Source organism: Parashewanella curva (assembly GCF_003675895.1).
Classification (GTDB): domain Bacteria; phylum Pseudomonadota; class Gammaproteobacteria; order Enterobacterales; family Shewanellaceae; genus Parashewanella; species Parashewanella curva.
Genome location: NZ_ML014784.1, coordinates 1 through 45,519 on the forward strand (window position 1 = coordinate 1; position 45,519 = coordinate 45,519).

At 40.0% G+C, this 45,519-nt stretch carries 19 protein-coding genes and 2 pseudogenes; 8 read left to right on the forward strand and 13 right to left on the reverse strand.

The features are described from left to right. Together D5018_RS21705 and istB are read left to right on the forward strand one after the other, a co-directional pair. Nucleotides 1-280: pseudogene (locus D5018_RS21705) on the forward strand (IS21 family transposase); the annotation flags it as partial. Between the two features lie 14 nt (nucleotides 281-294). After that, entirely contained in the window at nucleotides 295-1,050 is a 756-nt protein-coding gene (gene istB / locus D5018_RS12240) for an IS21-like element helper ATPase IstB (protein WP_121839307.1), read from the forward strand. A 310-nt stretch (nucleotides 1,051-1,360) separates the two neighbouring features. Here the strand turns inward: istB and D5018_RS12245 are convergent. After that, a pseudogene (locus tag D5018_RS12245) lies at nucleotides 1,361-1,977 on the reverse strand (fumarylacetoacetate hydrolase family protein). 356 nt (nucleotides 1,978-2,333) lie between these two features. Here D5018_RS12245 and D5018_RS12250 point away from each other — a divergent pair. After that, nucleotides 2,334-3,359 carry a hypothetical protein gene (locus D5018_RS12250; RefSeq protein WP_121839290.1) on the forward strand — a complete coding sequence of 342 codons (1,026 nt, stop codon included), beginning with the start codon at nucleotides 2,334-2,336 and terminating at the stop codon, nucleotides 3,357-3,359. Here the strand turns inward: D5018_RS12250 and D5018_RS12255 are convergent. Then, nucleotides 3,253-5,079, reverse strand: a complete 1,827-nt coding sequence (locus tag D5018_RS12255; protein ID WP_121839291.1) for a DUF885 domain-containing protein — start codon at nucleotides 5,077-5,079, stop codon at nucleotides 3,253-3,255. The genes D5018_RS12250 and D5018_RS12255 overlap by 107 nt on opposite strands. A 192-nt stretch (nucleotides 5,080-5,271) precedes the next feature. Between D5018_RS12255 and D5018_RS12260 the strand changes: the two genes are divergently transcribed. From D5018_RS12260 to D5018_RS12270, 3 genes are all read left to right on the forward strand, one after another. Continuing rightward, entirely contained in the window at nucleotides 5,272-6,558 is a 1,287-nt protein-coding gene (locus D5018_RS12260) for a hypothetical protein (RefSeq protein ID WP_121839292.1), read from the forward strand. Continuing rightward, on the forward strand, nucleotides 6,555-6,776 hold the full coding sequence (locus D5018_RS12265; protein ID WP_121839293.1) for a hypothetical protein: 222 nt from the start codon (nucleotides 6,555-6,557) through the stop codon (nucleotides 6,774-6,776). Before D5018_RS12260 ends, D5018_RS12265 begins: the two co-directional genes overlap by 4 nt. 273 nt (nucleotides 6,777-7,049) lie before the next feature. Continuing rightward, on the forward strand, nucleotides 7,050-7,733 hold the full coding sequence (locus D5018_RS12270; RefSeq protein ID WP_121839294.1) for a hypothetical protein: 684 nt from the start codon (nucleotides 7,050-7,052) through the stop codon (nucleotides 7,731-7,733). Between the two features lie 114 nt (nucleotides 7,734-7,847). Here D5018_RS12270 and D5018_RS12275 read toward each other — a convergent pair whose 3' ends face one another. The 5 genes from D5018_RS12275 to D5018_RS12295 all read right to left on the reverse strand — a co-directional run bounded on the left by D5018_RS12275 (nucleotide 7,848) and on the right by D5018_RS12295 (nucleotide 24,818). Then, nucleotides 7,848-9,476: a PfaD family polyunsaturated fatty acid/polyketide biosynthesis protein gene (locus D5018_RS12275; RefSeq protein ID WP_121839295.1), complete on the reverse strand. Its 1,629-nt coding sequence runs from the start codon at nucleotides 9,474-9,476 to the stop codon at nucleotides 7,848-7,850. A 369-nt stretch (nucleotides 9,477-9,845) separates the two neighbouring features. Next, complete coding sequence (locus D5018_RS12280) at nucleotides 9,846-15,416, reverse strand: hotdog fold thioesterase (RefSeq protein ID WP_121839296.1); 5,571 nt, start codon at nucleotides 15,414-15,416, stop codon at nucleotides 9,846-9,848. Then, a complete protein-coding gene (locus tag D5018_RS12285) occupies nucleotides 15,416-16,819 on the reverse strand; it encodes a PfaB family protein (RefSeq protein ID WP_121839297.1) in 1,404 nt (467 codons plus the stop codon). The genes D5018_RS12280 and D5018_RS12285 overlap by 1 nt, the downstream gene beginning before the upstream one ends. Beyond that, on the reverse strand, nucleotides 16,816-24,015 hold the full coding sequence (locus D5018_RS12290; protein WP_121839298.1) for a type I polyketide synthase: 7,200 nt from the start codon (nucleotides 24,013-24,015) through the stop codon (nucleotides 16,816-16,818). Before D5018_RS12290 ends, D5018_RS12285 begins: the two co-directional genes overlap by 4 nt. Beyond that, the gene (locus D5018_RS12295; RefSeq protein ID WP_121839299.1) at nucleotides 24,012-24,818 is read right to left on the reverse strand and encodes a helix-turn-helix domain-containing protein; all 807 of its coding nucleotides are present in this window, start codon (nucleotides 24,816-24,818) and stop codon (nucleotides 24,012-24,014) included. The genes D5018_RS12290 and D5018_RS12295 overlap by 4 nt, the downstream gene beginning before the upstream one ends. Nucleotides 24,819-24,945: 127 nt before the next feature. On the opposite strand from D5018_RS12295, the gene D5018_RS12300 reads away from it, so the two are divergent. Continuing rightward, nucleotides 24,946-25,737 (forward strand): 4'-phosphopantetheinyl transferase family protein, encoded by a 792-nt coding sequence (locus D5018_RS12300; RefSeq protein WP_165905059.1) that lies wholly within the window; start codon nucleotides 24,946-24,948, stop codon nucleotides 25,735-25,737. Here the strand turns inward: D5018_RS12300 and D5018_RS12305 are convergent. From D5018_RS12305 to D5018_RS12330, 6 genes are all read right to left on the reverse strand, one after another. Then, a complete protein-coding gene (locus tag D5018_RS12305; RefSeq protein ID WP_121839301.1) occupies nucleotides 25,703-33,160 on the reverse strand; it encodes an AAA family ATPase in 7,458 nt (2,485 codons plus the stop codon). The two genes, D5018_RS12300 and D5018_RS12305, sit on opposite strands and share 35 nt — an antisense overlap. Nucleotides 33,161-33,497: 337 nt before the next feature. Continuing rightward, nucleotides 33,498-34,651 (reverse strand): IS3 family transposase gene (locus tag D5018_RS12310; RefSeq protein WP_121839302.1). Its coding sequence is split into 2 segments (ribosomal slippage): nucleotides 33,498-34,402 and nucleotides 34,402-34,651, totalling 1,155 coding nucleotides; the frame shifts between segments, so codons are not numbered across the junction. Between the two features lie 258 nt (nucleotides 34,652-34,909). Further along, nucleotides 34,910-35,221, reverse strand: coding sequence for a hypothetical protein (locus D5018_RS12315; protein WP_121839303.1), 312 nt, complete (start codon nucleotides 35,219-35,221; stop codon nucleotides 34,910-34,912). A gap of 68 nt (nucleotides 35,222-35,289) precedes the next feature. Beyond that, complete coding sequence (locus D5018_RS12320; protein WP_133309285.1) at nucleotides 35,290-38,487, reverse strand: hypothetical protein; 3,198 nt, start codon at nucleotides 38,485-38,487, stop codon at nucleotides 35,290-35,292. 67 nt (nucleotides 38,488-38,554) lie between these two features. Beyond that, complete coding sequence (locus tag D5018_RS12325) at nucleotides 38,555-41,740, reverse strand: hypothetical protein (RefSeq protein ID WP_121839305.1); 3,186 nt, start codon at nucleotides 41,738-41,740, stop codon at nucleotides 38,555-38,557. Between the two features lie 72 nt (nucleotides 41,741-41,812). After that, entirely contained in the window at nucleotides 41,813-44,983 is a 3,171-nt protein-coding gene (locus D5018_RS12330) for a hypothetical protein (protein ID WP_121839306.1), read from the reverse strand. 416 nt (nucleotides 44,984-45,399) lie between these two features. Here D5018_RS12330 and D5018_RS12335 point away from each other — a divergent pair. After that, the coding region (locus D5018_RS12335; RefSeq protein WP_207819292.1) for a transposase at nucleotides 45,400-45,519 on the forward strand (120 nt) is incomplete at its 3' end.

The window sequence follows — 45,519 nt, forward strand, 5'->3', positions numbered from 1 at the left end:
CAGTGAAGTCACCAAATGGGTGAAGTATCAACTGGATAGCCGAGCCCACCCAGAGCAAGCCTATAACCTGTGTTTAGGCGTATTAAACCTTTCTAAAACCTACTCAAACGAACGCCTGAACAACGCTTGTGCTATCGCCAATCAACACAAGCTTTATCGTTACCGACAAATCAGTGACATCCTCAAAAGTAACCAAGACAAGCTGGTGAATAGCAAGCAACAAAGCTTTGATTTACCCCAACACCACGAAAATGTTCGTGGCTCAGATGCCTTCCACTAAGGAGAATAATTATGATGATCGAGCCTTTAATCGCACAGCTGCGGCAGCTGAAATTATCCGGCATGGCACAGGCCTTACTTAGTCAACAAGAGCAATTAGGTCATTACGGTGACTTATCATTTGAAGAGCGACTGCAATACATCGTTGAAAGTGAATCACTTTATAGAGACAACCGTAAACAACAACGACTGCTACGCAATGCAAAACTCAAGTTAAGTGCAACGGCCTCAGAAATCGACTATCAACATCCAAGAGGGCTGAAACGCAGCCAGATGACGGGCCTTATCCAATGTGAATGGGTAAGCAAAGGACAAAACGCCTTACTAACTGGACCATGTGGCTGTGGGAAAACCTACTTAGCTTGTACGCTGGGGCACAGTGCTTGTCTCAAAGGCTATAGCGTCCGTTATTTCAGGCTATCACGATTACTGCTAATGCTCTCACAAGCTAAAGCTGACGGAACATACCAAAGGCTGCTAAAAACTTTAGCGTCAACACACTTACTTATCATCGATGACTGGGGGCTAGAGCCGCTTACAGCGGCTAACCGTAGTGACTTAATGGAAATCATGGACGACCGACATGGAACGAACTCAACCATTATGATAAGCCAACTACCGACTGAGCAATGGCATCAAGCTATCGGAGATAACACACTGGCTGATGCCATTTTAGATCGGTTAATGCATAACGCTCATCGGCTGAAATTAAAGGGGGAATCTATGCGAAAAAAAGAGGAAATCTTGACTGATGGTGATCAAATAGACTAAAAATGCATAAAGGTTGGTGCTCTGATGTGACGCTTGATCACGATGGGCAGGAATCAGCGATCATATCCGCAGGAATACGCATTTATTTAATTTAGGAGAACATACACGCTCCCTAGCTTTGTATGTGATTAATATTTTTCATAATTCGAGTTGCCATGAACATTTAGGTATTACTCAAGTCAAAACAAAATTCGGTAAAAATTGGCATAACTGTTTTCTTGGTTTCCTTTTAAAAAAATAAAGGTTGTACGTTATGGCAACTTCAGCTTCAGTAGCAACATCAGTTCTACCCCCAATGGTTCAACACGCCCTATACTACAAAAGTTTTTAGCCTCATAAAATCTTGTATTTCAATTTGTAATTTGTCACTAGGGTTCAACACTCCCACTCCAGCAGGAGTTCCTGTCAGCACGATATCATTAGGTTCGAGAGTAAATGCTGGCTGATGTAACTGAGTAAATTAGGGATATCAACCAGCATATCTTTGGATTGTCCATGCTGCTTAAGTTGCCCATTGATAAATAATTTATATTCTAAAGAGCTAAGATCGTGATTTGCGAAAGGAATGAAACCAGTGATAGGGCAGCTGTTATCAAAGGCTTTGGCTATTTCCCATGGGTGCCCTTTCGATTTAAGCTCTGCTTGTAAGTCTCGATACGTTAAATCTAACCCCGCACCAATTCCAGATATCGCTTGTTCAGCTTGTTTCGGAGTCGCTTTCGTTAACGTTTGTCCAATCAAAATAGCCAGCTCTGCTTCATAATGAACAGGGTAAGGTGCTTGGCTAACATTAATCGCTTGGTTGAAATCACATAATGCTGTTGATGGTTTTATAAAGAGTAAAGGTTCTGTAGGAATAGGGTTGTTTAATTCTTTAGCGTGTTCAGCATAGTTGCGGCCAACACAAACAATTTTTGATGTCATCATATTTTCTGTTTATTAATTTATTTTTAATCAAAGAGTTGTCTCATTTGATTTGTTGTCTAATCAGTCAGAGACTGAAATTACCATAATGCAGGTGCTTTTAGTATTTTTGTATGAACTTTGTTTATGCACAATACTTTAAATTAGAACGAGCTGATCTTTTGTGTTTGTTTTTGCAGCCAATACTTCGGACAGTTTTTGATTGGTCGTGCCTCAATATTTAGTAAGTCATTGAATTTTAATGAATCTGTGTTTTCAGATTCAATTTATAAAATTATGTAAATTCAATTACTTATAAAAAGTGTCCGAACCATTGTGCAGCTATAATTGCAAAAAAGTTAATTGAGTTCGGAGCGTTAATGACCTTACCTAAGCTGTCAAAGCAAGTTGTTCAATATGAAGTGGCCCGCCATGTATGGGAAGGAAAAGATTTATCTTCAATCACTTTATCTAATGGAAAAACATACAGTGTTGGTTTTGGTGAGGATGGTGTTTTGTCTGCATCGAGAAAGTCTGAATACTCGGGCGTGAAAGATGCCGTTAAATCGCTTTTTATGTATTGCCTTAAGCTTGTTGGTATTGATCGTAGAACGTCTGACTACATTGTTCAAAGTATGTATGAAGAGCATATCCATCCGTCTAATTTATATGATGACGATGATTGTACTATTCCGAATGGAGCTCCTTTTTTAACAAACGTTTGTGAATGGAAGTCAAAATCAACATTCCAAGAGCAACGGGTTATTAATCAGTCATTTAATGTTCCAGAAGCTGATAATGACATTAAGTTCACTAGAGCTTACGGTTTTAGTAGAAAAACCTGCCCTATTTTAAATAAACGCTTAAATCATAAAAATGCCATTGTGTTGATCGTAAATGGGAAACCGATAACAGTCTCAAGAGAAGGGTTAAGGGTTTACTTTTTATATGATTTCCCTGATGTAAACTTGGGAGTTAACCCTAGTGAAATTAATCCAAAAGATATTGTGCCTTTAACAAAAGAAAACTTAACTTGGCGCAGTTTCAAGGATTGGCTATACCAAGATGTTGAATTAGAGGAAGCAAAAGAGGCATTACCCTTAGAAAAAGAGGGGGTGCCTCTAGAAGATGAAGAACCAAGTTTTGTAAAAGAGGTTCTTGTAAATGAAAACGAAGCCAAACCCCGTTCAGTTGGCAAAAAGAATAAGTCGGAGAGAAGTAATAAAGGGCTCCCAGATATAAACCTAGGTAACCTAGCTTTATATCTGGGAGCCTTATTTGCACCTTATCTCGAATCCATTAAGCCGTTTGTTTCTGTTCAATGTATTTATCAACTAAGCGTTCCAAAATCGATAATGGAACCGCACCATTTTTCAGCACCACATCATGGAATTCTGCAAGATTAAACTTATCGCCTAACTGGTTTTTAGCTTTTTCTCTTAGCTCCAAAATCTTCATCATACCGATTTTGTACGATGTTGCTTGACCGGGCATTACGATATAACGTTCGATTTCAGACACTACATCACTTTGTGCCATACCTGTATTGGCTTTCATATAATCAATAGCCTGTTCACGAGTCCAACGCTTATGGTGAAGACCTGTATCAACAACTAGACGGACAGCCCTGAATAATTCAGCTTGTAAACGGCCGATATTATCTTGAGGGTGTTTTTGGAACCCTAACTCCCAAGCGAGTTGCTCAGCGTACAATGCCCAGCCCTCAGTATAAGCAGTAAAGCCACCCATTTTACGCAAGAAAGGTAATCCTTCTAGCTCCATGCCGATGGCAATTTGGAAGTGATGACCAGGAATACCTTCGTGGTAGGCGAGGGTCCGCATGCTGTATGTCGGTGTAGCTTTGATGTCATACAAATTAGCAAAGAATCGACCCGGGCGAGTGCCATCTAAAGATGGTTGCTGATAATAAGCACCAGGTGAAGTTTTTTCTTTAAACTCTGGAATTCGTACTACTTCCATTCCTGCTTTAGGGCGAATATTGAATGCGTCGTCAAGGCCAGCATCTATTTCATCAAGAATGGTTTGATAGTCCGCTAAAATCTGCTGACGACCATCATCATTATCTTGGTAGTAATATTGTTCATCAGCGGCTAGATCTTCGATTGTTTGTGAAAAGCCATTATCAGTATTGATATTCAGCTTTGTCAGCTCAGCTAAAATTTCTGATTGGATTCTGTCTACTTCGGTAAGACCTAAGTTGTGGATATATTCAGGGCTATAATCGGTGGTAGTGAAGAAAGCTAGAGCTTGTTTATAAGCTTGGTTGCCACCGGGAAGTCGCCAAAAACCAGCATCAGTAGTCGCTTCTGGCTTCAGCTTAGTAAAGTAGTTGATCAAAGCTTGATAAGCAGGATAAACGTTAGTTTCAATAGCTTTATTAGCTTCAGCTAAAACTCTTTGTTTTTCGGTAGGATCTAGGTTATCTATTTTATCTAGCTTATCTTTGAGCGATGAAAATAAAATATTTTCTTCAATTGGTGTCGCTACAAAACCATTCATTTCGTCTATTACGCGCTCAATAACAAACTTCGGAGGAATGATTTGCTTTTGCTCTCTAATTTTCAGTCCTTCGAGGTTCTGAGAAAATTTAACAGGGACTTTATTTAATCGAGAAATGTAGTTATCTGCATCTTCGATGCTAGTTACTTGATGTTGAGCTTCCATAAAGCTTGGAAAATTATTTTGTAAACCAAACAGCTGATTTACAGGGTAGTTATGATGACGGTATTCATAAGAAGAATCTAAAAAGTCCAAGAGATATAACGTGATTTCTTTAGATAGCTGATCATTCTCATTAAGATCTGCATCATCATACTGTTCTACAAGGACTCTGATTTGCTTGGCTTTATTGAACATCCTTTCTAATACTTGAGGGCGGTCATCATCTAATTCAGCATTATGGCCTTTGATGCCTACAGACTCTAAGAAGCCTAATGAAGTTAATGTTTCTGGGCTTTCGAAAGCAATTTTTACCATTTCTCTATCGAGTAATGAGCTCAGTCTAACCGGTTTGTCTGCATACCATTCGTGGGCAGCAAAACTGCCACCTAAGCCGATAGCAACAGCCAAACTTATCCCAGTCCATTTAAATATCTTTTTAACCATTAGGGTTCTCCTTATTTTGTTAACACAAGGTTAACATTGTCGTTTTTAGGAGAACAATGGTGAAAATGTAACAGTGTTTTAGGTTATGGCATTCATAGATTGAAGCTGAATAGAACCCATAAAGATTGATGAATGTTTTGCAAGAGCAACATTTTTTCATTATGAATCATAAAAAACGTTAAAGGTCTCGATATGGCTACATCTCTTTCAGCAGTAACTGGTAGCACCTCTTCACCTTCGGACTCAGCAGCATCAAATCCAGAAGAAAAAACTGTAACTGTTTTAATCAATTCAGATAGTGAAAAGACTTATTACTTAAAAGGCGTTAACCCAATCAACCCTGTCCACGCTGCAGCCTCGATGGCTCTGATCGAGTTTTTTATTACTCATGGGAAGATTCCTGATATGCATACGCTTAAAAAAGGCCGTACTAGTGTGACAGTTGATGGTCATAAAATTAATTGTATCGTCGAGACTTTCGATGCAGAAATGGGTACTCACCGCGAAATGGTTACATTTTTTGAAGGGAGTGACATGACTAAGCCGGTAACTTTGAATTGTCTTTGTTCTGCAACTGCTGAAGGGATGGGACACTTATTATTACATAATCAATCATTAGTAAAGTTGAAGACAAGCTCTCTAGTTCCAACTAGTTTTATGTATGAGCAATATGAGCCTAAAAAGGAAACAGAAAGTGGTCATCCTGTAACAGGTCTCTCAAAACGTTTTATATTGACCAAAGGGATGGAAGATAATTTGTTTGAAACGATTTTATTACAAAATGACCTATCTACGCCTTCTAGTCAGGATGAAAAAAATCTATGTGAAGCCCTAATAAGTAGGTTAGACACTAAAACGACTATTAAACTCATAATGCAGTTTGCTGATGGTCTACAAAAGTTATTGCAAGCTGGCTATGACCTGTCAATGATTTCCATTTCAGATCTTAGTATTGACCAAATTTCAGCAACGGCCTATTTAAAGGAGTGGCAAAAGTTAATGCCTGTTGCAACATCCTCAGAGAGTGAAGCATCAGTAGCTGTAGAGCCTTTTTATAGTGTTGAATGTGAAAAAAATTTACTTCTATTATTAATGAATATCATCGTTTGTTTTTCAGGAAAATGTGCTAAAAGATTGAAGTCTGATATTAAAAAAATGTCTTCCTCAGAGAGCCATAAGCCTATTTCTGAAAGTAAACTAAAAGCAGCTGTTAAGTCTTATCTAAAAGGCTTGTATTATGACTGGAAAAAAACAACTGAAACCAGTTCTCAGACAGTCTTGGATGATATTACTGTTATTTCCCCTTGTTTTACGCCCATTGAAAATATGCTTATTCTAGTTTTATATATGGCGCCAAATAAAAAAAGAGCTCAGCCAAGCCTATCTACTGTTGTAAGACATTTAGAGCGAATAAAAGAACAATGGCAATCTCAATCGAGATTAAGCTTAAATGAATGCACCCAGGATTCGGGATTATGAAGAATACATGGAGAATGTATCAGTATTTGATGGGAAACTTCTTCGAAGTTTATAAAGTCGTGGCATTACACGCCTTAATGCTAAGAGCACTTTATGATACTGCGTATCATGCAGCTAAAGTCATGGGCTGTCTGCCCACACCCGACCAAGAAAGGGGTCAACAGCAACCCCTCTCTTGGATCTCTCCATGCCGCCCCGATGAAGCTAAGCGTTTCTAATGAGATTGAAAAAATGTCTAACGGCTCTGATGGTACATCCATGTACCTCAGAGCCTAGCCTGACGTCCCTGTCAGGCTTACGCCATTTTAAATTCAATCTCATTTGAAACAGCTTCGAGGGGGTATTGAAATCTGCAACGGCGTTAATTCAAATTAAGGGTGTTTAATTTGTTACCTTATATCTATGAATGTTGATAACATCCAGTTTGGAGCTTTGTTAATTAAATGGTAGTGAAGTTCATTCAGTATCGGTTTATTTTTAAGGATAGAATAGTGACAAATAAATTTAAAAATAAAAGCTTTAAACCAACAGTATTACAAAATCATTTGACTTACCCTGTTTCTGCAGATTCAATAAAAAATCGTATTTCTGTGCTTAAAGCAGTGTTTAATGAAGTTGAAGAAACACAAGTCAAGTATAGAGATTTACTTGTTAAACTAGATAAAAATCAGCAAAAACTAACACTGCATGATGACAGCGATGAGCACTATAATTACTGCTATCAAGATGAACTAATTGATCTTGAGTTTAATTTTTATCGTGTAAATAGGATATCATCAATTTTAAATATGTATGCATTTTTGGAACATACTTTAAATCGCATTTGTCATCAAAAACAGTTGAAATACAGTTTGCCAATATCAGTATATGATCTAAGTGGAAGCGGTATTGAAAGGGCTAAACTATATCTAAATAAATTTAATTTAGTTAATTTTGCAAGCAATATATGTCAAAGTGCTTGGTGTAATTTGACTAATCTTAATAAGCTGAGGAACGCATTAGTACACGGAGAAGGTGATCTTGATTATACAAAAAAACTAAAAAAGGAACAGATTATAAATATCAAGGGGCTTGATCTTCATGGCTCGACAATTTTGATATCTAACGAATACGTTATTGATGCGCTAGATAATATAGAAAAATTTCTAACTTTTGTGTGTGAAGACAGTAAATAATAAAATAATAGTAAAGTCGGATAAAATATTTATTTTATTAATTTAAATTTGAAAGTATTAGCTTTGATTGTGAGGTGTGGAGAGATCAAGGGGGTGGGCAGAGTGCCCACGACCTTAAAACTTCTTTGGTTTCCACTTCTGTAATTCAACAGGAATAGAAATCCCTTGAGATTGTAGCAAGTTAATACGCGCTTGATAAGCTGCCCCAACCATTAAATGACGAGCTAAATCAGCGGCATTTCGAGCTTTATAGTCATCTAAATAAGAACCAGCTGCCCATGCGTTGAATGCGCCTAGTGCTGGTCCTGCCCAGATTTGATAATCCATTTCTCTGCCAGACTCGCCTTGGTTTGACCAACGGCTAGAAAGCCCTAGATACCAACGGAAGATCAATGCCATTTTTCGTTTTGGATTGTCCAAAGCACGCTTAATTTGTTGTGGGTCACGTTCATTGAAATGCTCAACGGTACCTTGCCAAATGTCGTCTAAGCTGGCTCTGAAAACTTGTTGCTCTAGCTTAGCTCTTTCATCGGCTGGAATCGCTTCAATCGAATCATAGCGAGTGTAAATTTCATAAAGCTTGTTAGCTCGCATTGGGAATAAAGTACCGCGTTTAACCACTTGCAGTTTTACACCCATTTCAAACATATCAGCGGCTGGTGCCATGGTCACATCAGCCATTTCTGTGGTCGATAATAGTTTGCGAGTGTGTTCACTGGCTCCAGCTTCAACACACGCTTGGTTGATCGAACCTGTGACTATGTATGCCGCTCCCATGTTGAACGCAGCTAATGCCGCATCCGGTGTACCAATACCACCGCCAGCACCAACACGCAGTGGAGTAGGGTATTGATATTGAGCCTGCATTTGATCTTTTAGGGCAATCAATGTCGGTAACAATGTCACTAATGGGCGATTATCGGTATGCCCTCCAGAATCAGCTTCGGCAGTGATGTCATCCGCCATTGGCACTTGCATTGCCATTTGCATTTGATCTTCTGTGATCAATCCTTCATCAACCAATGGTTTTAGCAGTTTTTCTGGGGCAGGCGCCATAAATTGTTTGGCGACTTCGGTGCGGCTGACTTTAGCGATGACTTTGTTATTGATTTGGATGTTGCCTTGCGGATCTCGGCTCAAACCAGCAGCGCGATATAAGACGATTTGCGGAGTTAGCGCTAAGAATGCAGAAGCCTCAACGGTTTGTACTTTATGTTTCAGGTACAGTTTTACGCTACCCCATTCAAGTGCTGGTTCACTTGGGCTGTGAATAAGGTTAAAGGCAAATGGGCCATTTGGTAGCTCTGCTTGAATACGTTTTATGGCGGATTCTACTCGACTTGGAATTAATCCCGCTGCACCAAATGAGCATAAAATGCCAGCTTTACCTAAAGCAATAACCAGTTCTTCTGATGAAATACCGTTTGCCATTGCGCCAGCGTAATAGGCGTATTTAACACCGTGAACGCGTCGGAAATTGCTGTCACCTAAGCTTTCGGTGCCAAGAGCTGGGGCAAAGGCACTGACCGGATATTGATGATCTAATACTTGATAGGCAGGTATAACGACTTCTGCTTGATGACTGCACGCCAACCCTTTCTCAGAATGGTTGACGATATAACAAGGTTGATTCAAGTCTTGTAGTGCTTGGCTCAAAGTGTTGTTATCGAAATTCAGTTCCGACTTATCAACCTGCCACGGCCAAGGGCTAATTTTGTTGTTATTGTCTAATTGCAATGTCATCGTTGTTCCTAAATGCGGTTAAACATTTTGTATATTTATTTTTTCAATTTCATTCAAGGGCAATAGTGCTGTTGTATAAACAAGCTTAAGGCCTCTTTTCAATATGCTATATGGTACAACCTAACCTACGCCAACCGAAGCGCACGTCCATGTGCTGATGACCGTTACATCCTGTAACGGACAGTTGGCTTAAGGTTAGGTTGTACCTATCTAGTTCATAGCTTGTTCGTGAACTGCTAATTTTCACTTAATTCGGGAAAAGATAAATAATAAGCTGAATGTCTGAGGCATGGATGCCGATGCCAAGCGCCCATGGATGGGCTTGCAGCGTTTCAGCGTTTGTTTATCTTTGCCTTTTAAAGCCTAGGATTACCCCTCATACAAACAAATAGCGATATCGGTCACTTCATAAATCCGTAAGCCGTCTTTACTCAAGTTAGCATCACCTTTAATAATAACTTGGTTCGGTTCATGGATAATATCCGTAATGTGAACATCCAGTGACATTTGTTTGTTCAATGGGGTGATTTGCCCACGATATTTCCATTTTATGTCAGATAATATCTGTCCGAATTTCGGATTGCTAAATTCTTTCCCTAAGCCTTCATTCAATGCAAAGGTTTGCATTAATTCAATAATAGCTTCGACACCTAATGACCCCGGCATAACAGGATCTTGATGGAAGTGGAATTGGAAAAACCAGTCGCTCGCATCAACGGTACGCTCTGCGTATAAATAGCCTTTTTCGGCTTTACCGCCTTGGCGAACAATATCCACTTTGTCGATAAAGTTAAGCTGTTCTCCAGCCAAACGATAATGAGGTTTATCATCTGGTGAGATAAACAGTGGGCAAGCATCATCAAGTAAATTGATTTCTACATCAGCTTTAATTTGATTTTGGTGATGCCAAGCTTGAGTCACACTGCCGTTATCCAAACCAAGCTGGTGGGTTAAGGCTTGCTCTTTAAAGTAACCAAATACCGCACTTCCTCGATAGAAGGGTTCATTGTCTACCGATAACTCGAAAGTAAAGTTTTGAATGATGTTACTACCTGCCACTACCGTTGAAAGCAGCTTTGATTCATTCATTATGGTTTTACCACGTAGATCGACATGACGTAATAACTCGCCCGAACCATCTAAGTTACGGAAGAATAGTTCGTCATTCGGGAACTGTAGTGTTGTTCCCATCCATGCTGAAATAAAGCCGTTAGGCTGTAGAGATATCTCCATTAGTACCGAATACGGCATTAGGCTGTCGTGAGTATTTTTCTCAAAATACCAAGCGTCTTCTGGCACTTCATATTCTGCAATACAAGAGGCTGGGTTGCGTAAATCCCCACGTTTACCTTGAATGTCGATGACTCTTGTTGTGAGCTGCAAATCACCACAAGGTGTTCTCGGTGGGATTAAATCTCTATAAATACTGAAGTCAGAACCGAAGCACTTTTCAATATCACCTGTGGCAAATTCGAATAAATGGTGTGGCGTGTACGGTAAGGTATCAGGCTCTGTATTTGGATAATCTGGGCACAGTGGCGCAGGCACGTGTTTAATCGGCACCACGCCCTTGTTGGTTGGTGCTGAGTGATCTGGTATCTGCGCCATTAGTGGTGCGTTTGGACGGTTGCCAAAATCAATTTGGGATTGGGTGTCGCTCTCGATATAACGAGTACAGTCCACTTCTTCTTTGATCATTACTCCAAGGTTTTGGAAATCAACCACCACTTTGCCATTAAGCAGAATATCAATATTGGCTTTGGCATAAGGGTGAGGATGCAGGCCTATTTCCGTCACTTCCATACGATATGTCAAAGTTCCATGTTGTGGTAAAACCTGCCCACGACAACGTACTTTTTGTGAGGCATCCTTAAGTGGTTGGAAGCGACCTTGAGTCACTTGAGTGTGCATTCCCAAATGCAGCATAAAGAATTGCAGTAATTGACCACAACCTTCAGCCATTAATGAACCTGCCATCACTTGATCATCTTTAAAGTGGCAAGGGAAATACCAATGATCAGGTGCTAATTGTTTTTCACCTTCAACAAAACCTAATCCCCATGCGCCGCCGTGAATATCAAGCTGATTCACTTGCTCGATCATCAAAAACTTTTCAGATGCAAAACATAAAGATTGTTGAACGCTATGTTGAGCTTGATAGTTCGCATGCTGACCACCGAAGCAATTACCAATATCACCACTTAATAAATTCGCAATTTGCTGATAATTGAATTGAGTTTGCGGGCAATGAATTAATGGCTCAAAACGAGGTTTGTTTATGGATGAAAGTGCAGCATTTCGAGTCGCAATTTCATCATCGGTGCGAATTACCCCTTTACCGTCAGCGAGTTCTTGATCGGTAAAGAATCCAGCACAGCCACCGTCCATCTTCAGGATCATCTTATCGCCAACAAAACACTCGTAAGAGAAGAAGAACAGCAAGGTTTCGCCATTACGAGCAAAGTTGTTGATGGAAATGTCATAACGCAGAGTATCACCACCGCGAGGTAAATCGCCTAAGAAGGTCAGGGTACAATCGAGTAATCTGTATACCCGTTCACCTTTATTTTCAAAGTCGATGCCTAAGTAACTGATCAGCATAAGATCGCACTGACCGGATTCAACGGCTACTGCCCAAGGGATCTGACCATCAACTAAGTACGGTGCATCGACTGGAATGTCATATTCTGTAGTCATAGTACTTGGCTGGTACTCATTGGTAGCGGCATTGAGCTTAGTTACGCGAGAAACCAGCAAGTAGTCCGTAGTCGGTAGGCGTACTCGGCGAGCATAGTTATCAATAACAGCGTATTCGTTACCAAACACCTTAGCGATATCACCTTCAGCGTATTCCACTAAATCGTGATAATCCCAAATGCATGGTTTGCGTTCAGGAATTGGCGCAACATAAGGCGTGATTTGGCTGAGTGAGTGAGGGTGTAGCCATATCGTTTCTTGTACTGTTTCTGTCTTTAACTCTTGTTCACACTGTGGCAGCCCAAGAATGGTTGCTTGTTGCTGTTTTAATAAAGCATCGGCAATTTGTAAGCCTTGCTGACGCGTTTTTAAGTAAGCCAAATGAGCTTCACGTGCTAAAGATTGGTTTTGAGTAAGAGCTTGTAAATCATTCATAGATGCAGATTCAAGGGAAGATGATGCAAATTCAGTGTTCTTGATATGAATAAGCTCAGATGCTTTTTCTTTTATAGATAAGCCTGAGTTTGTGAGTTGAGCATTCGCTACTTTTTTCAGAATTTGATTATCCATTGGCGTTTTGCAAATGTGCTCAACAATATCTCGACCACCTAAAGTGACCGTTTTGATCAAGTGCTTTGAATCAGTCCAAGTTAAATCTTGAGATAAGCGTGTGACTAATTGATCTTGCTGAGTCGTATTTTGAGCTAACAGAAGTTGCGAAATTTGCGATAACGTTTGAGTTTGAACAACCGCTTTTGAGTTTTCAGTATTCAACTTGAGTAGTGAATGTAGCAGTGACGCCATGCCTGATGCGGCAAAACAGTGTCCAACGGACTGTGCAGCACTTTGGTTAGATTGAGGTAGTTCAATCGCTGAGTTATGTTCGACGAGTGAATCATTACTTAAAGAACCATCAAAACTTAAATCTTGGATTTGTCCGTAAGACTGCTCTGCATCAGAAGACAATACAATAGCACCTGCACCTTCACCAATATTCCAGCCTTCATTACTCTGATTGGGTTCAGGATTAACCGCTTGAACTTGGTGATGCAAAATGACTTGCTCTGCGCTGCCACTTAAATCGACCGCTGCTATCACCACTGCATCTAAGCTATCTTGCATCATTAGATTGTCAGCGACTTCTAAACAACGATTCACTGAATGTTCGGCGGCTGAAATGGTAAAGGCTGGACCGTTGAAATCCCATAATGATGAGATACGAGATGCCATGATGTTGCCGATAAAGCTCGTGTACTGGTTGAGTTTGGCAGCGTCCAATACTGAATCCATGGCAATGGCTTCAAGCTGTTGATATTCATTTTGAGAGAGTGAAATGCCTTGCTTGATCAAACTGTCTCGAATTTGAGTATGCAGATTAACTCGACCGCGGAATTGGTGTAATTCAGGCTCGGTTTCCATTGCAACTAATACCGCAACATTACTTCCAGCTTTAAGTTTTGCATCACGGATCGCTTCATCGGCAACTTTAATTAATAGTAATTGTTGTGCGATTAAACGGTCATCTTCATTTGGCGGCACTTTAAACCGTAAAAAGTCGAAGTCGAAACTTTCGATAAAGCCACCTTGAGGAACTTGTTTCATTCCCCATTGGGCTAATAGTTCTGGTTGATTTTGTAAGCCTTTCCAACGTAGCGGTGGTAGCTGAGTAAATCCGCTCTCGCCAGCCTGAACACCTTGATACCAAGCATTAATAGAATCAAAGCGACCAAAGTGAGACGCAATACCAGAAATGTGTAACGGCAAAAATTCGCTAGGTTTTACTTCATGTATTGGCTGATTGGTTTGGTTAGGTTGATAGCTCTCTAATACCAAATGAGCATTACAACCACCAAAGCCAAACACTGAAACGCCAGCGTGTTTTTGTTCTGAATCTGATTTTTTAGGCCAAACTTGGGTTTCAGTCGGTACTTGTTTGCCTGAGAATAATTCGTCAGGTGAAGCAATCGTTTGATTTAAGTTGATAGTTGCAGGCAGCTTTTCATGTTCCATGGCGAAAATCATTTTCATGATCCCCGGCATGCCCGCAGCTGTAAGTAAGTGACCTAAGTTAGACTTGGCAGAGCCAATCATTGGCGCAGTTGTATTGTCTAATTTGTCAGTAAAAAATTGCTCCATTGAGGTCAATTCAACTTTATCACCCAATGGAGTGCCGGTAGCATGACATTCAATGGCTTCAACTTGTTTAGGATCAAGTTTTGCATCGGCATAGGCTCGCTCAAATGCCAGCACTTGGCCTTTTGAATTCGGGCTTAGTACGAATTGACCTTTACCGTCATTCGATAAGCCAACACCAGAAATAACACCGTAAATCTTATCGCCATCACGTTCAGCATCGGCCAGTCGTTTCAGCACCAAAACGCCTGCGCCTTCACCAGCAAACAAGCCTTGGCTGTTTTCATCAAACGGAGCCGAGCAGTTGTTATCAGGATAGGCGTGGAAAATGGAGAACCCCATATTGATAAAAAATGGATCGGCGCCAGACATCGCACCCGCTAACATGACATCAGCTTTACCTGAGTTGAGGTAATCACAGGCCAGCTTTACTGCGTAAACAGAACTCGCACAGGCAGCGTCTAATGTTAGCTGGCAACCACCTAAGCCAAGTGCTTGATGTAATACTTGTGAAGCACTGTGGGCGGCAGCTAAGTGTGTTTTTATGTCGGCATTAAATTGTGGCTTATTGGAAAAGTGCTCAAGCTTGAAATTGGGTTGGTGGAATTTTTGCTGTAAACCTTTTTCAACCGCTTGGTGATATAAAGGTAGAACCAACTCATTGGACGTTTTTGTCGGGAACGACAAGCTACCCATCACCACACCAGTGCGAGATAGAGCATCTGAATCCAATGAAATATTGGCATCAGCTAGTGCTTTACGACCACAGTCGAGTGCCCATAAAAAGCCATCATCCAAATGTGCCAATCGCTCTGCTGGAAGATGGTAACCGTCAGCTTCAAACGTAAAATCTTGAACATAACCACCGCGATCGCAATAGAAACGGTCGGATTCGCCCTGTTGACCTTGGTAGTCAACAGGCTGCGCGTTAAGTTTGTCAGCCGTGAGCTGGGTTCTTGAATCTTGTTTATCTAATAAATTTTGCCAAAACTCTTGGGCATTATTAGCGTCTGGATAACGAGCGGCTAAGCCTACAATCGCAATCTTTTGTGATGTTCCAGAGCTCTTTCTTGAAGACAGAGAGTGAGATGATTCAGACTTCGAAGGCACTAGTGGCTCTCCTTAACTGGGGTAAATCGGGTCGTGAGGGCATCGATGGAAAGTGGTACCCGTAAACTGATCAATTTGGCGATGCCATTTAACAGGCTAGTCACGGTATCTTGTCCTTTACTGTTTAAGGCGATGGTGTGATATTCTTGAGCATCTTGTAATTGTTTATTAATCAAGGTGGTGGTTTGTCTATCCGCGCCTAATTCTACAAAAATGCGACTGCCGTAAGATATAGCTTTATTGATCACATGTGAAAAATCTAAAGGCTGAGTGAAGGTATTCGCAATGCTGGTGGCAATGGATTCAGGATTGATTGTCTGTATATCCAATGGCTCTGATTGAGAGGCTGAAATAAACTTAATATCAGGCACTTTTTCGGTAATCGGTTGCTGATAAAATTGTTGAATATCTTCTTTAACCAATTGCGATGCTGGTGTGTGCATGGCGGTAACCATATTGGTTGCAATGCCTCGCTTACCTATGGCTTTAAGTAGATCTCGACAAGCTTGTTCTTCACCTGCAATGATGCAGGTATCTTTATGGCTGATGGCTAAATATGCCCTAGGGAAATCAGTCAGTGCTTGGGTTATTTCATCAGCTGTTGCTGCTACGTAAAAGCTGTTCCAGCTTATGTTTTCATCTGACCCTAACTGCCATAGTTCTTTTACCGCAGCCAATGAACCTGATATTTGGTGCTGAAAGATATCACTGTTAGCTGTAGCATCAATCAAGGTTTCTGGTTGCTTCCAAACTCCAAGGCTTGCCCACATAGCGGTTTCACCCATGGAGTAACCTAATGCAAACTTTGGCTGTAAGTTAAACTCTTCAAGCAATAATTGACTCAATAGGTAACTCACGCCTACGCCAGCAATTGCTTGTTGGCTGAGTGTCGGTGGATTTGCGTTCTTTGTATAGTAAACATTGGCTTGAAGCAGAGCATTGAGATCCAGCTTGGTTGCCAATTGAGCAAATTGCCGTGGAAAATACTGATGCAAGCCTAAAAACATGTTTGGATAAGCTGTACCTACTCCCGGATAGACAAAAGTTAAGCCTTTATTTTGTGGTGGTTTAGAGTAAAAGCAACTTCCGTTGGGGGTAGTAAATTGCCAGTCTTGTTTACGCTGGTTATCTAAAGCAGCTTGTTCGAAAGCTTTTATCTCTGCATGTAATTGCGCTGGGTTGGGTGCTTGAAGCACTAACGCTAAAGGTTGCTGAGCTTGATAGTCCAGTAAGTTAACCCGCATGCTACCAAGAAAGTCAGTTGAAACGGATAACTCTTTAGCTTGCGAGAGTACCTCATCAATGTTTGTACCAGTGATGATATAAAACAATCGAGTGGCAGCGACCAAAGGTAATGGTCGCTGCACATCTACGAGTTGTCTTAAGTCTAGGCTTGCACTCACAGATTGCCTGCTCCTAATTGGTGTAGCTCCGTGTGAGGTTCAAATACTAGATTTGGGCTAACAGTAACCGTTGCTTGTTTCATAAAACCGCAGATTGCTCCATCTGCAGTCAGTAAAGCGATATCAGCCATTACTTGGTGCTTACTGGCTTTAGTCACTTTCAATCTTAGCTCTGTGATTGTCTCGGTCTTTTCCAATGAACAGGCTTGGTATTCGCCAATACTCACAGGTAAGCTTGCATGTCCTGTATTGAGCTTTGTCCAAACTAACAAGGCTTGGAGCATTTGATCTTCTGCAACAGGGTGGTAGTTTGAAATACCATTATTCAACTCAGAGCTAATTGAGTTTGGTATATCCAATTTAGCGATTAAACCTTGGTGGTCGTAATGGCTAAGCTGGCTAATCCCTTGTAGCTGCTCACCGTGGAACAAAGTACCATTTCGATAGAACTCATTCGCGTCTTGAGCGTAGGGTGTGATACCACTCAACTCAATAGTTGGTTGCGCGATTGCTCCCTCAACCAACTTAGCTTGATACTGAGGCTTACCGTCACATTCAATAGTCGCAACAAGATGTTCATCTTGTGGCTCAAGTCGTAACGTCAATACCTTGGTTTTATCACTATCAAACACGACACCTTTCAGTAGCTGGTAATGATGAACAGACCAAGCTTTACCCGTTAAGTTTTCGACTTGTTCCAGCATCCAATCTAAGGCGCACACCGTCGGAAGAACAGGGTGGCCTTTAATTTGATGGTGTTCAATGAAACCGAGGTTCTGCGGATCTAATCTAAGCGTGATTTCTTTATCCCACTTAATTACATCCGCATTAGGCTTTTTTGAATGCGCGTCCTCTTGGTGTGCTGAGTTACCCTGCATATCTGAGCCGATCAATAGCTGGCTAGAAGATTTGGATAAAATCTTATCGGCAAATAATTGGGCGCCAGCTTCTAGCGGAATCACATATACACCTCGGTCGGTAAACATTTTTTTAAGGGCAGAATTGACCATTCCCCCGTCCCAAGGTCCCCAATCGAAACTGATGCTTTTACAGTTTGGGTAATTATGGCTTAGCTGAACTGCTGTTTTATTCAAAATCTCATTCGCCATGGCGTAATCACTTTGACCTGTGTTGCCATAAAAACCCGCAGCAGAAGAGAATAGGGCAATCAACTTCATGTTTGATGGCTCTAATACATCAAGCAATTGTTTAAGGCCATTCACTTTAGTGCCGTAAACTCTTGATAATTCATCTAGAGATTTATCTTGAATAAGCTTATCGGCTAATACACCCGCTCCGTGAATTAAACCCGTAATAGGTGCAATCGCAGTGAGTGGCGCTAAGGTTTCAGAAATGGCATCGGCGTTGTTTACATCTAAAGAAAGGTATTCAGCGCTTGCGCCCAACTGTTCAAATCGACGGATTGCATGGTCAATTTCCAATGAACTTTTAATTGGCCAAATTAAGTCATCAATTTGTTTTGGGCTTTGTTTTTTGCCCTCGGCCATTAATGCAGAAATTGCCGCTGGCTTGAGTTCATTAACTGATTTTCCATGAGCCCAAGCTGGAAGTTCATTATGTGGTATTTGTTGGCTACGACCTGCGAGAATAAAGTGACCTTGTGTGGCTTGTGCCAGTTTTAGTGCACACTCCAATGTCACGCCTTTTGCTCCACCAGTGACCAGAATTTTATCAGACGAATTGATGTCAGCAGCGTTAGATTGTTGTGATTGTTCTCCAGCAACCAAAGTGAAGCGACCAGAGTCACTGATCCCAATTTCAGTTACCTGAGTTTGATCAAACAATTCAGCAATAATGGCACTTGAAAATTCGGCATTATCTAAGTTGGTATCAATGTCTAATGCTTTACAGTTAACCTTGTTCCACTCATGGGATAAGGTTTTAGTTAATCCCGAGAGTGCCGCTTGATTCAATTCAAATGCTGAGTCATTCAAATAGCCAAAGCCACCATCCATTCTTGATACTGTGACAAATTGACCTTGCTCAGTAGTGTTTAGAATTGGCTGCAAATGTTTAGCCCACAAGAAAGCATGTTCGACATGAGTGTAGGCGCAATCATCAAGATTTATCTCAAGATTGGCTTCATGCTTAGGCTGCAAGTGAATAAAGCCGTTGATATTACCTAACTCTTGAATGGAAGCTAACGTTTCAGCAATCGTAGTATCGTTAAGCTCTGAAAGGGTAAATTGGGCTATATCACTACTTAATGGTGAATGTGCCGTTAATACGGTTTCAGGTGCATGAACAACAGCGACGGTTAATCCTTTTGCGGTGAGCTTTTCAGCTAGAATGCCAGCGTTTTGTCCATCATCAGTGATGACAAACAAGCCGCTAGTTGTTACCGATTCAGGGTTAGCCGCCGCTGGCAGCTTTTTTAAGCTGACCTCGCTGTGTGGCGGAAGCTCAATATTTACTGATTCATTGTTTGCAGCTGGAGCTTGGCTTACCACTTCAATTGGCTGAGCAGTGGCCGTCAACTTTGAATTCATATAAGCAACGATTTCACCCAAGGTACGACACTCGGCTAGGTCTTCAGGGTTTAACTCTGGAAGATCTGGCAGTTGGTCTTGAACAGTACCAAGAATTTCAACACGCTTGATGGAGTCGATACCTAAGTCGGCTTCCATATCCATACTTAGCTCAAGCATCTCGGTTGGGTAACCCGTTTTATCTGCTACTACAGCAAGCATGGTTGATTGCACTTGTTCTGCATTTAATGTTGAGCTAGTTGAAACTACTTGCTCTTCTACAACGGGCGCAGAAGAAATTAGCTTTGAATTCATATAAGTGACGATTTCACCCAAAGTTCGACACTCAGCTAGATCTTCAGGGTTTAATTCTGGCAGCTCTGGAAGCTGGTCTTGAACAGTACCAAGAATCTCAACACGCTTGATAGAGTCGATACCTAAATCGGCTTCCATATCCATGCTTAGCTCTAGCATTTCTGTTGGGTAGCCCGTTTTATCTGCTACTACAGCAAGCATGGTTGATTGCACTTGTTCTGCATTTAAGCCTGATGTTGCTGTGGTTGTTAGTGGAGCAGTGTTAACAGGCGCTGATGAATCTAATTTCGAATTCATGTAAGTGACGATTTCACCCAGAGTGCGACACTCAGCTAAATCTTCAGGGCTTAATTCTGGAAGTTCAGGCAGTTGATCTTGCACCGTACCAAGAATTTCAACACGCTTAATGGAATCAATACCTAAGTCAGCTTCCATATCCATGCCTAAGTCCAACATTTCTGTTGGGTAGCCTGTCTTTTCTGCGACAACAGACAGCATGGTGAGTTGAACTTGTTCAGCGTTTAAGCTCGATGTTGTCGTAGATGCAACTGGCGCAGAATTAACTGACGCCGATGAATCCAGTTTTGAATTCATGTAAGTAACGATTTCTCCCAGAGTGCGACACTCGGCTAAATCTTCTGGACTTAACTCTCGAAGTTCAGGTAGTTGATCTTGCACCGTACCAAGAATCTCAACACGCTTGATGGAATCGATACCTAAGTCGGCTTCCATATCCATGCCTAAGTCCAACATTTCAGTTGGATAGCCAGTCTTCTCGGCTACGACTGATAGCATGGTGCTCTGAACTTGTTCAGGGTTTAATCCTGAACTTATTGGTTCAACCACTGGTGTTGATTGAGGCTGATTAACAGCCGTTGGTGTTTGAGGTGGTAATGAAACTGCAGCTTCAGCCGTTGTTTGCGCAACAACAGGAGCAGTCTGACGTGTAACTTCAACAGACTGTTTAACGCTTGGTTGCACTACATTTTGTTTTACAGCAGAAGAAGCTGAAGGTATTTCCTGTTTGCTCATTTGCAACTGAGTACCATTTAGCATAGCCAGCGCCGCTTGATTTTGACTGGCTTGTAGCTGCATAAATTGCTCATGGCTTTGCAGCGTTTGGCTTTGATGCTGGTGGAACATTTCCATCGAGCGTTGCAATGCTTCAGGGATCGCCAGACCTTGGCTTGCTAGTTTGGCTTGCTCTGCCATTAAAAAGGCAAAGGTATCCCCGTATTGCTGTGGGATTTCTAAAAATTGCTGATGCAGCTTAGCGACCTGATTTTGTGCTGCAAAAAAGGCATCAAGAGTGTCACCTGATGCTGGTGTTGCTTGAGAAGCAGTAGGCTTGGATTTAGGTTTGTTCACACTTGATTCCGGAAGTTGTTCAATAAAAGTTTTTTCAATAACAGGTTTTTCAATAATTTTTTCGACGATTTTCTCTACAGGACGATCGACATATTGGATTTGAGATTTAATCTTGCCGTTTTCTAACGAAGCCTGCATTTTTTGCTTAGTCGCTTCGCTGATGTAGTTGTGTCCACAAAGCTTAACTGACATACCAGCTGCGGGTTCACTTCTCACTTTCTCGGCTTGATAAGGGTCGATATTTTCTAGCTCAATACCAGCAACCGCTAGTTGAGTGGCTGCAACTCTAAACTGCAAATCGCTATCGCCTTTGGCATTTGGGTTGATGCTGATGGTGAGGATTTCTTCCTCTTCATTCGCTAAGTTATCGGTAACTAATTTTTGCAGAATATCTTTGGGTCCAAACTCTACGAAAACACGCGCACCATCTTGGTACATGTTTTTGATCTGCTGCTGGAAACGTACTGATTGCAACATGTGCTGCTGGAACTCAGACTGAATAGTTTCAGCATCATCTTCATACAAAGTGCCAGTCGCATTGCTGTATAGATCACATTGTGGAGCATTGAATTTTGCGGCTTGAATGGCCTCAGCAAAAGGTTGCTGTGCATGAGAAACTAATTCGGTATGGAATGCGCCAGAAACAGGTAGCTTAATTGCTTTAAAGCCTTGCTCTTTTAGTAGTGGGCCAATGGCTTCTATCGACTCAGTTCCGCCAGCAATCACTTGTTGTTTACTTGAGTTGTTATTGGCGACTTTGACATCATCAAATTTGGCTAAACAATCTTGTAACTGTGCTAATTCAGATTCTGAACCTGTAGGCAGGATCACAGCCATCATGCTGCCAGCATCTTTACCTTCTGGTACAGACGCCATGGCTTTACCACGAGCGAAGGTCAGTTGGTAATAATCATCACTACTGATAACACCTGCGGCTCTTAATGCTGACAATTCGCCAAAGCTGTGACCAGCAACCATGTCAGGTGTAAATCCAGCTTGTTCAAGCAATTCAAATTGAGCCATAGATACAGCACCAATAGCGGTCTGTGCATAAGCCGTATCTGTTAACTTAGCTTGCTGTGCTTTTTTATCTGAACTGTTGAACGCAGGAACAGGGAACACTCGCTCAGATAAACGCTGTAGCTGGTTTTGGGCGTAAACCGCATTGGCAGAATCAAACTCAGCACGAACTTCAGGGAAGTTACACGCCAACTCTTTTGCCATGTTCACATATTGAGAGCCTTGACCTGCGAATAGGGCGGCAACCATAGTTTTATGATTCACTAGAGCACTTGGTCTATAACTCGCTCCAGATGGTAATGTCCAAGGAGTATCTGATTTTTGTTTTAGTTGCTGTATAGCTTGTTCAATTTGCTGTTTAGCTTGCTCAATACTTGAAGCAACAAAACCTAATCTTGGTCGTCTTGATGGAATGCCTTTCAGGGGATATTTGGCTGCCAACTCAGGTAACGAAAACTCTTTTGATTGAATATCTAAAAGTTCATCAATTAAATCATCGACACTATGAGCACTGAATAAAAGTGATGAGGCTACAGTGCGTTGGCGATACTTGTTGTCGCGAGCATGTTCGGCGTCGTATTCTTCCAAAACAATATGAAAGTTAGTGCCACCAAACCCAAAGGAACTAATGCCACCACGACGTGGTGTGTCATCAACACGAAGCCAAGGGCGGGTTTCGGTATTCAGATAAAATGGGCTGTCTTCGATATCCAATTTCGGATTCGGTTTTTCAACGCTAATGGTTGGCGGCAGTACTTTGTGATGCATCGCCAACGCCATCTTGATCAAGCCAGCCGTACCAGCGGTAGACTTAGTGTGTCCTACTTGTGATTTTATCGAGCCAAGCGCGATATGTTGTTTTTGGTCATTATCTTCAGAGAAAACAGAGCTTAACCCAAAGAATTCAGCCACATCACCCGCTGCGGTACCAGTCCCGTGAGCTTCAATTAAGCCAACGGTTTTAGGTTCAAAGCCTGCATCGTCATAAGCACGCTTTAAGGCTTTGGCTTGTCCTTCACTGCGAGGTGCATAAATGCTTTTGAACTTACCATCGGAGGATGCCCCAACGCCTTTTATTACTGCGTAGATCCTGTCGCCATCGCGCTCTGCATCTTCTAGACGCTTGATGGCAATCATGCCGATACCTTCACCAATCATCATGCCGTTGGAGTCAGCATCAAAAGGTTTAATGGTTTCTTGGTCGGTAAAGGCTGGGGTTTTCGAGAAACTCATATACATGTATGGGGAATTATCGGTACAAACCCCACCTGTGATCATCATGTCTGAGCGACCTTCGACCAGCTCAGTTACTGCCATGCGAATCGCAGCATGAGAACCTGCACAAGCGGCATCGACCACACAGTTCATTCCGCCAAGATTAAAGCGGTTAGCAATTCGGCCTGCAATCACATTGCCTAATGAACCGGGGAATGAGTTTTCTTCCCACGGTACATATTGGTCTTGAACTTTTTGGATCAGCATTTCGGCATCTTCATCGCTAATGCCGCTATTTTTAAATACTTTGCGGAGAACAGGGTATTGCAAACGAGCATTCATGCTTTGGCTGATCTGTTGACCGCCACCAATACCAAGGGTAATTCCAATGCGATCTCTGTCGTAATCTTCACCAAGTTTTGCGTCGGCTAACACTTCTTTGGCAACGACTAGGGATAGTAATTGTGAGCTGTCCGTTAGTTCCAGAATATTAGGTGGTAAGCCAAATTCCATTGGATTGAAATCAACTTCAGGCATGAAGCCACCACGCTTACAGTAAATTTTATCTGGCGTGGATTTGTTGCTATCGAAATAGTCATCTGCATTCCAATGAGTATCTGGCACGTCGGAAATGGCATTAACTTTATCGCTGATTAAATCCCAAAATTCATCTAAGTATCGAGAATCGGCAAAAATGCTCGCCATGCCGACAATGGCAATAGGCGTGTCTTTGAGTCGACGGTTTAGCCGCTTATCTTGCTGCTGATCGTGTGTGGATGTTTGGCTCATAAAGAGTCTCCGGAAAATAAACTGGCTTTAGCGCGCTCGGAATTGGTTTTTTGATTCGACATCTTTGGCACAATACGAGTATCGGCATTGGGAAAACGAGCTAAAAAAGATTGATAGTTCTTAACTAATAATTTGCGTAAATGAAATGGCCCTTGCTCAAGTACGTAACTGATATAGCGATTTGAAGCAGCCGTTTCGTTGTCTTGATAAATATCGATGTAAACCCAATCACTTTGACTGTCGGTACCAATGAATACAGAGGTGGATTTACCTTTGGAAATACTATCTGGAACACTAAAAGCCATTACTTGAACGACGGTATCACCATCGGCACTCGGTAAATTTAAAGCTTCGGCAAGCGTTTCAGCATTTAAAGTATAACGACTGATGTCTGAGCCTTGCACCACAGGAAGGGCATTAAAGAATGGCTCGGGTACATCATTAAGGTTGGGTTCGTCACCTCTTGAGAAGCCATAGCGCTTTAAGCAACGGGCTAGACCTGATCGTGACACGTTAGGGTTAATAAATTCTTGAGTGATTTTTAGCAGTTTATCCAGTGAAAGCTTCAATTGAATTCTTAAGCCTACGACAACATATTCTTCAACTGCAGAAAGCGTGGTATTGAGGTGATGTGGTGTATGATCACCATCTTCAATATCTGTACGATTACGCCATTTTCTCACCGTGGCTTGACTGATATTGAGGATTTTAGATAACTCAGACACAGTGAGTTCTGAGGTCTGAATAAACTTCCTCATTTCAGGCGTTGTAGTCGCATTTCCGTGTCGTTGACGTGATGTCATTTAACTTTTGCCTTGTAATAAACTCTTGGGACAAATTTTTTAAGAGACGTTAAAATACAATTCTTAAATTTGGAGAAGTGAAGATTACCTTAGCTTTGGCTTTGATACAATCATGTGGGACAAAAACATGCGCAAGGATATTGTCGTTTACAAAAATGCTCAAAAAATTGAATTGCACTTTTTGAAACAATCTCAATTATCAGATTCACAACAACAGCATTTCATAGAGTTACTCACTAAAGATGAATTAGAGCGTGTTAATGGTTTTCGAACTAGTGAAATGAAACAACATGCCCTATGGGTTAGGGCGAGCCTAAGACAAGTTCTGTCTGATTATAGCCAACGACATAACATTGCGGAGTTTGAGCCAAACAAATGGAAGTTTGACAAACTCAAGTACGGCAAACCTTATATTAAAAATCAACCGAGTCGTTTCCAACATATTGAATTTAATCTTAGTCACAGTGGTGAGTGGTTGTTAATTGGTATTACTCATAGAAAACCAGATAATCAACCATTTGCTTTTGGTGTCGATATTGAGCGAGAAAGATCTAATACCAATGTGATGACAATAGCCAAACGCTACTTTTCTGAGCTTGAATTAAAGCAATTGCAAGCGTTAGCCTGCGAGAAGGAACAACGACAACGATTTTTTGATTTATGGGCATGTAAAGAGTCATTTATCAAAGCGACTGGAAAGGGGTTAGCAACAGATTTAACCAGTTTTAGTTATGATTTCTTTGGTGTTCAAGAACCAAGTGGTTTTTTTAAGGTTCCAGTAATTGTTAATAATGATCCTCTATCGAAAAAAACGAGCTGGGTTTGTTACTTAGGAAAACTTGATGATGTGTTTCGATTTGCGCTCAGTGTAAAATATACGGGTTCTAATCACGGCTATTTTCCAATTCCCGATGAATAATATTCCAATCAATATTAGCTAAATATTCATCCAAGCCTTGTTGGAATGTATTCTGTTGAATAATGGCGAAACTAGAATGTTTTAATGCTTTTTCAAGTCGTTCTGTATTTAATTGCAAGCTCTCAGAGGCGTAATCTAAGATACTGTCTACTTCAGTTCTGTGGATTAATGACGCCAGTGTATCAGTATCATACTGCATTGGGTATTGTCCTTCCTTTATCCAAAGCCAACCTCTGTCTTTTTTTATATTGCATGGTGCAGTAATTATGCAGAAACCATTTTCTGAAATAACCTGTTTGGCTAAGTACTTGCAATAACTTTCTATAATCATTTTTCTGATGTTATAAAATTGCATAAAACTAATATGCCCAGATGGTGTCCCCCGACCCCTTCGGTAAAGTATATTATGCAATTTTAAATGGTGGATAAAAATATAATCGCATTCATGAGCACTATACAGTGGTAAACATAATACGGCAGGCTTAATGCTTGTTTCGTGTTCAGCATGTAGATAAGGTGGTTGTCTTCTTGCCAAGCGCGGATAATTTGGAATTGAAGAACTGGTATGTGTCCATTTCCAATTTGATGAAATCCTTGTGCTCTGGAGTTTTTGTTCAAGGGTTTCAGATTTAGCGCAGAATCTCGTATTAGAATCTTGAAAACTGCGAAGTGTCTTTATGTTTTCAGGCAGAACTTGTTGACACAAGAGAGAGTCATAAAACTGCTCTAAGAGTGCTTCAGCTCTTTGTTTATGTTTCGAGTAAAGGGATAAATGTTCCAAAAAAGGTAAAATTAGACCTATGCTTATCAGTTTTGATTCGAATAACGTTAAGCAAGCTTCATTGAAGGTTAAAAAGCACTCATCGGTTATTTCATTATTTTTGTATAATGCTGCTATTTGAATTAGGTAGTATGAAATTACTTGTGCTGCACTCTTTTGGGATCTAGCTGTTTCTTCAGGAAATTCTGCACTATATTCAGGCTTATTTCTGTGCCAAATTGAAAAAATGTCAGGTAAAAGTCTTATCATCAGATTGTTGTTTTTTGTGAAAAACGTTGATTTGTGGCAACTATTCAAGAAATCTGCTCTGTCAGTAAAATTAAAGATATTTTTTTTGTTTTTTAATATTCTTAACAATGCTGACAGGTACTGCTGATCATCGGGTGCTTTTGACTCAATATATGCATTAGCAAGAACTTCACTGCTGGTAATATCATGTTCAGTTCTATCAACTTCTGCTTCAAATTGAATAGATGATAACTCAGTAAGTACTGGAGCTTTTGTTACATCAGGTGCATCTTCCGGTTCATTAGCATCATTCAGTGCTTTTAGAAGCTGAAGGCGGGTATTTAATTTCTCCATATTTTGTGGTGGCAATATATCGATGAATGAAGATTGAACAAATTCTAGAGTTGCATCTTTTCCGCCCAAGTCAACTCTACGCCATAGGCTTTCTTCTTCCACGCCAACTTCAATAAAAGCATGTGCATCGTTTGAAACTATCCGAGTCTTAATTCCTAGATATTGGCAAATAAGGTGAAAACCCCAAGCACGATGCCGACATGTACCTTGCTTTGTTGTGATGGATGATACCAGTATATCAATGTTGCGACCTGTAATGTTTTGGCTGGTACCGAAATCTTCAAAGAAGGATATTAATTCACACAGTTGTTGCTCCGGTTGTTCTAATGCATGGATCTCCTGGAGTTTAGTGATAGCTTTATTATGCTGATCTTTCAGATTAAAAATTTGCGCATCTAGCGTTCGTTTTATTTCTTCAGGGCATGGTGAGTCGAGCAAAGATAACTGCTCTAGTCCTTGAATATGCTGATCAGAAAGCCCCAATTGCAGTATTGTAAAATCAATGGTGAGCGTTTGTGTTTCTGGTTGCGTGTTTGGGGCAAGTTTGATTAGCCATTGACCAGAGATCTTATGCCTCGCAGACACTAATTCAACGCCTTCTCTTGCTTGAAGTGATATGAGTACAGAGTCAGTTTGCAGTGTAGGTAAAATTGTCCAATTTGAAGTTGATAATTTGAATCTACCGCTTCCCAACTCTTCATCAGGCTCAAGCTCTTGGTGTGGCCTCTCGCTGAATGGCCTACCTAGAATAAAAGGTATTTCTGTTTCTATATCTTCTGCAAACTCTAGATATTCTTTGCTATGTGAGTAGCTTACTAACCCAATCTCACCATCAATAATAGCCAGCTCATTTACCTGAATACGATAATAGTCAAAACTGTAACGCTCATTTTTAAAGTATAAAGGGATTGTTAATTGGGAATTGGACGTTACATCACCATCAATAGCTGTGGCATGAATATTTGATTCAACAGGAGTGAGGAAGGGATCTCCTTCGGGTTCTGTTATCTGTTTTTCTGTGTGTTCTACTATCTGTATTTCGGTGTCAGCAATAGCTGTGGTATGAATATCTGATTCAACCTGAGTTAGGGAGGGGCTTTCTGTTTGTTCTACTTTTTGTGTTTCGGTGCCATCAATAGCTGTGGCATGAATACCTGATTCAACAGGAGTGAGGAAGGGATCTCCTTCGGGTTCTGTTATCTGTTTTTCTGTGTGTTCTACTATCTGTATTTCGGTGTCAGCAATAGCTGTGGTATGAATATCTGATTCAACCTGAGTTAGGGAGGGACTTTCTGTTTGTTCTACTTTTTGTGTTTCGGTGCCATCAATAGCTGTGGCATGAATACCTGATTCAACAGGAGTGAGAAAGGGATCTCCTTCGGGTTCTGTTATCTGTTTTTCTGTGTGTTCTACTATCTGTATTTGGGTGTCAGCAATATCTGTGGCATGAATATCTGATTCAGCCTGAGTAGGGGAGACTGCTATATCATGTCTTTTGCTATGACTAGAATATACCTGAGTATGGGAATTCATTGGGTGCAGTTTTTTAGTTCGGTCGAATTGAGCCATTTTTCTAGGTGCTGATTTTTCATTAAATTCGGCTTCTTGCTTCTTTGTATCCTTTGGTTGACTCTCACGCGTACTGAATTGTTTTTTTATTAAGGTTTCTAGTGACTCTTTATTCAAATCGATTGATTGCATTGTTAAGTTGAATTTTTTTTCAAAGCAATCGGGCCATTTATCTTCCGTGTGTATTACCAGCACTGAAGCTATGAACAACAAGTCCTCAAGTGTGATAGAGAAAGGTGACTTTTGCTTTAGAAGCTCTTTAGATACAACTTCATACCTTTTCATTAGCCATGAAATAGCTTCTTCTGAGTTAGGATGTTTTCTTAACAATATACTTGTTAATTCAGAGGTGCTAAGAGGTTCAAGGTATACATTCACACATCGATTGGTTAACGCTTGAGATAAAGGTGCTCGACCTTCGAAGGTTGGTGGATTAATTGTGGCAAAAAATAAAAAATTTGGATGAGTAGCTGAAGTCAGTACTTCATTAAAAAGACCTTCTATGAGTTCACTCGGGAGTAAATTAAGCTCGCTTATAATAAGTGTTTTTCCTTCATTCATAGCTTCATAGATTTTTCGGAGGGATTTTTCCCATCCCTCAGGGCTTGCATTGATATGAATATATTCTAATTTAGTTTGCCCTTTTTCATCTTTAAAATCTAAAACAGCTTTTAGGAGTTTGTCTTTTCCCCAACCTGCTGGCCCTTGCACTATGAAACCATGTTTGTCAAAACCTGAAGATACGCCTCTTTTTTCTATAAATGCCCAGTAATATCGAATTAAGTTTTTAATCGGTTGGCTTCTCAAGTCAAGGCTTGGATTTTGGTTTACTAGATCCTGATAAAATGCGTTAAATTTTTTCTCTTTGGCTTCTAATAGTGCACCATCACATGGGTATTTTTTCAATAGCGTTTCTTTTAGTGCAACAAGAGCGGTTTGGCTTTTGGGTAAGACAGCAGCTTCTATAGTATCTTGAAAAGCATCGAATACTATGGCGTTGATTTGTTCGTGAGTTGGAGAGTGACAGTTTGCCAAGCTTAACGTAAATGTGATTCGGGTTAATACTTCGTGTAAGTCTCTTGGTGATAGCCCTTCAGAAATGAGAGGTGCTATTTTGTTAAAAGTTTCTAAGACGAGTTTGCATGTATGAGACCTAAGCTCAGTATTCCAGTTTGTAGGTAATGAAGGCAATACGATGCATCTAGCTTGCGTTTTATCAGAAAGTGGCCTGCAGTATATTGTGAGTATACAAGCACTGATTTCTGTGTCCATGTGTCGGCCAGAGTAATAATCAGGATTGCCAGTTAAAATAACTCTATGCTTATTTGTAAGAGGATAAACGACACCGTGATAGCATAATTGCTTTGGGTCTTTGCACAGTCCAGAAAGCAAAGCTAAAACGCCTTCTTTAGCTAAGTTAGCTTCATCTAAAATCAATATTTGCGGCTTTTCATCTTTTGCCCATTTTAATACAGGTCCTTCTACGAATTTAGTATATGAATCACCGCTTTCTTTATCTAGTTTTTGCTGTTTACCATATAAATGTTCAATGGTTGTTTCAGGGCCAAGGCTTATGACAAGAGGCGTATTTAAGTGCGCGAAATCAGAGTCTTGTTTTGCTAGCTGATAAGAAACGGCATGTGCAAGATGGCTTTTTCCTGCTCCAGCTACTCCCTGAAGGAAAACGATAGGATGATTTTTTATTCGATTACAGAGCCGGTGCAGTCGCCTTTTCTCTCTGATTAAGTGATTTTGCTCACTAAGTAATATATCTTCAACTAGATCTGATAAATCGCTCTCAAATAGCCCTTCTATATGTGCACTTAATAACCCTTGTAGCATTTTAGGGTAAGGCGATTTTGCTCTAGCTTCATTGCTATGAGATTGAAAAAGACCAATCAAGTCTTCAATGACTGGTATTAAATCCATTGCATGGGTAGATATAGGAGCACTAAAGTGACGTCTTTGTCTCGCAACATAAAGCGCGTCACGAAGTTGTGAAAATAGTATCGAATTGGTTTTAGGAGCTGTGATGGCAGTGAGTCCAGATGCAATGAAATTAAGTTGTTCTACTTGTGTTGGCGTAGCTGCGGCACGTAAGCACCTAAGTAAAGTATGTATATCAGATTCGGATGGTTTTCTAAACCATTGACTTTCTACGCTTTTTCTGAAAAGTGTTAAGGGGCAGTGTCTAACTAATGACCAATAATTTTTTGATATAGATTCTTTGGTGAGCGGCTGGTTTTCTGCCATCCACATTCGCAACCTTGTTCTGTCTATATGTTTTTCGGTGGCTTTGTCAGGATAAATTAATGCTGTGCAGACTTTTAAATAGTTATAGACATTTCTATCTCCTCGATAAGCACGAATTATTATTGAATGTAACGCTCTTCTGCGGTGGTAGTTAGTACAAGAAGAAGCATGATCCTGCTCCATTTCAATTTTGAGTTGTTTTGAAAAAACTTGTGTAAATTCTAATGCCGACCAAGGCGGTATTGCCGGATATGTCCTTAAAACACTTGTTGGCAATTTTTCTAATAATTGATAAAAAGCTTGGGGATTTTTCCCCCAAGGTATTTTAAAACTATTTTTTTTTCCATGAATTCGGACATGCTCACACTTGAATTTAAATAGGTTAGGCAAGTGTTCTATTTGTTTTGGATTAACTACTAAATGAACAGAAACTTGTGCTTTAGGTAATTCGTACCTTTTTCCGTGTAAAAATAAGTAGGGAGGGGTAGCGAACAGTGTTTCCAGTTGGGATAGAATTTTGAGGTTTTTCTCGGCGCCTAATAGGGTAATTTTTTGTCCAGCTATCAATGCCTCAAACAATGGAGTTTGAGTTTGTTTAAATTGAAAGTTTTCTTGGCTTTCTAAGCTTAAATCCTGCCACAAGCTTTCCCAATCTTCTTTTGCTGAAATACGGTAACATAGTGAATGTTTATCAAGTTGGGCATAAGACTTAGCCTGACTTGAAAAGTGCAAACAGTTCACTATGACGTTTGCATGATTTCTGGGAAGAGGGAGAACACTTCTTTTATTTAAAATGATCGTTTTAGGTCTAGTTGTATACTGGCTTAATCGAGTTAAAAGTCGTAACCATTGATTTATAGAAAGATCACTTGTGATGCACAATACTGCTTTGTTGCAAATGAGCTCGTAAAAAGTATCATGAAAAACAGGTTTGCCGTTTTTGATTTGAATATCGGATAAAACTACATCAATATTAGAACTGTTTAAATACACAATGCCAGTTGCAACGCTGGTTGGAACTTTTCTTTCTGTAAGCCATGATTTTAAATGTGTGGATAATTTTTGTAATGTTGGTGTTGCTAAAGATGTATCATTACAGTTGTCGATGAATTGGCTTTTTAGCGCTTCTAATTGCTGGGCGCTTGTATCATCTCTGATAATGACTATATCTTTGGGTAAGAAAAATAATTGTCCATTTGCTGAAAAATGACCTGTTATCAGGCATTCACGTAATTTGTATATAAAAGGTTTAGAATCCCAAGGCGCATTTTTAAAAATCAATACAGTTCCATCTTCTAATTCACTCAAATAGCCTTTTTTAAAATAACATTTCCCTTTTTCATCTATGGTTAGTCCACCATAAAGTAACATTTGCCATTCATCAGTCGAAAAATCTATGGTAATTTTTTGTGGAAGTTGATCCTTAGGGTTTACTGATATGGTATTGCTTTTATCGGTAGTTCGTGGTGAAGGAGCGTGCTGGTGAACTGAGTTTTTAGGTGAAGCTTGTAACAGGCTATGAGAAGCCGCTAAACATTTTTCTAGCACTGGAACAGAGCATTTGGGGTTTAGTGTTTCAAGTGTCGCTATATTATGATGCGACTCAAATTTGTTTAGACGACGCCAGCAGTCTTCCCCAGGGTTGCCTTCTCCTGACTTTAGCATTTTTTTGTTTACAAGTATTACTCTAGTAATTTTACCCCCTAGGGGGTTTCCACCTAATGTTGGAGGCGAATCAAGTACATCATTCATACTTGCTACTTGTGAGGGAGACATAACAGTAAGATCGATCATTAAAATTGCAGGCCTACCGTCATACAATTTTCCGACTCTTTCAGTAATAACTCCATCAGTATTGATACAAACTTCTTCTGTTAGTCCATTATCATTAAAATCTAATGGTGAGAGTATGTTGATCACAGTGGCGTTTGGAATGGAACTACGACAATGGTCAATAACGGTTAATTTATCTTCTTCATCTCTTATTGTATAGACAGATGATGACGGAAATACCTTAGTTGATAACTTTGGGGTGTCTGCAATTCTCTCTGATGACACTTCGCTAGAAAAAAGCGTAGCAGTGGACTCACTTCTTGGAATATTTGATAGAGGAGTGGTTTCTGTTTCATCAAAAATTACGGTTGTTACTTCACTACATGGGTTGCTAACTTGCAACTCAGGCTCTGTGTTGTTAGAAAAGTGGTTAGTAATACTTGTTTGGTTTATGCTGCCGAGCATTTAAAGCTATATCGATGAACGTTTACCTTTTAGTGTATAACCTATTGAACTGTTATATGATTAACGTTTATTTATCTCAATCTGTAATATTGAACAAAATTGTTTTTGTTAAACAGGTTTGGTAATTTTTGAAATAGAAAATTAGCATAAAATATATATTAAATTTAATCTTTTAGTCGAGCGTCCCAATTTCTGATGTTTAATGACTTCAGATTATCCCTGTTATTTATCTTTCGTTGACCGACATAGACAGCTGTCGTTACTTCGATTAATTTAATCCATTAAACTTCATTCTTCTTGAATTGGTTGATCCGCTCCGCTTATAGTGTACACAAAATTAAGCACTGTTTGTAAGCTCATAATTTTCTGGGCTAAGATAGCCTAACGCACTGTGCCTTCTAGTCTTGTTATAGTCAACCTCAATGTATTCAAAAACAGCTTGTCTCATTTCTTTACGAGTCATAATTGGTTCATATTGAACCGCTTCAACTTTCAGTGAGTGAAAGAAGCTTTCTACACAAGCATTGTCCCAACAGTTACCTTTGCGACTCATACTTTGCTGAAGCTGATCCTTTTCAATCAAGTTCCTGTACTGTTTAGAACAATACTGGCTTCCTCGGTCGCTGTGAACGATAACGCCTTTCGGTCGGTCACGCCTAAATAATGCCATTGTTAGTGCATCTGAAACCAAATCTGCTGTCATCGTTTTCTGCATTGACCAGCCAATCACTGAGCGTGAGTACAAATCAATTATCACCGCTAAGTAAAGCCAACCTTCACTTGTCCATAAATATATGATGTCTCCAGCCCATTTTTGATTAGGTGCAGTCGCCGTAAAGTCTTGTTTTAATAAGTTAGGGGCTATTGGCATAGAATGCTTGCTGTCTGTTGTGACTTTAAACTTCTTGGCCGCTTTAGCTATTAACCCTTGTCGTTTCATGCTAGCTGATACTGTTTTTACGTTAACCCGCTCACCATTATCTTCAAGCTCTTTCTGGATCCGTCTTGCTCCATCACGCTGTTTGCTTTTATCAAACGCTTCTTTGACCTGTTTATCAATAACCAAACGCCGTTGCTTGCGAGAACTTGGCTCTTTGTCGGTTTTGCGCCATATGTAATACCCACTTCGTGACACATTTAAAGTGATAGCCATACGCTGGAGCTTAAACTGATGTTGATGCTCCAGCATAAATTCGAAACGGGCTACTTTTGATTTTTGGCGAAGTAGGTAGCCGCCTTTTTTAAGATGGCTAAATCCTCTGTTTGTTCAGCAAGTTGACGTTTTAACTTAGCAACTTCGGCTTCTAACTCGACTTCTCGTTGAGTCATTTTTGCTTTCTTTTGTGATGCGCTGCGCCAACCATAAAGTTGTGATTCATAAACACCGAGTTGTTTGACTGCTGTGGAAACACCGAATCTTTCAGCGAGAGCTAATGCTTCTGTTTTAAATTCGGTTGAATAAGTTTTACGGTTCTTTTTTGTTGTTGTCATTGGTCACCTCGATTAGTGATTATACTCACTTAATCCGGTGTCCACTATTTCTGGGGCGCATCAAGCGTAATGTAACCGAATTTACTGAACTCCTCAATCTGAGCAATGGGCTTTACTGATAAATAAAACCGATTTAATCTCTGTGGGTTCAATTCCCCGCAGCTCGCTGCGGTTTGTAATTCAAAGAGGCAATGTTAATACCCCGCTTTCGCTTGCGAAAGTCTGAGCGAAGCGAAGACAGCTTGCTGCGGGGATTATTTATTTGATGATAAAACTATCAATTTCACCACTATTTTTTTGTGTAACCAAGACCTGAGAAACATTTGGAAGTGTTTTGGCTATTACCGCTCGATATGGTGATACTAATCCGCTTACAGTGGTACTTTTGCATCCTTGCAACTTAGCACTAACTACGTTGCACTCTAATATCGAATTATCATTGGTATTGATAATTTCAACGGCATTATTACCAACGTTGACAATATCATTGGGTTCAGATAAATCTGGCAATGCCAAGGCATTGGAGCTGAGTATCAGCAAAGATGAAAACAGTATTGTTCGATGCTTCATTTACGGCTCCAAATCTATAAATCACCAATTTTTCATATGGTTTTGGCATCCTTGCTACTTCAATTTTTTTATTTTGGGTTGTACTGCAAGCATTGATTCTGAGGCGTTCCATTATTTCCGGAACCATCACCAACATAATGGCAATCTGGTCCAAAGGTCGTCCCGGTACACACAATTTTCCCTTGGTTACAAGAAGGCAAGGTCACTGAAGTCCCAAGCATCATATACATGGTAATATCACGCCCTGAAACATCCGTAATATGGCTATTAAATGGATTAGTGAACCAACCAGTAGAGCTTTTAGCATAACACGGGCCTGATTTGCACTCGCCATCGTTACCATCGGTATTGGGATGAAAATTTATATAATCGATAGACATTGAATAACCACCACGATTATCGACTTCTACATTATCGGTATGCGCTAATTTTATCGAAAATGGTATGATTCTGCTTTGCAAGTTGTCAGCGTTTAACTCTATGACATAATCACCAAGAAGAGGGTTTTGATCGTCAAGATTTAAACTAATTTCACACGACTGACCATTTTTTAAAGATTGATTTTGGCATGAAGTTTTGTTGACTACTCCAAGGACTTTGCTTGATGGGGTAAGGGTTAAATTATTAATTGTGTAACCTGAGTTGTTGGTAATCGATATTTTCGTTGAAGGTCGAGATGCATCTAGAGTAATGCTACTTATGTCATCTTTTTCTTGGTCATAACTCACGACTACTGCATTTTGATTGGTCAAATGAATGGCTTGCATTTCAGTTAAGCTTGTAGTGTTTTGTTCGCTTGGGTATTTGAAAACAATATTTGCATCAGGTTGCTCAGCTGTAACACCCTCATAAACATGATAAGCGATTTCGCAGCTAGCAAGTTGATCTAATGAAACATGATAGTCACCTGCTTCGCCAGTACCATGAATGCAACTAGGTAAGTTCCCCGCATTCGTTTCATAAAATATACTTTTAGAAGGTTTAATTAAGTGGGATGACAGTTTTAGATCAGGCAAGGTGATAGTCAGATCATCCAATGGATAGCCTGTGTAATTAGTCACTTTTAAGTAACCTTGCGCCGTCTGAGCGATATTTACAGTACCTTGCAAGCCGTTATGACCATCACTTACACCTATACCTCTATCAAAGGAAAAGGCACCTATCACTACAGGTATGTCATACCCTGTATAGTCATCCGCTGACATTTGTACTTCGTATTTACCGTTCACGCTGGTGTCATTCGCCATTGTCAGGGTTAAATCACAACTTCCTCCTAAAGCTTCTAAATCAGGATGATGAGTACAATCGCCAGTTAAGGTTAATGGGATAGGGCTGTTAGGTTGAGTGAACACGGCATTGAAATGATGGGCTGTTGCTGCACCGACATTGGTAAATCGAATGGTTGTTGAACTGCCAGGTTGCAATTTGACACCGCTCAAACGACTTAATGTTTCATTGTTATGGTTACCATAAGGAGAGTGAGCAATGATATTTGCTGATGAAGATACATCAATATTTAATGTATCTAATCCAGTAGGAATCTGATTAGAATTGTTTAATTTTAGACTATAGTTTTGATTGCTCACTGCTGCTGCTGGAATTCGATATCTCAAGGTACACTTTTCACCAGAGGCTAATTGTGGTGCTGATGGTGATAAACAGCCGATATCGGCAAAGTAACTTCTGAGCAGTTGGCTGTCTTTATTATCATCTAAAAAGCTCAATTCCGGGGTTTGGGTTTCATCATTATTACTAAAATACACCACATTGATATCGCCACTGTCTCCGGCATTTAAATGTAGCTGAGAAAGCGGGTTTTCATTTTGCTCAAATTGAAAGTTTGATACAAAAGCGGGTAAATCAATATTAAAATGAAATTGAGTCGGCACATTACCAAAAGGGCCAATGACAGAAAACCCTACATTAAAGCTTTCACTAATAGGTTGTAGGTTGGTTAATTTTCGAAAATCAAAATCGAGTGTACAAGCATCATTTCCAGAAATGGCTTCATCTGATCTAGGAGAAAAGTCCACTTTATCGAGACAAGAACCACTGAATGCTGATTTTAGCTCATCTGGGATATTAAAATCTGTTTTAAGTTCATTAATATTTAAAGGGCTATAGTTAAGATTTCGGAAAATCAAACGGCCATGATCACCTAAGCTGTTTGAACTAAAACTGGTTTGAGCTGTATCATTACCGTCGTTAATAGAAAGCTGAGTGCCCAAATATCGAAATGCATCAGTGCATATTAAATCATCACTGCCAGTGCACGTTCCCACTTTATCATCATCGGCAAAAACAGCGAGGTTATAAAAGAAGGGACCCGGTTGTGTTACGACTTGTCTTATGGTTACATGCGAATTTTCAGGGGCTTGATAGGAGTTTTCATCAGCAGCTTTTTCTGTTGGAAATGAATCAAACTTGGTAAATTTTTTCTTGGTTTTATAAGTCACCCAATATTTTCCATTAACCTTTGCAATTGAATATGCATCTGAAGAAAAAGCTGTTTTTACTTGTTGTTGATTACCACCTTGATTACTTTGTTCTACAAAGTGGCCATCAGGGTTTAATTTACTGGAAAAGGGATACAGACTTTTTAAGCTAGGTTGTGGGTCTCCAACATCTCCAAGCCCGATAATATGATCGTTATAAAAGGCATCTAAAAGTACTAAATCGAAAACAGGTAATGTGTATTTAGGATAATTTTGCATCTCAAGCGTTTGATTATCATTTGAAATGTTAAAAGTGACTGAACTAAACTGCCCTGCTGAGTTTGGTGTTTCTCGCGTTAAATAAAAGGTATCTCTAATGGTATCTGTAGGACTCTTATATGCGGGTACTGTCACTTGACTACCCTGTAAATCCAATATTTTTCCATCATCGCCATCAAAAGGAGAAGTGGTTACACGTGTTGCAGTTGTATTGGCGTCAATCATTCCTGAGTTAGCTTCAGGCCTAAATGAAAAAATATTACTCGTGTCTTTTTGAGTTACAAAGATCCTAAACCAGCGTGACAAATTCGGCGGCATTACCGCTCGATATGGAGAATGTAATCCCGAAATTGTTTTACTTTTACACCCTTGCAGCTTATCAGCAATGAGTCGACATTCTAAAATGGTACTGTCACGAGTATTAATGATTTCTATGACATTATCCCAACTCGTTCGTAAAACGTCATTAGGTTCAGATAAATCGGGAAGTGCCAACGCTTGATGGCATATTGAAAAGGCTGCAAGGAACAAGAATGTCTTAGCTTTCATCATAGACTCCTACATCTTAAATTACATATCACTGTAATTAGATAAACCATCCATGCTGATCAGTATTACTTTAACGTGAAGATGAATTCGAATTGTACATTAAGCATTGGTTTTGCTTTGACGGGTGATCCGTTCCATAGTATCGACAATACGGGTTTAATGTTGTCCCAGTACAAATTATCTTGCCACCATCACATGAGTGTAAGGTTACGGAAGTTCCCAAAATCATATGCATTTCAATATCACGACCTGAAACACCTGTGATATGACTATCAAATGGATTGGTATAAGAGCCGGTGTAAGACTTAGCATAACAAGCACCAAAATGGCAACTGCTGTCATCAGCGTTTTTATTTGCGTGATAATTGGTATAGCCAACATACATGGCATACCCACCACGATTATCAATTTGCACCTGATCGGTCGGAGCTTGCTCAATCGAAATCGGGACAGTTTCTGAGCGCAGATTATCAGCGTGAATTACCAGCTGATAATTTCCAAGAAATGGGTGCTCATCATCAAGACTGAGTTTAAGAGAGCAAGACTTACCTGCATCCAACTTACTTGGGCAATTATTTTCGCTGAGAATACTTGCAATACGGCTCTCAGATAAACTTATGTTTAAGTTTTTGAGGGCGTAATTTTGGTCATTGGATATCACCAAGGTGGTTTCGGGTGTTGATGCATCTAATTTTATGTGACTCAGTCCCACACCGACTTTATCGAAGCTTACCCTCAGTGTTGGTTGATTGGTGAAATGCAGAGATTGATACTCTTCTTGGGCTTCGCCACTCTGACTCTGATAACTAAAATGAATCATAGCATCTTGAGGAACTGTGGTGACTTGGCCATTAACTCGATAATACAAGCGGCAGCTTTCAAACTTATTTAATGATGCAGAATACTCTCGATCACTATTTTTAGTACAGCTTAATGGGTCATCTGAATTTTGATAAAAAATGTGCGCCTCATTTTGTGAGCTGGAGGAACTCAGAGTCAACTCTGGCAAGTTTATCATTAAATTGCTTATCGGATAATTGGCGTAATTCGTAATGTTTATGTAACCAGAAGAATCTTGACTTAATGACACTTGACCATAAAGTCCTGTATTCGAATCTGTGACACCGAGTCTTTTATAGGCAGGCAGCTCCCCTACAGTAATTGGCAAATCGTATGATGTAATATCGTCACCTCTAATTTGGATATGGTATCTGCCAATAGCGGTTGCTCTGCTATCAATTTGCAATACTAAAATACAGTAGCCGTCAGTCACTAAGTTGATTTTACTGGTACAGCTCCCTGAATAGATTATTGGTGGATCTTGATCAGGTTGAGAGATAAGAGTAATAACATTATGAGCCAATTCACCACCAACGTTTCTAAACCGCAAGTACGCTGAACCTCCCGGCTGTAGATTTATCCCTTGGACAATGTCAACCGCGGAGTGCTCTTGAGGAATATTGAGTAAAGTCGGAACGACATAACCTCGCGCAGATACATTCACAGACAAGTGGCTTAAAGCCGCAGGCACATCATCAGAGTTTGCTAATTTAAGGCTATAGTTACCGTCATTAATCCCAGCAGGAATATGGTAAGTTAACGTACAATGCTCACCATCGCTAAGTGCTGGTGGATTTGCTGCAAGGCAACCAGTGTTCTCAAAGAACCCTTGAAAGGTAGCATCATTCAGTCCATTTTTTAAAAAGCTAATTTGAGGCTGTGAATGTTGTCCAACAATATTGCTAGAATAATCTACGTTAAGCGTGCCCGAGTCACCCGCATTAAGTACAAGATTGGATAATGATTGACCATTTTGAGTAAAACGAAAATTTGCAACGGAACTAGGAAGATCGATATTAAAGTGAAAGTTGGTTTGTACAGGATCAAATGAACCGTCAACACTAAACCCCACATCAAAGCTTTCTTGGATTGGAGTAAATGAATGAAGATTTCTAAAGTCAAAATTCAGGGTACAGGTATCATTTCCATCCTCATCAGCATCTCTTTTGGCTGAAAAGTCGACCTTATCTAGGCAGCTACCACTAAACGCACTTGCCAGACTATCAGGGATCACAATATGTCTTGATATTTCATTCGCATTTAACGGGCTGTAGTTTAAATTATGGAAGATCAGTACACCATGATCACTCAAACTATTGGTTGTCAAACTTTGTGCTGGAACATCGTTATAATCATCCATAGATAACGTGACATTGAGATATCGAAAGGCATCTATGCAAATAAAATCGCTTGCGCCAGTACAATCACCCACTTTATTGTCATCGGCAAACACCGCAAAATAGTTGGTGAACACTTTAATGGGATTTCCATAGGCCGAAATTATCTTTCTGAGTGTCACATTGGCATTACTTGGCGCATGGTATGAATCCTCATTGACTTTATCTCCAGAGGGAAATGAATCGAAGCGGGTAAATTTTTTGTTGCTTTTGTAGGTAATCCAAAACTTATCATCCACCTTTGCAATCGAAGCGACATCAGAGTCTAAGCTTGTGTTTCCTAGAGAGGTGTTCGAATCGAAGTGACCTGTACTGGACAATAAGTTTCCCCCAATAGGACGCAATTGATTAAGTTGGTTGGGTAATGTACCCAAATGACCAATACCATACAGTGGCTCTGACTCACCTCTATTTTCAGAGGGTTCAAGCTCAAATGCTGGGATATGTATTTCTGGGTCTGTAAACCAGCTGTTCACTATATATTGATTTTTTAGGACTGATAAATTCAGATTAAAAAAACCGAATTGTCCTAAATTATTGTGTGAGTTAGTAGGCGTTTTTGAAAAATAGAACCGTTGTAAAAATTGGTTGCCAGATATGGTAAGCAGAGGGCTACTTTGTATATCGAGTATATTTTCTGATGTCTCATCCTCTGCAGGTGTATTGATTTTGGTTGCTGCGGTATTTGTAGGAATTTTGTTAGTCAATTGAGATATGGGGATCCAATAAAATTCACTGCTATTTTTTTTCGTAATAAATACTCTGGGATAACCGATTTCCCCCCTAGCCACTACAGCTCTAAAAGGTGACACTAATCCAGTGACGGTCGTCGTTTTACAACCTTGAAGTTTTCCTCCTATATCTTCACACTCCAAGATCGAATTATCCTGAGTATTAATAATTTCGATGTTGTTATTGCCAACATTGACAATGTCGTTTGGTTCAGATAAATCGGGCAATGCCAATACATTCGAGCTGAGCATCAGCAAAGATGAAAGCAGTATGGTACGATGTTTCATATTCGACTCCAAAACTATAAATAATTTATTCTTCAGATAGTTTTGGCATCCATGCGACTTCAAATTTAATTGCTATTTAGGATTGTACTGCAAGCAATGATTCTGCGCATCCCCTAAATTATTTGTCCCATCCCCAACATATTTACATGAAGGAGTGAGGGTTGTACCTGTACAAACAATTTTGCCACCGTCGCACGATGGTAATTGCACCGAAGTCCCTGCCATCATATACATCATGAGTTTGCGTCCCGAAACGCCAGTAATGGTGCTATTGAAAGGATTCGTAAACCAACCTGTTGATGCCAGAGCATAACAAGCTCCAGATTGACAGTGACTATCCTTACCGTCAGTATTTGGATAGTATTTGGTGTAGTCAATCGACATCGAATAACCACCTCGATTATCGATTTCAACAGTATCGGTTTGTGCCGTATTGATATTTAAAGGAATACTTTTGGTTTCAAGGTTATCCGCTTTCATCCCTATGTGATACTTACCTATTAACGCTTTTTTATCATCCAAGGTTATGGTTACACTGCAAGTCTCGCTAGAGCCTAGAGGTTTATTTTGGCAGCTATTCTTGCTGGTAATGCCGTTTAAAGCTGAGTCAAAACTCAAGCTTAAATTGTTAATGTTATAATTAAGTTCATTGGTGAAAATTACCGTAGTTTGTGGAACAGAGGCATCTAAATTTACAGAACTAAATGAACTATCGACACTTGGTTCACTTACCCGAAGAGCTGGTTGATTTGTGAAATGTATTGATTCTTCTTCATGCTTTTCTATTGATGAGTTGGTGTCGGTATAATGGAAATTCAGCTCCTGATCTTGCAGCTCAGCTGAAAAAGATGAAGGCACATGATAATAAAGGCGACAACTTGCAAGTGGCGCTAAGGTTGTGATCATGGTTTGATTAGGGGAGTTATCTGATAAGCAGTCAATAGTATTATCTTTATCCCCAACATAGTAAAAAATAGCAAGCTTAAGAGGAAATGACATGCTCAAATCAGTTATCGGGTAACCCGTATAATTAGTTAATGTAAGATAACCATTAGCCATTTGGTTCAATTCTATTTTACCCAACGCCCCAGTATTTGAGTCTACAACCGCCAATCCTTTATCATGTGGGAAATCATTTATTGTGATTGGAATACTATAACTATTAATAGCATTTCCCAAGACGTATAAAGAGAAACGACCACTGATATTAGACGCGCTAGTATTCAGCTTAATTACTAAATCGCACTGACCACCAAGTGCCTCCATAACAAGGGTAGGATCATCTACACAAGATCCCGAGAGCAAAATGGGGATATGTTTATCTTTGGGCTGTACAAAATACACATCAAAATTGTGAACTGCTGCTGCGCCGACATTGGTGAAACGAACGATTTCAGTTCCACCAGAGTGTATATTCAACCAATGTAGGCTTGATAAATGCTCAATACTTTGATTTCCATAAGGCGAGTGGGCAATGATATTACCTTGGGAAGAAAGCGCTACTGGTAATACTCCAGCATCAGCTGGTACACCATCTGGGTTATGCAAATTGATTGTGTAATTGACGCTATTTACGTTAGCGGGAATATGGTAACTCAGCGTACATTTTTCTCCCGGTTTCAATGGCTGAGCATTGCTTGATAAGCAGCCTGTATCCGTAAAGTAACTTCTGAACAAGCTACTATTATCAGTACCATTTAAAAAACTAATATTGGGGCTTATAGTGTCGCTTTGATCAGAAATATACGCCACATCAACGAAACCTGTATCCCCTGCGTTCAGGTTGAGCTGATCTAACGCGGTTCCATTATGCTCAAATTGCAAGTGTGGGATGTTTGTAGGCAAATCCACATTGAACGTAAAGGTTGTAGGTACATCGCCAAATGGCCCATGTACAACAAAACCAACATCAAAACTTTCGTTTATAGGAGGCGTATTGCTTAATTCTCTAAAATCATAAAAAAGTTCACATGCAAAGTTTTCATCATATGAATTACCATTTGGCTTTTCAGCAAAGTCAACCTTAGAGAGACATGAACCTTTTATAGCCGATTTTAAGCTTTCAGGAATGGTGATTTGACGTGTAACTTCACTGGCATTAATTGGACTGTAGTTTAAATTATAGAAAATAATTACACCCTGGTCGCCTAGACTGGTTGCGTTTACACTTGATTTATCACTGATATCGGTATCATCAAATAATGCATTAATCCCCAAATACCTAAAAGCATCAGTACATTCAAAATCTGATTCGCCAGTGCAATTTCCAATTTTATTGTCATCTGCAAATAACGCATAATTATTTACTTCAGTTTTATCGCCTGTACGTGTTTGAACGCTTTTTAATTCAACATTTGAGTTATTAGGGGCGTCATAGCTATTTTCATCAACGGCCGCGCCACTGGGAAACGTATCAAAACGGGTGAACTTTCTTTGACTTTTGTAGGTAATCCAATACTTGTCATTGAATTGAGCGATTGAAGCTATATCTGGATCAAGAATCGTTTTAACTGTCTTTGCAGATCCCCCCGATACATTTTTTTCTTTAAACAGACCATTTTTTTTTATCAACCCAGACAGAGGGTATCTTGGGCTAGTCAGTGATGAATACCCCCAATATTGTCCAGCTCCTATAATATCATCAAATTCATTGCCTTCACTCTGAGTTACAGAAAATACGGGTAAAAACACACCACCATAGTCAGTCAAATTCGTAATTTTAGCCTGCTCTCCAGATAATGATAATCGACTAAACTTACCGTAGCTTGTGGGGTCACCCAAAAAACCACGAGAAACATAAACATTTTGATAACCAGAATGATTAAAGCTAGAGCGTCTAATGTCTAAAATCTGACCTTCCTTATTAAAATATGGGTCATAGGGAAAGGCTGGAACATCTGTTGCTGCTGTATCAAGGGCAATACGTCCATCTTTACCGGTTTGAAAACCAAATAAGCCAGCCTCTCCTTTTTCAGCAACATAAACCATTTGAGTTTGTGTTGTACCTGCGGCGGCAACGGCACGATATGGTGCATCTAAACCAGCAACATTTTTCGATTGACAATCTTGAAGCTTACCTTCAATTACTGCGCATTCGAGTATTGAGTTATCTTTAGTGTTTAAAATTTCAACAATATTCTGATAGACAGGAACAATATCATTAGGCTCCGATAGTGTAGGTAATGCCATTGCAGGAGTAGTTAACGATAACACTACACTACATGTAAATATTTGCAATCTCATCAATGACTCCAAAGCTATAGTATTCAGTCTAATATTGAATTTAACTAATGAGACTTTAGATCGCTAATAGGATAGCTTTATAAGAAAGAGTCGTATCATCTATGAAACCGATATTCCGCAGCACTTTTAAGAATAAATCTCTAAATATGGTTTATTCAAAATTTCGAGTAAGCCTCGCTGCATATCTGTAAGCCCTACAACTATTGGACTTTCTGAGCTTACATGTAGCTCATGTATCCCCTCAAAACAGATAAAAACCCATCTAACGGTAGGACGCTGTGTTGGCTTCTTTTTCAGTGAAAGGTTACCTCAGTTACCCAGCTTTTTTTGATTTAAAGTCAGCCTTGATCGCTGACTCTGATTTTTTTAAATCTCTGAGGGTTTTATTCCCCGCAGCTTGCTGCGAAAATAGGTGAATGAGTGAGTTTATACACAAGAGTCATAACGTAACTGTTTTGTTATATCACCTAGTTTTCCCAGCAAAATACAGAAGGGCAGTTTTTGATGAATCAGTTGACGAAGAACTGAAACAAGTC

Coding starts and splice junctions, on each gene's coding strand:
- D5018_RS12320 (WP_133309285.1), bottom strand. CDS start 38,487: ATGATGAAAGCTAAGACATTCTTGTTCCTTGCAGCCTTTTCAATATGC.
- D5018_RS12325 (WP_121839305.1), bottom strand. CDS start 41,740: ATGAAACATCGTACCATACTGCTTTCATCTTTGCTGATGCTCAGCTCG.
- D5018_RS12295 (WP_121839299.1), bottom strand. CDS start 24,818: ATGACATCACGTCAACGACACGGAAATGCGACTACAACGCCTGAAATG.
- istB (WP_121839307.1), top strand. CDS start 295: ATGATCGAGCCTTTAATCGCACAGCTGCGGCAGCTGAAATTATCCGGC.
- D5018_RS12260 (WP_121839292.1), top strand. CDS start 5,272: ATGGCTACATCTCTTTCAGCAGTAACTGGTAGCACCTCTTCACCTTCG.
- D5018_RS12275 (WP_121839295.1), bottom strand. CDS start 9,476: ATGACATTGCAATTAGACAATAACAACAAAATTAGCCCTTGGCCGTGG.
- D5018_RS12300 (WP_165905059.1), top strand. CDS start 24,946: ATGCGCAAGGATATTGTCGTTTACAAAAATGCTCAAAAAATTGAATTG.
- D5018_RS12330 (WP_121839306.1), bottom strand. CDS start 44,983: ATGAGATTGCAAATATTTACATGTAGTGTAGTGTTATCGTTAACTACT.
- D5018_RS12315 (WP_121839303.1), bottom strand. CDS start 35,221: ATGAAGCATCGAACAATACTGTTTTCATCTTTGCTGATACTCAGCTCC.
- D5018_RS12305 (WP_121839301.1), bottom strand. CDS start 33,160: ATGCTCGGCAGCATAAACCAAACAAGTATTACTAACCACTTTTCTAAC.
- D5018_RS12250 (WP_121839290.1), top strand. CDS start 2,334: ATGACCTTACCTAAGCTGTCAAAGCAAGTTGTTCAATATGAAGTGGCC.
- D5018_RS12290 (WP_121839298.1), bottom strand. CDS start 24,015: ATGAGCCAAACATCCACACACGATCAGCAGCAAGATAAGCGGCTAAAC.
- D5018_RS12265 (WP_121839293.1), top strand. CDS start 6,555: ATGAAGAATACATGGAGAATGTATCAGTATTTGATGGGAAACTTCTTC.
- D5018_RS12255 (WP_121839291.1), bottom strand. CDS start 5,079: ATGGTTAAAAAGATATTTAAATGGACTGGGATAAGTTTGGCTGTTGCT.